At 72.4% G+C, this 56,753-nt stretch carries 55 protein-coding genes and 1 pseudogene (2 of these 56 running past the window's edge); 19 read left to right on the top strand and 37 right to left on the bottom strand.

Going from position 1 to position 56,753, the window contains the following annotated elements:
* The 6 genes from OG373_RS28430 to OG373_RS28405 form a co-directional block, all read left to right on the top strand.
* Window positions 1–1,337, top strand: the 3' portion of a protein-coding gene (locus OG373_RS28430) for an ADP-ribosylglycohydrolase family protein (RefSeq protein ID WP_405441139.1). 196 nt of this gene lie to the left of the window's left edge; only the last 1,337 of its 1,533 coding nucleotides appear in the window; the start codon falls outside the window, past its left edge; the stop codon is at window positions 1,335–1,337.
* A 7-nt stretch (window positions 1,338–1,344) separates the two neighbouring features.
* Complete coding sequence (locus OG373_RS28425; protein WP_405441137.1) at window positions 1,345–2,490, top strand: ADP-ribosylglycohydrolase family protein; 1,146 nt, start codon at window positions 1,345–1,347, stop codon at window positions 2,488–2,490.
* A 362-nt stretch (window positions 2,491–2,852) separates the two neighbouring features.
* Window positions 2,853–4,307: an ADP-ribosylglycohydrolase family protein gene (locus tag OG373_RS28420; RefSeq protein ID WP_405444227.1), complete on the top strand. Its 1,455-nt coding sequence runs from the start codon at window positions 2,853–2,855 to the stop codon at window positions 4,305–4,307.
* Window positions 4,304–5,215, top strand: a complete 912-nt coding sequence (gene rbsK / locus OG373_RS28415) for a ribokinase (protein WP_397735085.1) — start codon at window positions 4,304–4,306, stop codon at window positions 5,213–5,215. Before OG373_RS28420 ends, rbsK begins: the two co-directional genes overlap by 4 nt.
* Window positions 5,212–6,405, top strand: a complete 1,194-nt coding sequence (locus tag OG373_RS28410; RefSeq protein ID WP_405441135.1) for a CaiB/BaiF CoA transferase family protein — start codon at window positions 5,212–5,214, stop codon at window positions 6,403–6,405. Before rbsK ends, OG373_RS28410 begins: the two co-directional genes overlap by 4 nt.
* A complete protein-coding gene (locus tag OG373_RS28405) occupies window positions 6,402–7,217 on the top strand; it encodes an HpcH/HpaI aldolase/citrate lyase family protein (protein WP_405441134.1) in 816 nt (271 codons plus the stop codon). The genes OG373_RS28410 and OG373_RS28405 overlap by 4 nt, the downstream gene beginning before the upstream one ends.
* 175 nt (window positions 7,218–7,392) lie before the next feature.
* On the opposite strand, the gene lgt is transcribed toward OG373_RS28405, so the two are convergent.
* The 11 genes and pseudogenes from lgt to hisI all read right to left on the bottom strand — a co-directional run bounded on the left by lgt (window position 7,393) and on the right by hisI (window position 16,629).
* Window positions 7,393–8,421: a prolipoprotein diacylglyceryl transferase gene (lgt, locus tag OG373_RS28400; RefSeq protein WP_397735304.1), complete on the bottom strand. Its 1,029-nt coding sequence runs from the start codon at window positions 8,419–8,421 to the stop codon at window positions 7,393–7,395.
* A gap of 313 nt (window positions 8,422–8,734) precedes the next feature.
* Window positions 8,735–9,517 (bottom strand): annotated as a pseudogene (locus tag OG373_RS28395) (DsbA family protein); the annotation flags it as partial.
* A gap of 95 nt (window positions 9,518–9,612) precedes the next feature.
* Window positions 9,613–10,440 (bottom strand): tryptophan synthase subunit alpha, encoded by an 828-nt coding sequence (trpA, locus tag OG373_RS28390; protein ID WP_398666546.1) that lies wholly within the window; start codon window positions 10,438–10,440, stop codon window positions 9,613–9,615.
* A complete protein-coding gene (trpB, locus tag OG373_RS28385) occupies window positions 10,437–11,708 on the bottom strand; it encodes a tryptophan synthase subunit beta (protein ID WP_189963440.1) in 1,272 nt (423 codons plus the stop codon). Before trpB ends, trpA begins: the two co-directional genes overlap by 4 nt.
* A 205-nt stretch (window positions 11,709–11,913) precedes the next feature.
* Window positions 11,914–12,138 carry a tryptophan biosynthesis modulator TrpM gene (gene trpM / locus OG373_RS28380; RefSeq protein ID WP_405441131.1) on the bottom strand — a complete coding sequence of 75 codons (225 nt, stop codon included), beginning with the start codon at window positions 12,136–12,138 and terminating at the stop codon, window positions 11,914–11,916.
* 9 nt (window positions 12,139–12,147) lie between these two features.
* Window positions 12,148–12,957 carry an indole-3-glycerol phosphate synthase TrpC gene (gene trpC / locus OG373_RS28375; RefSeq protein ID WP_030385535.1) on the bottom strand — a complete coding sequence of 270 codons (810 nt, stop codon included), beginning with the start codon at window positions 12,955–12,957 and terminating at the stop codon, window positions 12,148–12,150.
* Between the two features lie 172 nt (window positions 12,958–13,129).
* Window positions 13,130–13,639 (bottom strand): DUF2752 domain-containing protein, encoded by a 510-nt coding sequence (locus OG373_RS28370; protein ID WP_405441130.1) that lies wholly within the window; start codon window positions 13,637–13,639, stop codon window positions 13,130–13,132.
* 50 nt (window positions 13,640–13,689) lie between these two features.
* Window positions 13,690–13,941 (bottom strand): HGxxPAAW family protein, encoded by a 252-nt coding sequence (locus OG373_RS28365; RefSeq protein WP_052872597.1) that lies wholly within the window; start codon window positions 13,939–13,941, stop codon window positions 13,690–13,692.
* Between the two features lie 112 nt (window positions 13,942–14,053).
* Window positions 14,054–14,740 (bottom strand): TIGR02234 family membrane protein, encoded by a 687-nt coding sequence (locus tag OG373_RS28360; RefSeq protein WP_405441129.1) that lies wholly within the window; start codon window positions 14,738–14,740, stop codon window positions 14,054–14,056.
* Window positions 14,741–14,754: 14 nt separating this feature from the next.
* A complete protein-coding gene (locus tag OG373_RS28355; protein WP_189963447.1) occupies window positions 14,755–16,245 on the bottom strand; it encodes an anthranilate synthase component I in 1,491 nt (496 codons plus the stop codon).
* A gap of 15 nt (window positions 16,246–16,260) precedes the next feature.
* Window positions 16,261–16,629 carry a phosphoribosyl-AMP cyclohydrolase gene (gene hisI / locus OG373_RS28350; RefSeq protein WP_397735072.1) on the bottom strand — a complete coding sequence of 123 codons (369 nt, stop codon included), beginning with the start codon at window positions 16,627–16,629 and terminating at the stop codon, window positions 16,261–16,263.
* Window positions 16,630–16,720: 91 nt separating this feature from the next.
* Between hisI and OG373_RS28345 the strand changes: the two genes are divergently transcribed.
* Window positions 16,721–17,353 carry a TIGR03085 family metal-binding protein gene (locus OG373_RS28345; protein ID WP_397735070.1) on the top strand — a complete coding sequence of 211 codons (633 nt, stop codon included), beginning with the start codon at window positions 16,721–16,723 and terminating at the stop codon, window positions 17,351–17,353.
* A 464-nt stretch (window positions 17,354–17,817) separates the two neighbouring features.
* Here OG373_RS28345 and hisF read toward each other — a convergent pair whose 3' ends face one another.
* Genes hisF through hisD form a run of 8 tightly spaced genes read right to left on the bottom strand, consistent with a single transcriptional unit; the run spans window position 17,818 to window position 23,552 of the window.
* Complete coding sequence (hisF, locus tag OG373_RS28340) at window positions 17,818–18,573, bottom strand: imidazole glycerol phosphate synthase subunit HisF (RefSeq protein WP_397737548.1); 756 nt, start codon at window positions 18,571–18,573, stop codon at window positions 17,818–17,820.
* Complete coding sequence (locus OG373_RS28335) at window positions 18,570–18,962, bottom strand: RidA family protein (RefSeq protein WP_405441128.1); 393 nt, start codon at window positions 18,960–18,962, stop codon at window positions 18,570–18,572. The genes hisF and OG373_RS28335 overlap by 4 nt, the downstream gene beginning before the upstream one ends.
* On the bottom strand, window positions 18,959–19,690 hold the full coding sequence (priA, locus tag OG373_RS28330) for a bifunctional 1-(5-phosphoribosyl)-5-((5-phosphoribosylamino)methylideneamino)imidazole-4-carboxamide isomerase/phosphoribosylanthranilate isomerase PriA (RefSeq protein ID WP_398666564.1): 732 nt from the start codon (window positions 19,688–19,690) through the stop codon (window positions 18,959–18,961). The genes OG373_RS28335 and priA overlap by 4 nt, the downstream gene beginning before the upstream one ends.
* The gene (gene hisH / locus OG373_RS28325; protein WP_405441127.1) at window positions 19,690–20,340 is read right to left on the bottom strand and encodes an imidazole glycerol phosphate synthase subunit HisH; all 651 of its coding nucleotides are present in this window, start codon (window positions 20,338–20,340) and stop codon (window positions 19,690–19,692) included. The genes priA and hisH overlap by 1 nt, the downstream gene beginning before the upstream one ends.
* Window positions 20,337–20,504 carry a hypothetical protein gene (locus tag OG373_RS28320; RefSeq protein WP_030855494.1) on the bottom strand — a complete coding sequence of 56 codons (168 nt, stop codon included), beginning with the start codon at window positions 20,502–20,504 and terminating at the stop codon, window positions 20,337–20,339. The genes hisH and OG373_RS28320 overlap by 4 nt, the downstream gene beginning before the upstream one ends.
* A gap of 2 nt (window positions 20,505–20,506) precedes the next feature.
* Entirely contained in the window at window positions 20,507–21,100 is a 594-nt protein-coding gene (hisB, locus tag OG373_RS28315) for an imidazoleglycerol-phosphate dehydratase HisB (RefSeq protein WP_030009963.1), read from the bottom strand.
* A complete protein-coding gene (locus OG373_RS28310) occupies window positions 21,097–22,215 on the bottom strand; it encodes a histidinol-phosphate transaminase (protein ID WP_405441126.1) in 1,119 nt (372 codons plus the stop codon). The genes hisB and OG373_RS28310 overlap by 4 nt, the downstream gene beginning before the upstream one ends.
* Window positions 22,212–23,552 carry a histidinol dehydrogenase gene (hisD, locus tag OG373_RS28305; RefSeq protein ID WP_405441125.1) on the bottom strand — a complete coding sequence of 447 codons (1,341 nt, stop codon included), beginning with the start codon at window positions 23,550–23,552 and terminating at the stop codon, window positions 22,212–22,214. The genes OG373_RS28310 and hisD overlap by 4 nt, the downstream gene beginning before the upstream one ends.
* Before the next feature lie 125 nt (window positions 23,553–23,677).
* Between hisD and OG373_RS28300 the strand changes: the two genes are divergently transcribed.
* The 3 genes from OG373_RS28300 (at window position 23,678) to ybaK (ending at window position 26,612) form a co-directional block, all read left to right on the top strand.
* Entirely contained in the window at window positions 23,678–25,273 is a 1,596-nt protein-coding gene (locus OG373_RS28300) for an oxidoreductase (RefSeq protein ID WP_405441124.1), read from the top strand.
* 96 nt (window positions 25,274–25,369) lie between these two features.
* Window positions 25,370–26,107 carry an LON peptidase substrate-binding domain-containing protein gene (locus OG373_RS28295; protein ID WP_405441123.1) on the top strand — a complete coding sequence of 246 codons (738 nt, stop codon included), beginning with the start codon at window positions 25,370–25,372 and terminating at the stop codon, window positions 26,105–26,107.
* A 10-nt stretch (window positions 26,108–26,117) separates the two neighbouring features.
* Window positions 26,118–26,612: a Cys-tRNA(Pro) deacylase gene (gene ybaK, locus OG373_RS28290; protein WP_405441122.1), complete on the top strand. Its 495-nt coding sequence runs from the start codon at window positions 26,118–26,120 to the stop codon at window positions 26,610–26,612.
* 218 nt (window positions 26,613–26,830) lie between these two features.
* Here the strand turns inward: ybaK and OG373_RS28285 are convergent, their stop codons facing one another.
* From OG373_RS28285 to OG373_RS28270, 4 genes are read right to left on the bottom strand one after another with little or no spacing between them, the layout of a single operon-like run.
* Entirely contained in the window at window positions 26,831–27,490 is a 660-nt protein-coding gene (locus OG373_RS28285; RefSeq protein ID WP_405441121.1) for a hypothetical protein, read from the bottom strand.
* Between the two features lie 47 nt (window positions 27,491–27,537).
* Window positions 27,538–28,383 (bottom strand): ABC transporter permease, encoded by an 846-nt coding sequence (locus OG373_RS28280; protein WP_405444226.1) that lies wholly within the window; start codon window positions 28,381–28,383, stop codon window positions 27,538–27,540.
* A 47-nt stretch (window positions 28,384–28,430) separates the two neighbouring features.
* Entirely contained in the window at window positions 28,431–29,468 is a 1,038-nt protein-coding gene (locus OG373_RS28275; RefSeq protein ID WP_405441120.1) for an ABC transporter ATP-binding protein, read from the bottom strand.
* Between the two features lie 28 nt (window positions 29,469–29,496).
* Window positions 29,497–30,804, bottom strand: a complete 1,308-nt coding sequence (locus OG373_RS28270; RefSeq protein WP_405441119.1) for an NYN domain-containing protein — start codon at window positions 30,802–30,804, stop codon at window positions 29,497–29,499.
* A 222-nt stretch (window positions 30,805–31,026) separates the two neighbouring features.
* On the opposite strand from OG373_RS28270, the gene OG373_RS28265 reads away from it, so the two are divergent.
* Complete coding sequence (locus OG373_RS28265; RefSeq protein ID WP_184791978.1) at window positions 31,027–31,188, top strand: hypothetical protein; 162 nt, start codon at window positions 31,027–31,029, stop codon at window positions 31,186–31,188.
* 86 nt (window positions 31,189–31,274) lie between these two features.
* Here OG373_RS28265 and dnaE read toward each other — a convergent pair whose 3' ends face one another.
* Complete coding sequence (gene dnaE / locus OG373_RS28260) at window positions 31,275–34,817, bottom strand: DNA polymerase III subunit alpha (RefSeq protein ID WP_405441118.1); 3,543 nt, start codon at window positions 34,815–34,817, stop codon at window positions 31,275–31,277.
* 172 nt (window positions 34,818–34,989) lie between these two features.
* On the opposite strand from dnaE, the gene OG373_RS28255 reads away from it, so the two are divergent.
* The 5 genes from OG373_RS28255 (at window position 34,990) to OG373_RS28235 (ending at window position 40,860) form a co-directional block, all read left to right on the top strand.
* Window positions 34,990–36,315 (top strand): DUF2252 domain-containing protein, encoded by a 1,326-nt coding sequence (locus OG373_RS28255; protein WP_397737519.1) that lies wholly within the window; start codon window positions 34,990–34,992, stop codon window positions 36,313–36,315.
* Between the two features lie 38 nt (window positions 36,316–36,353).
* Entirely contained in the window at window positions 36,354–37,040 is a 687-nt protein-coding gene (locus OG373_RS28250; protein ID WP_397737517.1) for a hypothetical protein, read from the top strand.
* Between the two features lie 48 nt (window positions 37,041–37,088).
* On the top strand, window positions 37,089–37,883 hold the full coding sequence (locus OG373_RS28245; protein ID WP_397737515.1) for a DsbA family protein: 795 nt from the start codon (window positions 37,089–37,091) through the stop codon (window positions 37,881–37,883).
* Between the two features lie 129 nt (window positions 37,884–38,012).
* Window positions 38,013–39,674 (top strand): alkaline phosphatase D family protein, encoded by a 1,662-nt coding sequence (locus OG373_RS28240; RefSeq protein ID WP_405441117.1) that lies wholly within the window; start codon window positions 38,013–38,015, stop codon window positions 39,672–39,674.
* Window positions 39,675–39,906: 232 nt separating this feature from the next.
* A complete protein-coding gene (locus OG373_RS28235; protein ID WP_405444224.1) occupies window positions 39,907–40,860 on the top strand; it encodes a zinc metalloprotease in 954 nt (317 codons plus the stop codon).
* Window positions 40,861–40,922: 62 nt separating this feature from the next.
* Here the strand turns inward: OG373_RS28235 and OG373_RS28230 are convergent, their stop codons facing one another.
* Window positions 40,923–41,492, bottom strand: coding sequence for a dienelactone hydrolase family protein (locus OG373_RS28230; protein WP_397737511.1), 570 nt, complete (start codon window positions 41,490–41,492; stop codon window positions 40,923–40,925).
* A gap of 36 nt (window positions 41,493–41,528) precedes the next feature.
* Between OG373_RS28230 and OG373_RS28225 the strand changes: the two genes are divergently transcribed.
* Window positions 41,529–42,566 carry a mechanosensitive ion channel family protein gene (locus tag OG373_RS28225; RefSeq protein WP_405444223.1) on the top strand — a complete coding sequence of 346 codons (1,038 nt, stop codon included), beginning with the start codon at window positions 41,529–41,531 and terminating at the stop codon, window positions 42,564–42,566.
* 49 nt (window positions 42,567–42,615) lie between these two features.
* On the opposite strand, the gene OG373_RS28220 is transcribed toward OG373_RS28225, so the two are convergent.
* On the bottom strand, window positions 42,616–43,209 hold the full coding sequence (locus tag OG373_RS28220) for a TetR/AcrR family transcriptional regulator (protein ID WP_405441116.1): 594 nt from the start codon (window positions 43,207–43,209) through the stop codon (window positions 42,616–42,618).
* 64 nt (window positions 43,210–43,273) lie between these two features.
* On the opposite strand from OG373_RS28220, the gene OG373_RS28215 reads away from it, so the two are divergent.
* A complete protein-coding gene (locus tag OG373_RS28215) occupies window positions 43,274–43,777 on the top strand; it encodes an SRPBCC family protein (RefSeq protein ID WP_405441115.1) in 504 nt (167 codons plus the stop codon).
* Window positions 43,778–43,946: 169 nt separating this feature from the next.
* On the opposite strand, the gene OG373_RS28210 is transcribed toward OG373_RS28215, so the two are convergent.
* The 5 genes from OG373_RS28210 to OG373_RS28190 form a co-directional block, all read right to left on the bottom strand.
* On the bottom strand, window positions 43,947–45,539 hold the full coding sequence (locus OG373_RS28210) for a Na+/H+ antiporter (protein ID WP_397737505.1): 1,593 nt from the start codon (window positions 45,537–45,539) through the stop codon (window positions 43,947–43,949).
* Between the two features lie 137 nt (window positions 45,540–45,676).
* Entirely contained in the window at window positions 45,677–46,144 is a 468-nt protein-coding gene (locus OG373_RS28205; RefSeq protein WP_405441113.1) for a GNAT family N-acetyltransferase, read from the bottom strand.
* Entirely contained in the window at window positions 46,141–47,082 is a 942-nt protein-coding gene (locus tag OG373_RS28200; protein WP_405441111.1) for an RluA family pseudouridine synthase, read from the bottom strand. Before OG373_RS28200 ends, OG373_RS28205 begins: the two co-directional genes overlap by 4 nt.
* Before the next feature lie 41 nt (window positions 47,083–47,123).
* A complete protein-coding gene (lspA, locus tag OG373_RS28195) occupies window positions 47,124–47,666 on the bottom strand; it encodes a signal peptidase II (RefSeq protein WP_397737558.1) in 543 nt (180 codons plus the stop codon).
* A 126-nt stretch (window positions 47,667–47,792) separates the two neighbouring features.
* Complete coding sequence (locus OG373_RS28190; protein WP_405441109.1) at window positions 47,793–48,542, bottom strand: TraR/DksA family transcriptional regulator; 750 nt, start codon at window positions 48,540–48,542, stop codon at window positions 47,793–47,795.
* Between the two features lie 618 nt (window positions 48,543–49,160).
* Between OG373_RS28190 and ileS the strand changes: the two genes are divergently transcribed.
* Window positions 49,161–52,307, top strand: a complete 3,147-nt coding sequence (gene ileS / locus OG373_RS28185) for an isoleucine--tRNA ligase (RefSeq protein ID WP_405441108.1) — start codon at window positions 49,161–49,163, stop codon at window positions 52,305–52,307.
* Between the two features lie 244 nt (window positions 52,308–52,551).
* Here the strand turns inward: ileS and OG373_RS28180 are convergent, their stop codons facing one another.
* From OG373_RS28180 to ftsZ, 6 genes are all read right to left on the bottom strand, one after another.
* Complete coding sequence (locus OG373_RS28180) at window positions 52,552–53,784, bottom strand: DivIVA domain-containing protein (protein WP_405441106.1); 1,233 nt, start codon at window positions 53,782–53,784, stop codon at window positions 52,552–52,554.
* Window positions 53,785–53,866: 82 nt separating this feature from the next.
* The gene (locus OG373_RS28175) at window positions 53,867–54,163 is read right to left on the bottom strand and encodes a YggT family protein (protein ID WP_189963507.1); all 297 of its coding nucleotides are present in this window, start codon (window positions 54,161–54,163) and stop codon (window positions 53,867–53,869) included.
* A 60-nt stretch (window positions 54,164–54,223) separates the two neighbouring features.
* Window positions 54,224–54,841: a cell division protein SepF gene (locus OG373_RS28170; protein ID WP_030031797.1), complete on the bottom strand. Its 618-nt coding sequence runs from the start codon at window positions 54,839–54,841 to the stop codon at window positions 54,224–54,226.
* Between the two features lie 149 nt (window positions 54,842–54,990).
* A complete protein-coding gene (locus tag OG373_RS28165; protein ID WP_405441104.1) occupies window positions 54,991–55,710 on the bottom strand; it encodes a YggS family pyridoxal phosphate-dependent enzyme in 720 nt (239 codons plus the stop codon).
* The gene (gene pgeF / locus OG373_RS28160) at window positions 55,697–56,500 is read right to left on the bottom strand and encodes a peptidoglycan editing factor PgeF (RefSeq protein WP_405441102.1); all 804 of its coding nucleotides are present in this window, start codon (window positions 56,498–56,500) and stop codon (window positions 55,697–55,699) included. Before pgeF ends, OG373_RS28165 begins: the two co-directional genes overlap by 14 nt.
* Window positions 56,497–56,753, bottom strand: the end of a protein-coding gene (gene ftsZ, locus OG373_RS28155; RefSeq protein WP_052872570.1) for a cell division protein FtsZ. The gene runs 949 nt beyond the window's last position; the window shows 257 of its 1,206 coding nt (coding positions 950–1,206); the start codon falls outside the window, past its right edge; the stop codon is at window positions 56,497–56,499. Before ftsZ ends, pgeF begins: the two co-directional genes overlap by 4 nt.

Genomic DNA, 56,753 nt, shown 5'->3' with positions numbered 1-56,753 from the left:
CGGGGCCGGCCCCGGCGAACCTGACCCCGGCCGCGGGGCCGCGTCCGGCGCTGCCCGAGCCGCCGCCGGCCCTGCCCCCGGGCACGCTGCGGGGCTCGGCGGGGGGCGGCCTCGCCCCCGCCCCCGGGACCGGGTCCCGGATCGTGGTCCGGACCGGGAACGGGACCGGGGTCCGCACCCCGGAACGCCCCGCCGAGCTCCCCGCAGGGGTCCCGGCAGGGGCCCGGCGCATCGAGGGCCTCCTCCTCGGGCTCGCCGCAGGCGACGCGGCCGGGTGGCCCGCCGCCCGCCACCGCGCCAGCCGGATGCCCGAGTGGACCCGCCGCCTCACCCGCGAGCTCGACACCTTCGCCGAGCAGAACGCCACCACCACCCTCCCCGTCCCCATCGCCCTCAACCAGCCCCCCGAACCGCTGCGCCTCGGCCCCTCCGACGACGCCGAATGGGCCGCCTTCGTCGCCGAGTCCGTACTCACCGCCGCCGGTGTGCTGCTCAGCGACCTCTCCCGGTCCCGCCGCATGCGCGCCGCCATCGACCTCGCGTGGAACGCCCTGGCCTCCGAGGTCGCCGCGGCGGCGGAACGCGCGCCCGAGGTCGAATCCGCCGTCCTCCCCCTCCGCGCCCGGATCTCCGTCCGCGCCGGGCTCGGCAACCTCGCCACCGGCCTGCGCCCGCCCGCCACCGGTCACGACAACCCGCACTACTTCGACGACGCCGCCTGCGTCCGTGCCTGCGTCCTCGCCGTCGTGCACCCCGGGGACGCCCGCGCCGCGGCCGACCTCGCCGAGTTCGACGCCCGCTACACCCAGGACGGCGACGGGGTGCACGGCGCCCGCGCCATGGCCGCCGCCATCGCCACCGCCCTCACCACCGCGGACGTCGACGCCGCCGTGGACGCCGCCCTCGCCCAGCTCCCCGAGACCACCGAGATCGGCCGCAACGCCCGGCACGCCGTCCGGCTCGCCCGCACCTACAAGGACGGCGGCGCCTTCGCCATCGTCCCCACCCTCGAACACGAGATCGTGGACCACGTCTACAGCTACGGGATCGCCGCCGCCGAGACCGTCCCCGTGGCCCTCGCCCTCGCCACCGCCGCCCGCGGCAGGATGGCCGAGGCCGTCCCGGCCGCCGCCTGCCTGTCCCGCGTCGCGGACTCCGCCCCCGCCCTGGCCGGCGCGCTGACCGGCGTACTCGGCGGCGGCGACTCGATCCCCGCCGCCTGGCGCGAGGCCTGCCGCACCCTCTCCGGCTGCGCCCTCCCCCGCCTCGCGGGTACCGACCTCGTGGAACTCGCCGCGCTCCTCGCGGCGACGGAACTCACCTCACCCAAGGGATGATTCGGACATGACGCTCACGTTGGAGGACCGGGCACTCGGAGCTCTCGTCGGAGCCGCCGTCGGCGACGCGCTGGGCGGCCCGGTGGAGGGCTGGACCCCGGACCAGATCGTGGAACGGCACGGCGGCAGGGTGCACGGCATCGTCGGCCCCTGGCACGAGAACTGGCGCACGGCCCGCCCCATCGCGCCGTACCACAAGGGCGACGGGCACGTCACGGACGACACCCTGATGACGCACGCGCTGGTCCGCGTCTACGAGACCGTACGGGACCACCTCGACGCCCATGCGATCGCCGAGCACCTGGTCCCCGACCTGATGTCCACGCCCCGCTGGATCCCCGAACTGGAGGCCGAGGCACTGCCGTTGCAGCGGATCTTCCTCGCCGAGAAGTGGATCGTGACCCGGCTGCACTACGCGCACGTCGACCCCCGCGAGGCCGGCAGCGGCAACATCGTCAACTGCGGCGCGGCGATGTACATGGCGCCGGTGGGCATCGCCAACGCGGGCAATCCGGCGGGCGCGTACGCGGAGGCGCTGGACATCGCCGGTGCGCACCAGTCCTCGTACGGGCGGGAGGCGGCGGGCGTGTTCGCGGCGGCGGTGGCGGCCGCGTGCGTGCCGGGGGCGACGGCCGCCTCCGTGGTGGACACGGCCCTGTCCCTGGCCAAGGACGGTACGCGCGCGGCGATCGCGGCCGTCCGCGAAGCGGCCGCCGGGCACCGGGACTTCGAGTCGGCGCTGGTCCCGCTGCGGGCGGCGGTGACCCCGTACGACTCGGTCGGCCCGGACTACCGCAACCCGTCGCTCGATGCCCGCCGGCCCTCCCGCCTGCACGCCATCGAGGAGCTCCCGATCGCGCTGGGGATGCTGCTGGTCGCCGGCGGGCGGTACGAGAGCGCGGTCCTCGGGGCGGTCAACTACGGCCGGGACTGCGACTCCATCGCCACCATGGCGGGGGCGATCGCCGGGGCCCTGGGCGGCGAGGCCGCCGTGCCGGCCGCCTGGGCGAAGCAGGTCGCCGAGGCCAGCCGCCTCGATCTGCACGCCCCGGCCGTGGCCCTGGCCGCGGTGGCCCGGGAGATCTTCGCCCTCGACCGCTCCCGCCGGCGATCGCACGAGTCGGCCTTCGCGGCGATCACGGCGGACCGGTGACGGGCACCGCCCGGCCGGCCCCGGACGCTCCCGCGCGACCGCCGGCCCTGCGGGAGCCGGTGGCAGACCCGGCGTCCGAGCCCCTGCGGCTCACGTGGGCCCAGCCGGAGGACCTGGTCGGGCACGAGCTGCGCCAGGCGGCCGAGGACGGCCGGGACCCGGCCGCCGCCCTCCGCGCCTGGCTCGCGGCGGGCGGCCACCGCGCCCCGGACCGCGCCGGCGCCTCCCCCACCCCCGCCCCACCGGAACTCCGCGCCCTGGCCACCCGCCTCCTGGACGCCCTGGCCCAGCTCCCGCCCGCCTCCCGAGCCGACGAACCCCAGTCCTGGCCGGCCATCGACGCTGCCTGCCGGACCGGACCGATGCCGGGCGCACACCCGACCGACACCGACGGCCGGACCGGCGGGCCGGGGCGGGAGCCGCAGCCGGCCGGCCGCGCAACCGCCGCTCCCGGGGACCGGGCCGTCCCGGCCCGCACCGCGCAGTCCCCGCCCACAGGGCGCAATCCCCGTCCCCCTGCCGAACCCCCGAACCGGGCGGCGCACCCGGCCGAAGGCCGGGAGGAACCCCCCGCCCCGGCCCCCGGCCCGCGCCGCGCAGCGAGCACCCGGACCGGCCGGGACACCCGCCACCCGGCGGCACAGCCACCTCCCCGCCCCGACGGCCGGACCCACGAGCCGCAGCCGGGCACCGGGCACACGGCCCCGCCCGCCCGGCCCGCGGGGCGGGAGGCACTGCCGCGGACCGGGGTGGAAGCCGCCCGGCTGCGGGCCCGGCTGGAAGCCGCGTGGGTGGGGCGGGCCGTCGGGTGTCTGCTCGGCAAGCCCGTCGAGAAGCTGCCGCTCGCCGGTATCCGCGCCCTCGCCCGCGCCGCGGGCAACTGGCCGCTGAACGACTGGTTCAGCGCACGCGGCGTACCGCCGGAGGTGCTCGCCGCGTACCCGTGGAACCGCCGCTCCGCCCCCACCTCCCTCGCCGAGAACATCGACGGCATGCCCGAGGACGACGACCTCAACTACCCCCTCCTCGGGCTGCTCCTGCTCCAGCGGCACGGCAAGGCCTTCACCACCGCCGACGTCGCCCGCCTCTGGCTCGACGAGCTGCCGGCCGGCCGGACCTTCACCGCCGAGCGCATCGCCTACCGCAATCTCCTCCTCGGACTGGAACCCCCCGCCACCGCCACCCACCACAACCCCTTCCGCGAGTGGATCGGCGCGCTCATCCGCGCCGACGTCCACGGCTGGACCAACCCCGGCGACCCGGCCGCCGCCGCGGCCCAGGCCTACCGGGACGCCGCCCTGACCCACACCGGCAACGGCATCTACGCCGCCCTCTTCGTCGCCGCCGCCACCGCCACCGCCGCCACCGGCCGGGCGGACGTCCACACCGCGCTGCGGGCCGGGCTGGCCGCCGTACCGCCCCGCTCCCGCCTCGCCGAGGCCGTCCGCTGCGGAATCCGGACGGCCGGGCAGGAAGCGGACTTCGATCTCGTCGTCGACCGGCTGCACGCCCGCTACGGGCACTACCACTGGGTCCACGCCGTCCCCAACACGGCCCTGATCGCCGCCGCCCTCACCCACGCCGACGGGGACTTCACCCGCTCCGTCTGCCGCGCCGTGTCCGGCGGCTGGGACACCGACTCCAACGGGGCCACCGCCGGCGCCCTGGCCGGACTGCTCGCCGGTTCCGCGGACGCCCTCCCGCACCGCTGGACCGCACCGCTCGGGAACCGCCTGGCCACCACCGTCCCCGGCTTCGACGGCATCGGCTTCGACACCCTCGCCCATCTCACCGCACAGGAGGCAGCACGCTCATGACGGCCATCGCCGTGCTCGGCAGTACGAACATGGACCTCGTCGCCTACGTCCCCAAGGCCCCCCGCCTCGGGGAGACCGTCACCGGCCGCGCCTTCCGCACGGTCCCCGGCGGCAAGGGCGCCAACCAGGCCGTCGCCGCCGCCCGCTGCGGCGGGCAGGTGGTGATGATCGGCGCGGTCGGGGCGGACGAGTTCGGCGTACGGCTGCGCTCCGCGCTCACCGCGGCCGGGGTCGACACCGCCCCCCTGCGCACCGTCGAGGGGGCCAGCGGCACCGCACACATCACCGTGGACGACGAGGGCGGCAACAGCATCATCGTCATCCCCGGCGCGAACGCCGCCGTCACCGGCCTGGAGGCGGGGGACGAGGCGCGGATCGCCGCCGCCGGATCCCTGCTCCTCCAGCTCGAACTCCCCCTCTCCGCCGTCCTCGCCGGAGCACGCGCCGCCCGCGCACGCGGCGTCCGTACGGTTCTCACCCCGGCCCCCGCCCAGTCACTGCCCGCCGAACTGCTCGCCGCCACCGACCTCCTCGTCCCGAACGAGCACGAGGCCGCCGCCCTCACCGGCCTCACCGACCCCCTCCAGTGCGCCGAGGCCCTGCTGGCCGACGTGCCCGAGGTGGTGATCACCCTCGGCGCGGCCGGGGTCCTGTACGCCGCCCGCGGCAGGGATCCGCTGACCGTGCCCGCGCCCCGGGTCAGGGCGGTGGACACCACCGCCGCCGGGGACACCTTCGTCGGCGCCCTCGCCGTGGCCCTCGGCGAGGGCCGTCCGATGCCCGGGGCGCTGCACTGGGCCTCGGCGGCGGCCGCGCTCTCCGTGCAGCGCCACGGCGCCCAGGACTCGATGCCGACCCGCGCCGAGACCGACGCCTTCGCCGCGGCGCGGCCCGGAGCCGCCTCGTGACGACCACCGGGCCGCTGGAAGGGCTCCGCGTGCTCGACCTCGCCACGCTGTTCGCCGGGCCGCTGGCCGCCACCCTGCTCGGGGACTTCGGCGCCGAGGTCGTCAAGGTCGAGCACCCCGGCCGCCCCGACCCCTCGCGCGGCCACGGCCCCGCCAAGGACGGCATCGGCCTGTGGTGGAAGCTGCTCGGCCGGAACAAGCGGACGATGACCCTCGACCTGTCCGCACCGGGCGGCCGGGACACCCTGCTGCGGCTGGCGGCCACCGCCGACGTGGTCATCGAGAACTTCCGCCCCGGCACCCTGGAGAAGTGGGGGCTTGGCTGGCCCGAGCTGTCCGCGGCCAACCCGCGCCTGGTCCTGGCCCGTGTCACGGCCTTCGGCCAGCACGGCCCGTACGCGCACCGCCCGGGCTTCGGCACCCTCGCCGAGGCGATGAGCGGATTCGCCGCGATCACCGGGGAGCCGGAGGGGCCGCCGACCCTGCCGCCCTTCGGGCTCGCCGACTCGATCGCCGCGCTGACCTGCGCGTACGCGGTGATGACCGCCCTCGCCGGGCGGGACCGCACCGGGCACGGACAGGTCGTGGACCTGGCGATCGTCGAGCCGATCCTCACGGTGCTGGGCCCGCACCCGCTCTGGTACGACCAGCTCGGCTACGTCCAGCCCCGCACCGGCAACCGTTCCACCAACAACGCCCCCCGCAACACCTACCGCAGTGCCGACGGGCGCTGGCTGGCGGTCTCCGCCTCCGCGCAGTCCATCGCCGAACGGGTCATGCGGCTGGTCGGCCGGCCCGAGCTGATCGCCGAGCCCTGGTTCGCGACCGGCGCCGGGCGGGCCCGGCACGCGGACGTGCTGGACGATGCGGTCGGCGGCTGGATCGCCCGGCACAAGGCCGAGGAGGTGGTCGCCGCGTTCGAGGACGCGGAGGCTGCCGTCGCGCAGGTCTACGACGTCCGGGACGTGATGGCCGACCCGCAGTTCGCGGCCCTCGACACGGTCACCGAGGTCGAGGACCCGGAGCTGGGCCCGCTCCGCATGCAGAACATCCTCTTCCGGCTCTCCGGCACCCCCGGCGGGATCCGCTGGGCGGGCCGCCCGCACGGCGCGGACACCGAGGAGGTCCTGACCGAGCTCGGCCTGACCGGGGCCGAGATCACCGCACTGCGGACCGAGGGAGCCCTGTGATCCTGACCTGGCTGTACGCGCCCGGCGACCGCCCGGAGGTCGTGGCCAAGGCCCTGGGCTGCGGGGCGGACGCCGTCATCGTCGATCTGGAGGACGCGGTACCGGCCTCACGCAAGGAGTACGCCCGCGCCGCGACCGCCGATCTGCTGGCCGACCGGCCCCCGGTCCCCGTCCACGTCCGCGTGAACGCCCTGGACTCCCCCTGGGGCGGCGCCGACATCGGTGCGCTGGGCGGGCTGCACGGCCTCGCGGGGCTGCGGCTGCCCAAGATCAACACCCCGGGGCAGATCATCGCCGTCGCCGACCGCACCGGCGGGGTGAGCCTGCACGCCCTGCTCGAATCGGCGGTGGGCGTGGAGCGCGCGTACGAGATCGCCTGCGCGCACCCCGCCCTGCGCGGGCTCTCCCTCGGCGAGGCGGATCTGCGGGCCGACCTGGCCGTCAGCGCGGAGACGGGCCTGGACTGGTGCCGTTCCCGGGTGGTGGTCGCGGCCCGGGCCGCGGGGCTGACGCCCCCGGCGCAGTCGGTGTTCCCCGACATCCGGGACGTGGAGGCGCTGGCCGTCTCCTGCGCCCGGGGCCGCTCCCTGGGCTTCTTCGGCCGGGCGGCGATCCACCCGCGCCAGCTCCCGGTGATCGAACGGGCCTACCTCCCGGCGCCCGAGGAGGTCAGCGCGGCCTCGGAGGTACTGAGCGCGGCGCGGGCCACCCCGGGGGCGCTGGCCCTGCCCGACGGCCGGTTCGTGGACCCGGCGGTCGTGGCCGCGGCACACCGCACCCTCGCCCTCGCCGCCCGCATGGCGGCCCGCTGACCCCGGCCCGCCGCCGGAACCGCCCGCGGCGCCGCGTCCCGGGGCTCCGCCCCGCACCCCGCGACGCGAACGCCGGCGAGGCTGTGTGCGGCTGCGGCCTCCGGGCCGGTCACGGCAGACGCAGCGAGAAGGGGGGTGCCGCGTATGCGGCACCCCCCTTCTCGGGCCCTTCGGGTCAGAGCGTTCCGGATCCCGGGGTACCACCCTCGGCGGGCTGCGCCTTGCGCAGATCGGCCTTGGCGGGCTCGCCCTTGGCCAGAGCGGAAACCTCCGCCTTGGCCTCGGCCCCGTCGGCGGCAGGGTCATCGGTGTCGGAGGACTTGTCCTCGGCCCCCGTGTCCTTCGTCTGCGACGAGGCCGTCTTGCCGCCGTCCTTGCCGCCGGAGGCACCCGTGTCCGGTTCGACGACTTCCTCGCGGCCCGGCCGCAGCTTCGCCGACAGGACCAGGTAGACGACCGCCAGGACGAAGACGACGATCGAGGTCCAGACGTTCAGGCGGAGGCCCAGGATGTGGTGCGCCTCGTCGACGCGCATGTACTCGATCCAGCCTCGGCCGACGCAGTACGCGGCGACGTAGAGGGCGAAGGCCCGCCCGTGGCCGAGCTTGAAGCGGCGGTCGGCCCAGATCACCAGGAAGGCGACGCCGACGCACCACAGCGACTCGTAGAGGAAGGTCGGGTGGTAGGTGCCGGCGTCCCGGTTCGGGCCCGCGGTGATCTCCACCGCCCACGGCAGGTCGGTGGCCCGGCCGTAGAGCTCCTGGTTGAACCAGTTGCCCCAGCGTCCGCAGGCCTGGGCCAGCGCGATACCGGGGGCCAGGGCGTCCGCCCAGGCCGGCAGCGGGATCCCGCGCAGGCGGCAGCCGATCCAGGCACCGACCGCGCCGAGCGCGATGGCGCCCCAGATGCCGAGTCCGCCCTCCCAGATCTTGAAGGCGTCGACCCAGTTGCGGCCCTCGCCGAAGTAGAGCTGGTAGTCGGTGATCACGTGGTAGAGGCGACCGCCGACCAGGCCGAAGGGCACGGCCCACACGGCGATGTCCGCGACCGTGCCCGGCTTTCCGCCGCGCGCGATCCATCGCCTGTTGCCGAGCCAGACGGCGACGAAGACGCCGATAATGATGCAGAACGCGTAGCCGCGGAGCGGGATCGGTCCGAGATGGATCACGCCGGTCGACGGACTGGGGATGTAAGCAATGTCCATGGCAGACATGACGCTACCCTGCCGGGCGGTACGGACCGCAACCCACCCGGCAGGACGAAACCAAATCCAGACATGGAACGGGCCGCGGTCAGTCCCCCGAGGAGCCGTTCGAGGACCGGGTGGAGGAGCCGTTCGCGGTCCCGGTCGAGGTCCCGTTCGAGGTGCCGCCGGATCGGCCCGCGGACCCGGCCGACGACCCGCCGGACGACGCGCCGGAGCCCGTCCGCGAGGCGGACGGCGAGGCCTTGGCCCCGTTCTTCCCCCCGGAACCGGGCGTCGCGCTGCTCGACGGTGACGGCTTCACGACCCCGCCGGCGGCTTCCACCTGCTCCTTCAGCTTCTGCGGGGTCACCTGGTTGGCCTGGTCGGAGAAGATGTCCTTGCCGTTCAGCAGCACGGTGGGCGTGCCCCGGAACTTTCCGGCCCTGAAGGCCTCCTGCGACTTGCCCACCCAGCTGTCGTGGGTGCCGTTCTCGACGCAGGCGCGGAACTCGGGGGTGTCCAGCCCGTCGACCTTGGCGGCGAGCTCCAGCAGCTTGGCGTTCTTGCCGTAGGCGTCGTCGACTTCCTGCGGCTGGTTCTGGAAGAGGACGTCGTGGTACTCGCTGAACTTTCCGGCGTCCTGCGCGCAGGCCGCCGCGTTCGCCCCCTTCAGGGAGCCGCTGCCGCCCATGTTTCCGTCGATGAGGGTGACCAGGTGGTAGTCCACCTTGAGCAGGCCCTTGGCCTCCAGCTCGTGGATGGTCTCCCGGTACTGGTCCTCGAACGCCTTGCAGGCGGGGCAGCGGACGTCCTCCCAGACGGTGAGGGTGGACTTGGCCTCCGGCTTGCCCGTCTGGATGGCGAGCGCGTCCTTGCCGGTGGCCCCGGAGGGGGCGACGACCGGGCCGCCCTTGGCGCTGCTGTCCTTGCCGGTGTTGGCCGCGATCACGCCGACGACGGTCGCCAGGCAGAGGACACCGACCACCGCCGACGCCACGATCAGGGTCCGCCGGCGCTTGTCCCTGGTCTTCTGCCGCTCGCGCTCCGCTTGGAGTCGCTCCCGGGCCGATCGTTTCGTCGCATCGCGGTTCGCACCGTCGTTCTTCTCGCTCACGCTCCGCCAAACGAAGCAGGGAGGCACTCGCGTGCCTCCCTGCTCGCCATTCCACCCGATCGGACTACAGAACCCGATCAGGTGTCCGTTTTGTCTCAGCTCCTGCGTACGCCTTCCGCAAGCTCGCCCGCCAGTGCCCGTACGGCGTCCAGCCCGCTCGGCAGGTCCGGCGCGTCCAGCAGCAGCTTCACGAAGGCCGAGCCGACGATCACGCCGTCGGCGAAGCCCGCGACCTCCTTGGCCTGGAGGGCGTTGGAGACGCCGAGGCCGACGCAGACCGGGAGATCGCTGGTGGCGCGGGTCCGGCGGACCAGATCCGCGGCCTGGTTGCCGACGGACTCGCGGGTTCCGGTGACCCCCATGAGGGAGGCGGCGTAGACGAAGCCGGAGCCGGCCGCCGTGATGGTGGCCAGCCGAGCGTCCTTGCTGCTGGGAGCCACGACGAAGACGGTCGCCAGACCGTGCTTCTGCGCGTGCTCGCGCCACAGGGCGGACTCCTGCACCGGCAGGTCGGGCAGGATGCAGCCGGCGCCGCCCGCCGCCGCCAGCTCGGACGTGAACCGCTCGACGCCGTAGCGGTCGATGGGGTTCCAGTAGGTCATGACCAGGACCGGGGCCCCGGTCGCCTCGTGCGCCTCACGGACCGTGCGGATCACGTCGGCGATCTTGACGCCGCCGCGCAGGGCGATGTCGTCGGCGGTCTGGATGACCGGCCCGTCGAGAACCGGGTCGCTGTGGGGCAGGCCGATCTCGACGACGTCCGCGCCGCCGGCGATGACGGCCTTGACCGCCTCGATGCCGCCGTCGACGGTCGGGAAGCCCGCGGGGAGGTAGGCGACGAGGGCGGCGCGGTCCTCGGACTTCGCCTTGGCGAGGGTGGCGCTCAGCAGCTCGATGTTGCCGCGCCCGTGCGTGGAGGTCACTTGTCGTCCCCCTCGGAGAACTCGTTGTCGGCGACTTCACCGTCGGTGTCGTACAGGTTGAAGTAGCGGGCCGCCGTGTCCATGTCCTTGTCACCGCGACCGGACAGGTTGACGACCAGCAGGCCGTCCTTGCCCAGCTCCCGGCCCAGGTCCAGGGCGCCGGCGAGGGCGTGCGCCGACTCGATCGCCGGGATGATCCCCTCGGTGCGCGAGAGCAGGCGCAGGGCCTGCATCGCCGCGTCGTCGGTGACCGCCCGGTACTCGCCGCGGCCGGAGTCCTTGAGGTAGGAGTGCTCCGGGCCGATGCCCGGGTAGTCCAGGCCGGCCGAGATGGAGTACGGCTCGGTGATCTGGCCCTCCTCGTCCTGGAGGACGTAGGAGCGGGAGCCGTGCAGGATCCCGGGCTCGCCGGCGGTCAGCGTGGCCGCGTGCTCGCCGGTCTCCACGCCGTGCCCGGCGGGCTCGAAGCCCACCAGGCGGACGTCGGCGTCCGGGATGAAGGCGTGGAAGAGGCCGATGGCGTTGGAGCCGCCGCCGACGCAGGCCGCGACGGCGTCGGGCAGCCGGCCGGCGCGCTCCAGGATCTGGCGGCGGGCCTCGACGCCGATGACCCGGTGGAAGTCGCGGACCATGGCCGGGAAGGGGTGGGGGCCGGCGACCGTACCGAAGAGGTAGTGGGTGCGGTCCACGTTGGCGACCCAGTCGCGGAACGCCTCGTTGATGGCGTCCTTCAGCGTCCGGGAGCCGGACTTCACGGCGATGACCTCGGCGCCCAGCATGCGCATACGGGCCACGTTGAGGGCCTGGCGCCGGGTGTCGACCTCGCCCATGTAGATGGTGCAGTCGAGGCCGAAGAGCGCGCAGGCGGTGGCGGTGGCCACGCCGTGCTGCCCGGCGCCGGTCTCGGCGATGACGCGGGTCTTGCCCATGCGCTTGGTGAGCAGCGCCTGGCCCAGCACGTTGTTGATCTTGTGCGAGCCGGTGTGGTTGAGGTCCTCGCGCTTGAGGAAGATCCGGGCGCCGCCGGCGTGCTCGGCGAAGCGGGGCACCTCGGTGAGGGCGCTCGGGCGGCCGGTGTAGTTGACCATGAGGTCATTGAGCTCGGCCGCGAAGGCCGGGTCGCCCTTGGCCTTCTCGTACTCGACGGCGACCTCGTCCACGGCGGCGACGAGCGCCTCCGGGATGAACTTGCCGCCGAAGTCGCCGAAGTAGCCCTCGGCGTTGGGGACGTGACCCTCCGGGTCCGGGATGAAGAACTCGCTGGACATGTCCAGTGCTCCTACGGGTGCGAGATGCGGCGGGTGGATTCACCGTATTGCGCCGCCCGCAAGCGCCGCGCACACCCCGCTGGGGGATGTGTGCGCGTACGGGTGCGGGACGGCCCGCGTCCGGAGCCGACGGCTCGGACGTCAGGCCGTACGGGGACTGCTCGCGGCGCGGTACGTCGGGGTACCGGACCGCGGCGGGCCCTCGTTACAGCGCGTCTCCGCGGCGCCATCGCATGCCGTTGACCTGACCGGGCTCGGAGCCGATCACATAGCGGACCCGCCGCCCGTGCACGCGCCGGGCCGGGGCGCGGCAGCCGCGGGGGCGGCAGCCGCGCGCCAGCGGCGCGTGCGCCGTCGGCACGCCGACCGCGCCGCGGCGGGCTGCCGGGGGCGCGGACTGCGTGCGGACGGAGGGGAGGTAGCGGGCCACGGGTACGGGTCAGCTCCGCCCGTGGCGCAGGGCGGGGTGGGCACCGGCGGCGACGAGGTCGGCCACGGCCGCCTTCGGGTCGCGGCCGGTCACCAGGGACTCCCCGACGAGGACGGCGTCGGCGCCCTCGTTGGCGTAGGCGATCAGGTCGTGCGGGCCACGGATGCCGGACTCGGCGATCTTGACGATGTGGTCCGGGATCTCGGGGACGACGCGCTCGAAGGTGGAGCGGTCGACCTTGAGGTCCTTGAGGTTGCGGGCATTGACGCCGATGATCTTGGCACCGGCGGCGACCGCGCGCTCCACTTCCTCCTCGTCGTGGACCTCCACGAGCGGGGTGAGACCGATGGACTCGGCCCGCTCGATGAGGGAGACGAGGGCCTCCTGCTCCAGGGCCGCGACGATCAGCAGGGCGAGGTCGGCGCCGTACGCGCGGGCCTCCCAGAGCTGGTACGCCGTGACGATGAAGTCCTTGCGCAGGATCGGGATGTCCACGCGGGCGCGGACGGCCTCCAGGTCGGCCAGCGAGCCGCCGAATCGGCGCTGCTCGGTGAGGACGGAGATGACCGCCGCACCGCCCGCCTCGTAGTCGGCGGCGAGCCCGGCCGGATCGGCGATGGCGGCCAGCGCGCCCTTGGAGGGGCTGGAACGCTTGACCTCGCAGATCACCTTGACGCTGTCGCCGCGCAGGGCAGCGACGCCGTCCTTGGCCTGGGGCGCCTTGGCGGCACGCTCCTTGAGCTCGTCGAGGCTCACGCGGGCCTGCCGTTCGGCAAGGTCTTCGCGGACCCCTTCGATGATCTCGTCGAGCACACTCACGCGAGCGGCCCCCTTCCGGGTCGATGACGGTCGGCCGCCTTGCAGACACGTACAACAACAAGGTCGGCATTCAAATGGTATCCGCAGGAGGCGTTGCCCTCCGCACGCGGTTGACGGCGTCCCAGTAACTGGACATTCGGAATCCGTGCTTCATAGGGCCTGCCCAAGGGGCTCAGGGCGCCAGTGCGGAGCCGAAAGAGAGATTTCGGACAAGGACGAAAACCAGTGCCAGTGCCCCGAGCGCCCACCAGTACCTCGGACGCAGCACGATCCTCGGAGTCGGCCCGCCGCGGAACGCGCGAACCAGCCACAGGGCCATGAAACCCGCGAAGACGAAGTAGCCCACGACCGCGAACGCATTCGCCCCGAAAGCAGCGATCAGATCGCCGTGCGCGAAAGCGTGCGCGCTGCGCAGACCTCCGCAGCCCGGGCACAGCACACCCGTCAGCCGGAACAGCGGGCACACCGGGTAGTGGCCGGGTTCGTTGGGGTCGACGGCCCCGACGTACGCGAAGGCGCCGACGACACCGGCCAGGTAGAGGGCCGGGACGGCGAGCCGCCGGGCCCTGGACGGCTGCCCGGCCGGGCCCACGGGCTCCGCGGGCATCGCGGGCACGGGCGCCGGTGACGGCGGGGCATCGGGGGTGCGAGAGGCGTCCACCTGCTGATTCTCTCCGCTCATGACAAAAGGCGCAGCCCGGCGGGGCCGCGCCTTTCGGCTGCTTCGCGCGCTCAGACCTTGGCGGGAACCTTGGAGGCGGCGATGACCTCGGCCAGGTCCTTGTGCGCCGGCTTCGGCGCGCCCATGCCCGCGGCCCGCATCCCGAGACCGACGACACCGCCGAGCGCGACGACGACGAGGCCGGCCCAGAAGCCGAGCGGGTTCGCGATCACCATGAAGGCGCCGGAGATGCAGAAACCGATGAAGGCGATGATGACACCGGTCCAGGCGGCCGGGGTGTGTCCGTGGCTAGTGCCCGCCATGAGTTGCTCCTCGTTGCTCTGTCGCGCTGCTGTGTCGAACGTGCGGTCTGTGTCGAACGCTCGGTGGCCATTGTCCCGTACCGGGCGGCTTCGCCGTCCAGGGGGGGTCGGGTCAGTGGGCCCGGTCGGCGCCCGGGTCGGTGGTCGGGTCCTCGCCGCGGTCCAGAGCCTTCCACAGATCTTCCGGCCGGTCCGGATCCACCGCCGCGGCAGTCCTCGTACGGGGGCTGCCGTCACGCTCGTAGCGGCCTCCCATCGAGGGCCAGCCCCGGCCGAAGCGCAGGGCCAGCAGCCCGGCGGCCAGGATCAGGGCCGCGCCGGCGGCAGTGACGTAGGGCCAGGTCGTCTGGGTCAGTCCGGCCACGTGCGCCGCGCTGTCGGCGGTCGTACGGGCGGCCTGCGCGTCCAGGGCCCGGCGGCCGTCGGCGCCGAAAAGGGCCGACAGGGCCGCGCCGAGGCCGCTGAGCGCCAGCAGCCCCGACACCAGCAGCCGGCTCCTGCCGCGTACGGCGAAGACGGCGACCAGCGCGGCGAGGCCCACGATGGCCAGCGCGGCGGGCAGGCCGGTGACGGCCCGCCCGTCGGCGGTCAGCTGGAGCGAATCACTGCCGATGGCGGCGGTGCCCCGGGCCCAGGTCCGGCCGGAGGCGAGCAGGACGACGGTCGCACCGAGTGCGCCGAGCAGCAGGGCGACGGCCACGCTGCGGCGGCCGCCGCTGCGCTCGCGCGCCTCGGGCTCGGCGTCGGCGTCGGCATCGGCATCGGTTCGGGGTGGGGGTACGGCACTCACATACCCCACTATCCCTTACGCCCTCAGGAGCCGTGGAGGCGGTTCGCCGCTCCCACCGCGCGCAGCACGGCGGCCGCCTTGTTCCGGCACTCGTTGTCCTCCAGCTCGGGCACCGAGTCGGCGACGACACCGGCCCCGGCCTGCACGTACGCCGTGCCGTCGCGCAGCAGCGCGGTGCGGATGGCGATGGCCGTGTCGGAGTCGCCGGCGAAGTCCAGGTAGCCCACGCAGCCGCCGTAGAGACCGCGGCGGGAGGGCTCCAGCTCCTCGATGATCTGCATGGCGCGGGGCTTGGGCGCGCCGGAGAGGGTGCCGGCCGGGAAGCAGGCGGTGAGCACGTCGAAGGCGGTCTTCCCCTCGGCCACGCGCCCCGTCACGGTGGAGACGATGTGCATGACGTGGGAGTAGCGCTCGATCGACATGAAGTCGACGACCTCCACCGATCCCGGCTCGCAGACCCGGCCGAGGTCGTTGCGCCCCAGGTCGACGAGCATCAGGTGCTCGGCGCGCTCCTTGGGGTCGGCCATCAGCTCGTCGGCGAGGTCGTTGTCCTCCTGCGGGGTCGCGCCCCGGTGGCGGGTGCCGGCGATGGGGTGGACCATGGCCCGCCCGTCCTCGACCTTGACCAGCGCCTCGGGGCTGGAGCCGACCACGTCGAAGCCGTTCTCGAAGCGGAAGAGGTACATGTACGGGGACGGGTTGGTGGCCCGCAGCACCCGGTAGACGTCCAGCGCGGAGGCGTGGCAGGGGGTCTCGAACCGCTGCGAGGGCACCACCTGGAAGGCCTCGCCGGCCCGGATCCGCTCCTTGATGTCCTCCACAGCCGCCTGGTACTTCTCGCCGCCCCACAGGGCGGAGAACTCGGGCAGCTCGGAGGCGGGGAGCGCGGCCGGGACGTAGGGGGCGGGGCGTGCGAGGTCCGCCTCCATCGCGTCGAGGCGGGCCACGGCGTCGGCGTACGCCTCGTCGACCCCGGAGTCCAGGTCGTTGTGGTTGATGGCGTTGGCGATGAGCTGGACGGTGCCGTCCCAGTGGTCCAGCACCGCGAGGTCGGAGGTCAGCAGCATGGTCAGCTCGGGCAGCTTCAGGTCGTCGCTGCCGTGCTCGCCGATGCGCTCCAGGCGGCGCACGATGTCGTAGCCGAGGTAGCCGACCATGCCGCCGGTGAAGGGGGGCATGGCGCCCGCGAGGTCGCGGGGGGTGTGCAGGGCCTCGACGGTGGCGCGCAGGGCGTCGAGCGGGTCGCCGTCGGTGGGTACGCCGACGGGCGGGGTGCCGATCCAGTGCGCCCGGCCGTCCCGGGCGGTCAGGGTGGCGTCGCTGCGGACCCCGATGAAGGAGTACCGGGACCAGGAGCGGCCGTTCTCGGCGGACTCCAGGAGGAAGGTGCCGGGGCGTTCGGCTGCCAGCTTGCGGTAGAGCCCGACGGGGGTGTCCCCGTCGGCCAGCAGCTTGCGGCTCACGGGGATGACGCGGCGGTCGGCCGCGAGCTTGCGGAACGTCTCAAGATCCATTTCGGGGGACCCTACCTAGTCGGCTGCGCGGAGGAGGACATCGTCGTCGAAGCAGGTGCGTGCCCCGGTGTGGCAGGCCGCTCCGACCTGGTCCACCCGGACGAGCACAGTGTCGGCGTCGCAGTCGAGCGCGACGGACTTCACGTGCTGGAAGTGGCCGGAAGTATCCCCCTTCACCCAGTACTCCTGGCGGCTGCGGGACCAGTAGGTGCAGCGGCCGGTGGTCAGGGTGCGGTGCAGGGCCTCGTCGTCCATCCAGCCGAGCATGAGCACCTCACCGGTGTCGTACTGCTGGGCGATGGCCGGGACCAGGCCGTCCGCGGAGCGCTTGAGGCGCGCGGCGATGGCGGGATCGAGGTTGCCGGGGCGGGGGGACGTACTCATGCAGCCATTGTGCCGGGCCCGGATGGGCGGAATGATCCATGTCCGCCTGATGAGCGGGCCCTCAGCGTGTTCCGGCCGTAGGCTGGCCCGCATGTCTACCCATGCGAAGCGTGAACGCCTGCTGCTGGCGGACCTGTTGGAAGCGGCGGGCCCGGAGGCCCCCACGCTGTGCGCCGGCTGGACCTGTCGGGACCTGGCCGCGCACGTGGTGGTGCGGGAGCGGCGGCCCGACGCGGCGGGCGGCCTGCTGCTGAACGTGCTGAAGGCCCGCCTGGACAAGGCGATGGAGGAGTACGCGGCCAAGCCCTACGAGGAACTGCTCCAGTTGATCAGGACCGGCCCGCCGAGGATGTCGCTGTACGCGCTGAAGCAGATCGACGAGGCGGCGAACGCGGTGGAGTTCTACGTGCACGCGGAGGACGTCCGGCGCGCCCAGCCGGACTGGTCCCCGCGGGAACTGGACCCGGTCTTCTCGGACACGCTGTGGTCCCGGCTGGAGAGGCTGGCCCGTCTGACGGGCCGCCGCTCGCCGGTGGGCCTGGTGCTGAGGCGCCCGGACGGGCGGACCGTGGTGGCCCACAAGGGCGCGCCGGTGGTCACGGTGACGGGGGAACCGGGGGAGCTGACGCTGTTCTGCTTCGGCCGCCAGGACGCTGCCGCTGTGGCGCTCGACGGGGAGAAGGAGGCCGTCGCCAAACTGACGGTGGCAGCCCTGGGCCTCTGACCCGGGTGCGGGCGGTTCCCCGCCTGCGGCCCGGTGGCCGCGCCCTTGCCCTGGCCGGGCGGTGCGGGTTCCGTCCCGCCTGCGGCCCGGTGGCCGCGCCCTTGCCCTGGCCGGGCGGTGCGGGTTCCGTCCCGCCTGCGGCCCGGTGGCCGCGCCTCAAACGCCGGCGGGGCTGGGTGGTGCCGCCCGGGCGGGGTCGGGTCCGGGGGGGGGGGGGCGGCGCCGCCGGGGGGTGTCTCCTCGGCTTGCGGACCGAGCGGTACGGAGATGCCGGGCGGCCGCGGATCCGCGTCGCCTGCGGGGACACCCCCCGCCGTCGCCACACCCCCACCCCGGCAGACCCGTATCCAGCCCCGCCGGCGTTTGAGGCGCGGGGTCCGGGGCGGAGCCCCAGGGGGCCGGGCCGCGCCCGGAACGGCACCCGCACCCGGGAACCGCATCCGGCAGCCCCGAGTGGGAACGGACTAGCGGACCGGGTGGCCCGCTTCGCGGAGGGCCGTTTTGACTTCGGCGATGCGGAGGTCGCCGAAGTGGAACACCGACGCCGCGAGCACCGCGTCGGCCCCCGCCTCGATCGCCGGCGCGAAGTCCGCCAGCCGGCCCGCGCCGCCCGAGGCGATCACCGGGACCGTGACGTGCCTGCGCACCGCCGCGATCATCTCGGTGTCGTAGCCGTCCTTCGTGCCGTCCGCGTCCATCGAGTTGAGCAGGATCTCGCCCGCACCCAGCTCCGCGGCCCGGTGCGCCCACTCGACGGCGTCCATGCCGGTGCCCCGGCGGCCGCCGTGCGTGGTGACCTCGAAGGTCCCCTCGGCCGTGCGGCGCGCGTCCACGGACAGGACGAGGACCTGCCGGCCGAAGCGCTCCGCGATCTCCTGGATGAGCTCGGGGCGGGCGATGGCGGCCGTGTTCACGCCCACCTTGTCCGCTCCCGCGCGAAGGAGTTTGTCCACGTCGTCGGCGGTGCGGACGCCGCCGCCCACCGTGAGCGGGATGAAGACCTGCTCGGCGGTGCGGCGCACCACGTCGTACGTGGTCTCGCGGTTCCCGGAGGACGCCGTGATGTCGAGGAAGGTCAGCTCGTCGGCGCCCTCGGCGTCGTACAGCTTGGCCATCTCCACCGGGTCGCCCGCGTCGCGCAGGTTCTGGAAGTTGACGCCCTTGACGACCCGGCCGTTGTCCACGTCCAGGCAGGGGATCACGCGTACGGCGAGGGTCATGCGGTCACCGCCCTGAACGCCTCGACCTCCACCTCGACGACCATGCCGGGGTCGACGAAGCCGGAGACGATGAGCATGGTCGCGGCGGGCCGGACCGCGTCGAAGAGCTGCTTGTGGGCGCGGCCCACCTCTTCGACGTCCCGGGCGTGCGTGAGGTACATCCGGGTGCGGACGACGTCCTCGGGGCCGAGGCCGGCCTCGGCGAGGGCCTTGAAGGCGACCTCGAAGGCCTTGACCGCCTGGTCGTACGGGCCGCCCGCATCGGCGGCGGTGCAGCCGGAGACCAGGACCAGGCCGTTGGAGAGGGCCACGGCGCGCGAGTAGCCGATGACGTCCTCGTAGGCGCCGCCGGAGGAGATTCGGCGGACGTCGGTGGAGGGGTTGCTCATGCGGAGACCACCTTCAGGGCTTCTTCCAGGGTGAAGGCCTTGGCGTACAGGGCCTTGCCGACGATCGCGCCCTCGACGCCCAGCGGGACCAGTTCGGACAGGGCCCGCAGGTCGTCGAGCGAGGAGATGCCGCCGGAGGCGACGACGGGCCGGTCGGTGGCGGCGCAGACGTTCTTCAGCAGCTCCAGGTTGGGGCCGGTCAGCGTGCCGTCCTTGCCGATGTCGGTGACGACGTACCGGGCGCAGCCCTCGGAGTCCAGGCGGGCGAGGGTCTCGTAGAGGTCGCCGCCCTCGCTGGTCCAGCCGCGGCCCTTGAGGGTGGTGCCGCGGACGTCGAGGCCGACCGCGATCCGGTCGCCGTGCTCGGCGATGGCCCTGGCGGCCCACTCGGGGGTCTCCAGGGCGGCGGTGCCCAGGTTGACCCGGGTGCAGCCGGTGGCGAGGGCCGCGGCGAGCGTGGCGTCGTCGCGGATGCCGCCGGAGAGCTCGACCTTGATGTCCATGGCGCCGGTGATCTCGGCGACCAGGGCGCGGTTGTCGCCGGTGCCGAAGGCGGCGTCCAGGTCCACCAGGTGCAGCCATTCGGCGCCGGAGCGCTGCCAGGCGAGGGCCGCCTCCAGCGGGGAGCCGTAGGAGGTCTCGCTGCCGGACACCCCGTGCACGAGGCGGACGGCCTGTCCGTCGCGGACGTCGACCGCGGGCAGGAGTTCGAGCGTGGGTGCGGTCATCACAGGGTCTCGATCCAGTTGGTGAGGAGCTGGGCGCCGGCGTCGCCGGACTTCTCGGGGTGGAACTGCGTGGCCCACAGGGCCCGGTTCTCCACCGCCGCCACGAAACGCTCGCCGTGGGTGGCCCAGGTGACCTTGGGGGCGCGGATCAGCGGGTTGGTGATTTCGAGGGTCCAGTCGCGCGCCGCGTAGGAGTGCACGAAGTAGAACCGGGCGTCGGCGTCCAGGCCCTTGAAGGCCTGGCTGTCGGCGGGGGCCTCGACGGTGTTCCAGCCCATGTGGGGGACGATCGGGGCCCTGAGCGGGCCGACCGTGCCGGGCCACTCGTCCAGGCCCTCGGTCTCGACGCCGTGCTCGATGCCGCGCTCGAAGAGGATCTGCATGCCGACGCAGATGCCCATGACCGGGCGGCCGCCGGAGAGGCGGCGGCCGATGATCCAGTCGCCGCGGGCGTCCTTGAGGCCCTTCATGCAGGCCGAGAAGGCGCCGACGCCGGGGACCAGGAGCCCGTCGGCGTCCATGGCCTTGTCGTAGTCGCGGGTGATCTCGACGTTCGCCCCGACGCGGGCGAGGGCCCGCTCGGCGGAGCGTACGTTTCCGAAGCCGTAGTCGAAGACGACGACGTTCTTGGTGGGGCGGACTGCGCTCATTCCCAAATTCCCTGGATTCGCAGGACTCCTGCGGCGAGGCACATCGCGGAGGCGAGGGCCAGCAGGATGATGACCGACTTGGGCATCTGCTGCTTCTGGAAGGAGTAGACGCCCCCGGCCAGGAACAGGCCGAGGACGATCAGGATGGTGTTCAGGCCGTTCACGGCTAGAGGGCGCCCTTCGTGGAGGGCAGGATGCCGGCCGCGCGCGGGTCGAACTCGGCGGCGTAGCGCAGGGCCCGGGCGAGGGCCTTGAACTGGCACTCCACGATGTGGTGGGCGTTGCGGCCGTACGGGACGTGGATGTGCAGGGCGATCTGGGCCTGCGCGACGAAGGACTCGAAGATGTGCCGGGTCATCGTCGTGTCGTACGTGCCGATCATCGGCGCCATGTTCTCGGGCTCGGTGTGCACGAGGTAGGGGCGGCCGGACAGGTCGACGGTCACCTGGGCGAGGGACTCGTCGAGCGGCACGGTGCAGTTTCCGAAGCGGTAGATGCCGACCTTGTCGCCGAGGGCCTGCTTGAAGGCGGCGCCCAGCGCGAGCGCGCTGTCCTCGATGGTGTGGTGGCTGTCGATGTGCAGGTCGCCCTCGGTCTTGACGGTGAGGTCGAAGAGGCCGTGGCGGCCGAGCTGGTCGAGCATGTGGTCGTAGAAGCCCACGCCCGTCGAGACGTCGACCTGGCCGGTGCCGTCGAGGTTTATCTCGACGACGACGGAGGTCTCCTTGGTGGTCCGTTCGACCCGTCCGATGCGGCTCATGCGTGCTGCTCCTTCTTCAGTGCGCGAACCGCTTCCAGGAACGCGTCGTTCTCCGCCGGGGTGCCCGCGGTGACCCGCAGCCATCCCGGTACGCCGTTGTCCCGGACCAGGACGCCCTGGTCGAGGATCTTCTGCCAGGCGGTGTGCGAGTCCTCGAACTTCCCGAACTGGATGAAGTTCGCGTCGGAATCGGTGACCTCGAAGCCGATGGCCCGCAGTTCCACGACCAGGCGGTCGCGCTCGGCCTTGAGCTGCTCGACGTAGCCGAGCAGGGTGTCGGTGTGCTCCAGGGCGGCCAGTGCGGTGGCCTGCGTGACGGCCGACAGGTGGTACGGCAGGCGCACCAGCTGGACGGCGTCGACGACGGCGGGGTGGGCGGCCAGGTAGCCCAGGCGCAGGCCGGCCGCGCCGAAGGCCTTGGACATGGTCCGGGAGACCACCATGTTCGGGCGGCCCTCGATGAGCGGCAGCAGCGAGTCGCGGTGGCTGAACTCCACGTACGCCTCGTCCACGATCACCAGGGAGGGTTTGGCGGCCTGGGCGGCCTCGTAGAGGGCGAGGACCGTCTCGGCCTCTACCGCGGTGCCCGTGGGGTTGTTGGGCGAGGTGATGAAGACGACGTCGGGGGCGTTCTCGGTGATCGCCTGCTCCGCCGCCTCCACGTCGATCGTGAAGTCCTCGCGGCGCGGGCCGGAGATCCACCCGGTGCCGGTGCCGCGGGAGATCAGCGCGTGCATCGAGTAGGAGGGCTCGAAGCCGAGCGCGGTGCGGCCGGGCCCGCCGAAGGTCTGCAGCAGCTGCTGGATGACCTCGTTGGAGCCGTTGGCGGCCCATACGTTCTCCCGCGCGACCGGGTGCTTGCCGGTACGGGTGAGATAGGCGGCCAGCTGGGTGCGCAGCTCGACCGCGTCCCGGTCGGGGTAGCGGTTGAGGGTGCGGGCGGCCTCGGCCACGCGCTCGGCGATCCGCGCGACGAGCTCGGCGGGGAGCTCGTACGGGTTCTCGTTGGTGTTCAGCTGGACGGGCACGTCGAGCTGGGGGGCGCCGTACGGGGTCTTGCCGCGCAGCTCGTCCCGGATGGGCAGGTCGTCGATGCCGATGCCGGCGGCGGTCATACGGTGGGCACCTTCCATCCGAAGCGCGCCTTCAGGGCGGCGCCGTGCGCGGGCAGGTCCTCGGCCTCGGCCAGCGTCACCACGTGGTGGGTGACCTCGGCGAGGGCGTCCCGCGTGTAGTCGACGATGTGGATGCCGCGCAGGAAGGACTGCACGGACAGGCCGGAGGAGTGGCAGGCGCAGCCGCCGGTGGGCAGCACGTGGTTCGACCCGGCGCAGTAGTCGCCGAGCGAGACCGGGGCCCACGGGCCGACGAAGATCGCGCCGGCGTTGCGTACGCGGGCGGCCCAGGCGGCGGCGTCGGCGGTCTGGATCTCCAGGTGCTCGGCGCCGTACGCGTCGACGACCTTCAGGCCGTCCTCCAGGGTGTCGACCAGGACGATCGCGGACTGCTTGCCGGCCAGGGCCGGCTTGATCCGGTCCTCGACGTGCTTGGTCGCGGCGACCTGCGGCTCCAGCTCCTTCTCCACGGCGTCCGCGAGCTCGGCGGAGTCCGTGACGAGCACGGCCGCGGCCAGCGGGTCGTGCTCGGCCTGGCTGATCAGGTCGGCGGCGACGTGCACCGGGTCGGCGGTGGAGTCGGCGAGAACGGCGATCTCGGTCGGGCCGGCCTCGGTGTCGATACCGATCTTCCCGGTGAAGTAGCGCTTGGCCGCGGCGACCCAGATGTTGCCGGGGCCGGTCACCATGTTGGAGGGAAGACAGTCTTCGGTCCCGTACGCGAACATCGCCACGGCCTGCGCACCGCCCACCGCGTACACCTCGTCCACGCCGAGCAGGGCGCACGCGGCGAGGATCGTCGGGTGCGGCAGCCCCCCGGCCGGGTCTCCTTCAAAAGTGGGCTTCTGCGGCGGGGACGCGAGCGCGATCGACTCGACGCCCGCCTCCTGGGCCGGTACGACGTTCATGACGACGGAGGACGGGTACACCGAGCGGCCGCCCGGGGCGTACAGCCCCACACGCTCCACGGGAACCCACTTCTCGGTCACGGTGCCGCCGGGGACCACCTGGGTGGTGTGCTCGGTGCGGCGCTGGTTTCGGTGCACGATCCGGGCGCGCCGGATCGACTCCTCCAGGGCGGCGCGGACGGCCGGGTCCAGCTGCTCCAGGGCGGCCTTGATGGCCTCCGCGGGCACCCGGACCTGCGAGAGCTCGACCCCGTCGAACTTCTGCGCGTACTCGATCAGCGCCGCCGTGCCACGATGATGGACGTCCTCGCAGATGGGCCGCACCTTCTCCAGGGCAGCTTCTACGTCGAACTCGGCACGGGGCAGCAGATCGCGCAGGGCGCCGCCCTCGGGGAGGGCGTCACCGCGCAGGTCGATACGAGAGATCACCTCACAATTCTCTCAGACCGCTTCGCGCCACCGTTCGCCTGTATCACTGGCTGATACAGGTCCCGGATGTCACAGGTGCCCGATAGCGTTCCCGTACATGTGGACGACAGCGGAGGGGGGCCGCCGTGACCGAGGCGCGCACGGATGAGGAACCGGCGGATCTGACCGCTGCCGAACGCCGCATGTGGGAGGCGTTCCGCACCGGCAGCGTCTGCGATCTCAGCGCCCGCGCCGCCGACCGGGACGATCCGCACGCCGACCACGTGTGGGGGCCCGAGCGCAGCGTCCGCGCCCGGGTCGTCGCCCGGCTGCTGCTGCACGGTCCGCCGCCGGTGCCGGGCCGGGTGGCCTCGCTCAAGCTGCGCGGGGTGCGGATCAGCGGGCGGCTGGAACTGTCCGGTGGCGCGGTGGCTCCGTACGTGGAGCTCCAGTCGTGCCGTTTCGACAGCGAGATCCAGCTGTCGGAGGCCCGTGTCGGCACGCTGCGGATGGTCAACTGCGCGATCCCGCGGCTGGAGGCCTCCCGGCTGCACACCGAGGGCGATCTGCACCTGCCGCGCTGCCGGGTGGCGCGCGGGATCCGGCTGACCGATGCGCAGATCGGCACCGACCTGCTGATCAGCCAGGCCGTGGTGCAGCGGGACAACAAGGGCCGGGCGATCGCCGCGGACGGGATGTCCGTCGCGCAGGACTTACAGGGCGAGCTGCTGGAGACCTACGGGGAGGTGAGCCTGCGCGGCGCCAAGGTCGGCGTGTCGATGAACCTGCGCGGGGCCCGCCTGCGCAACCCGTACGGGCGGTACGCGCTGAACGCCCCGCAGCTGACGGTGGAGCGGACCCTGTACCTGACCTCCATCGCACTGGACTACGCGGCGTACGGGGGCTCCTCCACTCCCCCGTACGGGCTGGGGCCGACGCCCACCCGCGGTCGGCGGGCCCAGCACTTCGAGTGCCGGGGCGGGCTGCGGCTGGACGACGGCCGCTTCGGCGACGCCATCGACTTCTACGGGGCGCGCTTCACCCTCACCCCCGACCAGGAGCTGTCCCTGCGGCGGATCCAGACCCCCGAGTTCCGTTTCGTCGGCGAGCGGCCGGAGGAGGGCCGGGTGGTGGTGTCCGGGGCCAAGGTGGTCAAGCTCGTCGACACCTCCACCAGCTGGCCGGGCCCGGGCGGGCTGTCCATCGAGGGGTTCGTCTACGAGAACCTCGCGCCCCGGGGGCACTTCCCGCTCTCCCGCCGCCTGGAGTGGCTGGAGGCGGCCACTCCCGAGTACTCGCCGGAGCCGTACGAGCGGCTGGCCGCCGTACTGCGGGCCAGCGGCGAGGACGCGGACGCCCGCGAGGTGCTGCTGGCCAAGCAGCGGCGCCGCCGGGAGACGCTGCCGCCCTGGCCGAAGGCGTGGGGGTACCTCCAGGACTGGACGGTGGTGTACGGCTACCGGCCGGGCCGGGCCGCCCTGTGGATGGCGGTGCTGTGGGCGGCGGGGGCGCTGCTGTTCTCCCAGCTCGACCCGCCGGCGATCAAGCAGGACGAGCACCCGCAGTGGAGCGCCGCCCTGTACGCGCTGGACCTGCTGCTCCCGGTGATCGACCTCGGTCAGCAGGGGCAGTGGAAGCTGGAGGGCGGCTGGCAGTGGGGCGCGGCGGGTCTCGTCATCATGGGCTGGATCCTGGCGACGACAGTGGCGGCGGGGGCCTCCCGGCTGCTGCGGCGGGGGTGACGGCGGCGGGGGTCGTCCGGTGGATCGCTCACATGCCGCCGTCCGCCCCTCAAACGCCGGACACTCGGGAGGGTTCGGGCGATTACCCTGTGCCTCGTGACCACCGTTCGCCTGCCCCTCTTCCCGCTGAACTCGGTGCTGTTCCCGGGACTCGTCCTCCCGCTCAACATCTTCGAGGAGCGTTATCGCGCCATGATGCGCGAGCTGCTGAAGACGGGCGAGGACGAGCCGCGCCGTTTCGCGGTCGTCGCGATCCGCGACGGCCGGGAGGTCGCGCCGACCCTGCCCGGCCTGCCGGACCAGACGGCCCTGCCCGAGCGGGGTCCGGCGGCGGGCTTCGGCCCCGACCCGATCCAGGCCTTCCACCGGGTGGGCTGCATCGCCGACGCGGCGACCGTGCGGGAGCGGGAGGACGGCAGCTTCGAGGTCCTGGCGACCGGCACCACGCGGGTCCGCCTGATCTCGGTCGACGCCTCGGGCCCCTTCCTGACGGCGGAACTGGAAGAGCTGCCGGAGGACTCGGGCGACGGCGCGGGTGTGCTGGCGGAGGGCGTGCTGCGGGCCTTCCGCAACTACCAGAAGCGGCTGGCCGGCGCCCGCGAGCGGTCCCTGACCGGCGCGGAGCTCCCCGACGAGCCCTCGGTGGTCTCCTACCTGGTGGCCGCGGCGGCGGTGCTGGACATCCCGGCGAAGCAGCGGCTGCTCCAGGCCCCGGACACCGCGACCCGGCTGGCGGAGGAGCTGAAGCTGCTGCGTACGGAGACGGCGGTGATCCGCCACCTCCCGTCGCTGCCGGCGGTGGACCTGACCCGTGCCCCGACGAGCCCGAACTGAGCGCACACCGATGGCGAAGAAGTCCAAGCAGGCCGCAGGCACCCCGGCGATCGTCGCCCTGACGGCGGCGGGCGTCGCGTTCACCACGCACGCCTACGAGCACGACCCGGCGCATCCCTCGTACGGCGAGGAGGCGGCGCAGGCGCTCGGCGTCTCGCCCGGCCAGGTGTTCAAGACCCTGGTCGCGGACGTGGACGGCGTCCTGACGGTGGCGGTGGTGCCGGTCTCGGGGTCACTGGACCTCAAGGCCCTGGCGACGGCCGTGGGCGGCAAGCGGGCGGCGATGGCCGACCCGGCCCTGGCGGAGCGCACGACGGGCTACGTCCGCGGCGGCATCTCCCCGCTGGGCCAGCGCAAGCGCCTGCGCACGGTGATCGACGCCTCGGCCGCGGCCCACGCCACGATCTGCTGCTCGGCGGGCCGCCGCGGCCTGGAGGTCGAACTCTCCCCGTCGGACCTGACCACCCTCACCTCGGCCACCCTGGCCCCCATCGCCCGGGCGTAAGCCGCTTCCAGCCCGTCCGCCACAACCCAGGCCCCGCCGGCACAACCCGGCCCGGCCAGCACAACCCAGCCCATCCGGCACAACCCAGCCCCGCCGGCGTTTGAGGCGCGGGTCCGGGCAGCGCCCGGCGGGGTCCGGGGGCGGAGCCCCGGGAAACGGAGAAAGGGCGGGGCGGGGACCGGCTCCGCGCAGCGGCGGACCCGCACCCCCCGGGAGGGTCAGGCGCGCGGGGACTCCGGCGCCGAAGGGGCGGAGTCGGCGGGCGGCGGCGCCTGGTAGTACCCGCTCCAGCCGTACACCGGCTCGGGATCCGGATCCCGCGGAGTCCACAACGCCGTCAGCCCGAGATGCAGCAGCACGGCCGTCATCGGCCACGCCAGCAGCGCCCCGTGCGCGAGCAGCTCCAGCGGCGCGTCGAACGGGACCCCCTTGCCCGCCCTGTTCGCCGCGGCGACCAGGTCCGACGACGGCCCCAGCCACAGCCCGAACCGCCACCCCACCAGCGCGGCGAAGACGGACCCGACCGCAAGGCCGATCACCAGCGGCACACCACCGGCCCGGCGCCACAGGAACGTGCCGACGGCGCTGAGCACGCCCAGTCCGAGGGACAGCAGGAAGAAGGTGCCGTCGGAGGCGATCCGCGCCTCGCTCTCGCTGTTGCGCAGGAACACGGCCTCCCCGTTGGAGACGTACTGCACCCGGGGGGCCAGCCACATCCACAGCAGGCCGAGGAGCAGTCCGGCCGCCCCGACGAGCAGGGCCACGACGGCCCCGTCGCGGATGTCCCCCGGGGTGATCGCCCCGGCGGCGGCACCCGGCTTCTCGGGCGGGAGCGACGGCGGGTCGAGGGGGGACGGCGGGGTCACGGCTTCGGTCACCCCCACATCGTGCCAGGTGTGCCCGGAAGCGGCGTCGGCGGACCGCGTCAGCGGACGGCCGCCCGGCGGTACGCCCAGGTCGCGACGGCCAGCGAGAGGACCCCCACCGCCCCGCACACGCCCAGGTCGAGGGCGACGGCGGCCCAGTCGGGCCGGGGAGCGAAGGTACGGGCGAACGCCTCGACGCCGTACGTGGACGGCAACAGGTCCCGGGCCCACACGATCATGTCCGGCATCCGCTCCGGCGGCAGCACCCCGAGCAGCAGCGCCGCCGACATGCCGAGCTGTCCCGCGAGGGTGGCCAGCTCCTGCCGCGGTGCGAGCAGCCCCAGCGCCGCGCCGAGCCCGGCCAGCGCGGCCCCGGCCAGCGGGACGACGGCGGCCAGGATCCACAGCCCGCTCATGGGCAGTCCGAACAGCAGGCACCCGAAGACGGCGGTGACCAGGGTCCCCGGCAGGGTGAAGGAGGCGTACGCGGCGGCCGCGCCCAGCACCACCGAAGCGGGCGGCACCGGCAGGGTGGCGTAGTGGTCGAGTCCGCCGCCGGCCCGCAGCTGCCCGAAGTACTGGGCGAGCAGGTTCAGCGCGACGAAAGCGACGACGAGCACCGAGGAACCGGCGACGACGGCGCGGGCCTCGGAGCCCCCGTCGACCACGCCCCGCATCAGGATCATGATCCCGACGGACTGGAAGGTGGCGACGAACAGCAGCGGGATCCGTGCCACCCGGGCCCGGGACAGCTGGGCCCGGTACACGGCGGCCAGGGAGGGGAAGAACCGCGCGCCGGGCGCCAGCGGCGCGGGCTGCGGCGTCTGTGCGCGGCCCGCGGCGTCGTGGGCCGACGCGGCGCCCGGAGCGGGTGGCGGCACGGCGCCCGAAGCGGGTGGCGGCACGGCGTCGGGCGCGACCGCGGCCCGGACGGCTCCCGTCGAGCGGTCGCTCACGACTTCACCAGCCCTTTCGTCCTGCCACCGAGGGCCAGGTACACGTCTTCCAGGCTGGGGGTGGCCAGAGTGAAGTCGTCGAGTGCTGCAAAGGCGGGGCTCCCGGTGACCGAGGCCACCGCCGCCCTCGCCTCGTCCGGCGCCAGCCGGAGCACCCATCGGCGCCCCGACTCGACGGCCCGGTCACGCAGCCGGGCGACCTCCGGGACCTCCAGCGGAGCACCCTCGCGCCAGACCAGCTCCAGCCGGACCTCGTCCGCGACGGTGGCCTTCAGACCGGCCGGGGTGTCGCAGGCGATGACCCTGCCCTGGTCGATGACGGCGACCCGGTCCAGGACGGTCTCGGCCTCGATGACGTTGTGGGTGACGAGCAGGACCGTGGCGCCGTGCTGCGCGCGGCGCCGGTCGACCGCGGACCAGACCGCGCGCCGGGCGACCGGGTCCATTCCGGTGGTGGGCTCGTCGAGGACCAGTACGGGCCGCTCCCCCACCAGTGCGGTGGCGAAGCAGGCGAGGCGGCGCTGGCCGCCGGAAAGTTTCTTCAGGGGCCGTCCGGCGATCGCGGTCAGTCCGAGTTCGTCCAGTACGGCGTCGCGCTCGGCGCGGGCCGCGCGGAGGCCGAGACCGCGCAGCCGCCCGGTGGTCTCGGCGGCGAGCGCCACCGTGAGCTCGTCCAGGGCGGTGGATTCCTGCCCCAGGTACGCGAGCAGCCGGGAGGCCCGCTCGGGGTGGCACACGAGGTCGTGACCGAGCAGGGTCACCGATCCGGAGTCCGGCCGCATCAGGCCGGTGAGCTGGCGGACCAGTGTGGACTTGCCGGCGCCGTTGGGGCCGAGCAGGCCGAAGATCTCGCCGCGCCGGACGTCCAGGGAGATCCCGTCGTTGGCGCGGGTCTCGGGCAGGGCGGGGGCCCCGCGCCGGCCGCGTACCGCGGGATACGTCTTGACCAGGTCACGCACCGCGCAGATGACGTCGGGCGCCGCTCCCGCGGCCGTCGCCGTGCCTTCTTGCGCCTGTGCTGTGCCCGTACTCACGAGGGAGCAGCCTACGGGGTTCCCGCCCCTACTCGGCCGTCGGGGTCAGCGGGGCGGCATGCTCGCCGGGGCCGGCTCCGGGGGCCGAGGCCGGTACGGCGGCCACGTGTTCGGCGGCGGCGCGGACGTCGATCTCGCGCCAGAACCCGGCGCGGATGGCATACCGGTCGTGCTCGTCGATCTGGTCGTCCTTGTGCGCGAGCAGCCCGAACCGGGCCGCGTAGCGCAGCAGTTCGCCGTCGATCCGGTGCGGGATCCGCGGGTACATCGTGGCCAGCTTCTGCAGGTGGACGGTCTCCGGGAGCCGTTCCATCCAGCGCCGGGCGAACACCTGTCCCACCTCGAACGGGTCGCCGCCGACGGTGGTGATGTCCTCCTCCCGGTCCGCCCAGCGCTGTTCGGCGCTGGTGAGCTGGGCGAGGGTGGGCAGCGAGGCGGTCTCGGCGGGCTCGCCCAGCGGTCCGGCCCGGTCGATCCAGCCCTTGTCGGAGGACCAGCGCAGGGCGCTGGCGGGGGCGTGGGCCCCGCTCGGCCCGCCCTGCGGGGCGCTCTGCTGGCCGGGGGCGCGCAGCGCTCCGGCCAGGTCCTTGGGGGTGGGGACCGGCTTGCCCCCCGGCGTGGCGGGCGCCGGTACGGGGACCCCGTCGCGGCCCCCTTCCCCGGTGGCGGCGGTGCCGTTGCGGGCGGCCTCGGCGAGCGCCGCCTCGGGCAGCGGGGCCGAGAGGATGGCGGCGATGTCCGGGCGCGGTGCGGGCGGCGGGGAGCACAGTCCGGTGAGGTCCTTGGCACGGACGGCCCGGGTGATCCAGGCCCGGTCCAGGACGCGGCGTTCGTCGGCCTCGGCGACGAGGTCCTCGGACTGGTTGTAGTCCCCGTCGGCGGCCTGGACGGCCCACAGGTGGACGGCGACCCCGTGTTCCTTGGCGGACATCAGGCCGGGCAGCAGGTCTCCGTCGCCGGTGACGAGAACGACGTCGGAGCAGGCGCGGTTGCGGGCGAGCTCGGTGAGCTCGGCGTGCATGGCGGCGTCGACGCCCTTCTGCGCCCAGCGGCCGTCGCTGCGGGTCAGGGCGCCGAGCCGGACGGTGACGCGGGGCATGACGCGCAGCCGCCGGTGCTCGGGCTGGGGCACCCGGTCGGGTGCGCCGTCGAACCAGTAGATGCGCAGCAGGGGCTGTTCGGTGTCGGCCTCGGCCCGCTCGCGCAGGCCCTGGATGAGGGCGGCATGGTCGATGGTGATCCGGGAGCGTGAGGGCTCCCCGGCGAGAAGGCTGGCGGCGGCACCCAGCAGGTAGCCGGCATCCACCAGGACGACGCAGCGGTCCACGCGTTCCACCCTCTTCCCTGGGGGTCCTCTGTGCTTTTCGGCGGGGTTCCCCGAGTCTGCCCGACCCCAAGGGTGTTGAAGGCCGGAACTCGATCATCGGCGTGGCGGATCTCACTACGGGTGGGGTGAGAGGCGGCGGCTACGCGCAGTAATGATCCAAAATGCGCGGTTTCCGGCCTTGTGTGAGGGTGAAGGCGGTCCTGGCCCCTAGACCCTCACGGAGGCTCCACCATGGCCAAGAACAAGAACCAGAAGCAGCCCGCCAAGCAGCAGCCCCGGTCGCAGGATCCGACCAAGGGCACCTCGGAGACCGAGTCGATGCCCTCCTCCTCGGCGCCGAGCCCGATGGACATGGCGCACAAGCGCAAGGAAAAGAAGTTCGGCCACAACTGACGGCCGTACCCGTACGCGGAAGGGCCCTCCCGGTTCACCGGGCGGGCCCTTCCGCACGTACTGCCGGGTCGCGCCCGGGGGCGGTGTTATCCGGCCAGGCAGGACGGCCCGAGCAGCACCTTGAGGTCGCCGAAGAGGGCGGGGTCGGGCTGTACGCGGTGCTTGTCGAGGCGGAGCACGGTGGTGGTCCGCGGCCCCTGGAGCTTGATCCGCACCTCGGTGTTGCCCTTGTGGTGGCGCAGGATCTCGCCCAGACGGGTCACCATCGGCGGCGTGACCTTGACGGTGGGGATGGTGAGGACCACCGGGGCGTTGGTGCCGGCCGAGGAGAGGTCGGGGACCATCATCTCCATGGCGACGAGGCGGGGGACGTCCTCGCGCTTGTCGAGGCGGCCCTTGACGAAGACGACGGTGTCCTCGACCAGCTGGGTGGAGACGAGCTGGTAGGTCGCCGGGAAGAACATGCATTCGATGGAGCCGGCCAGGTCCTCGACGGTGGCGATGGCCCAGGCGTTGCCCTGCTTGGTCATCTTGCGCTGGAGGCCCGAGATGATGCCGCCGATGGTGACGACCGCGCCGTCGGAGTGCTCGCCGCCGGTCAGCTGGGAGATTCCGGCGTCCGTCTTGTCGGACAGCACGTGCTCCAGGCCGAAGAGCGGGTGGTCGGAGACGTAGAGGCCGAGCATCTCGCGCTCCTGGGCGAGCAGGTAGGACTTCTCCCACTCGATGTCGGAGAACTCCACGTCGAGGCCGAAGCCGGGCTCGTCGCTCGCGTTCTCGTCACCCATTCCGCCGAACAGGTCGAACTGTCCCTCGGCCTCCTTGCGCTTGACCGCGACCACGTTGTCGATCATCGACTCGTGGTGCGCGACCAGGCCCTTGCGGGTGTGGCCCATCTCGTCGTAGGCGCCGGCCTTGATCAGCGACTCGACCGTGCGCTTGTTGCAGACGACGGCCTCGACCTTGTCCAGGAAGTCGGGGAAGGAGGAGAACTTCCCCTTCGCCTTCCTGGTCCTGATGATCGACTCCACGACGTTCGTGCCGACGTTGCGCACCGCGGTGAGGCCGAAGAGGATCACGTCGTCGCCCTGGGCCGCGAAGTTCGGCTCGGACTCGTTCACGTTCGGCGGCAGGACCTTGATGCCCATGCGGCGGCACTCGTTCAGGTAGATCGCGGACTTGTCCTTGTCGTCCTTGACCGAGGTGAGCAGGCCCGCCATGTACTCGGCCGGGAAGTTCGCCTTCAGGTAGGCGGTCCAGTAGGAGACCAGGCCGTACGCGGCCGAGTGGGCCTTGTTGAAGGCGTAGCCGGCGAAGGGCACCAGGACGTCCCACAGCGCCTTGATCGCCTGGTCGCTGAAGCCCTTGCTCCTGGCGCCCTCCTCGAAGATGACGAAGTTCTTCGCCAGCTCCTCGGGCTTCTTCTTGCCCATCACGCGGCGCAGGATGTCGGCCTCGCCGAGCGAGTAGCCGGCGATGATCTGGGCGGCCTTCTGGACCTGCTCCTGGTAGACGATCAGGCCGTAGGTGACCGCGAGCACCTCTTCGAGCGGTCCCTCCAGCTCCGGGTGGATCGGGGTGATCTCCTGCTGCTTGTTCTTGCGCAGGGCGTAGTTCGTGTGCGAGTTCATGCCCATCGGGCCCGGCCGGTACAGGGCCGAGACGGCGGAGATGTCCTCGAAGTTGTCGGGCTTCATCAGGCGCAGCAGGGAGCGCATGGGCCCGCCGTCGAACTGGAAGACGCCGAGGGTGTCACCGCGGCCGAGCAGTTCGAAGGTCTTGGGGTCGTCGAGCGGGAGGCCGAGGAGATCGATGTCGATCCCCTTGTTGGCCTTCACCATCTTGACGGCGTCGTCCATGATCGTGAGGTTGCGCAGGCCCAGGAAGTCCATCTTCAGCAGGCCGAGCGACTCGCAGCTCGGGTAGTCCCACTGGGTGATGGTGACGCCGTCGGTGTGCCGCACCCAGACGGGTACGTGGTCGGTGATCGTCTCGCTGGACATGATCACGCCGGCGGCGTGCACGCCCATCTGGCGGACCAGGCCCTCCACACCGCGGGCGGTGTCGATGACCTTCTTCACGTCGGGCTCGTTCTCGTACATCCCGCGGATCTCGCCGGCCTCGCCGTAGCGGGGGTGCGTCGGGTCGAGGATGCCGGAGAGCGGGATGCCCTTGCCGAGGACGTCGGCGGGCATGGCCTTGGTGAGGCGGTCGCCCATCGCGTACGGGTAGCCCAGCACGCGGGCCGAGTCCTTGATCGCGTTCTTGGCCTTGATGGTGCCGTACGTGCCGATCATGGCGACCTTGTCGGCGCCGTACTTGTCGGTCACGTACCGGATCACCTCGACGCGCCGACGCTCGTCGAAGTCGATGTCGACATCGGGCATGGAGACGCGCTCGGGGTTCAGGAAGCGCTCGAAGATCAGGCCGTGCGTGAGCGGGTCGAGGTCGGTGATGCCCATGGCGTAGGCGACGATCGAACCGGCCGCGGAGCCTCGGCCCGGGCCCACCGCGATGCCCTGGTTCTTGGCCCACATGATGAAGTCGGCGACGACGAGGAAGTAGCCGGGGAAGCCCATCGAGATGATCGTGTCCATCTCGTACTCGGCCTGCTGCATCCGGTCCTCCGGGATGCCCCCGGGGTAGCGGCGGTGCATGCCGCGCATGGTCTCCTCGCGGAACCAGCTGACCTCGGTGTGGCCGTCCGGGATGTCGAACTTCGGCATCAGGTTCCGGAACTTGAACATGCCCTCGGTGTCGACCTGGTCCGCGACCAGCCGCGTGTTGGCGCAGCCCTCCTGCCAGGCGTCCGAGGAGTCGATCGCGTACATCTCGTCGGTCGACTTGAGGTAGTAGCCGGTGCCGTCGAAGCGGAAGCGGTCCGGGTCCGAGAGGTTCTTGCCGGTCTGGATGCAGAGCAGGGCGTCGTGGGCGACGGACTCGCTCGCGTACGTGTAGTGCGAGTCGTTCGTCACCAGCGGCGGGATGCCGAGCTTCTTGCCGATCTCCAGCAGCCCGTCGCGGACCCGGCGCTCGATCTCGATGCCGTGGTCCATCAGCTCCAGGAAGTAGCGCCCCTCGCCGAAGATGTCCTTGTAGTCGGAGGCGGCCTGCACGGCCTCGTCGAACTGGCCGAGGCGCAGCCTGGTCTGGACCTCGCCGGACGGGCAGCCGGTGGAGGCGATCAGGCCCTCGGACCACTTGGAGATGGTCTCCTTGTCCATCCGCGGCCACTTCGTGAGCCAACCCTCGGCGTAGGCGTCGGAGGACAGCCGGAAGATGTTGTGCAGGCCGGTGGCGTTCGACGCCCAGATGGTCTTGTGGGTGTAACCACCGGAACCGGAGACGTCGTCCCGCTTCTGGTGCGGCTGGCCCCACTGGATGCGACGCTTGTTGCGCCGGGACTCGGGGGCGACGTACGCCTCGATGCCGATGATCGGCGTGATGCCGGCCTTCTGCGCCGTGTGGAAGAAGTCGTAGGCGCCGTGCAGATTGCCGTGGTCGGACATGGCGATGTGCGTCATGCCCATCTCGTTGCACGCGTTGAACATGTCCTTCAGCCGCGCGGCACCGTCCAGCAGCGAGTACTGGGTGTGGACGTGCAGGTGCGTGAACGGCGGCTTTGTCACGGCGCGGGTCCTCCGGGGGGCGGGGTGAGGGGGCAGCTTCGAATCCTACGTCGGCCGGGTGACAGATCACGGGCACTGAACGGTACGGTCGGGCGTTGCAGAACCAGGAGGGCCGATCCGACGTCCAGTCGGTCGGAACCCGAAACAGCCCGTGCACCAGGAGGCACCCGCCATGGCGGTCCCCGAGACGACCGACGAGCAGCGCGCCGAGCAGATCCTCGACGTGTTCGACACCGCGTTCGGTGAGCTCCTCGCCGCCGACCCCGCTGCCTTCCAGGTCAAATTCCGCAAGATGGCGGCCTCGGCCTTCGCCTTCTACCGGGGCACGGCCTGCCTCTTCTACTCCGACCTGGAGCGGGACCGGCACGGCGGCCCGTTCCTGGACGAGCGGACGGGCCGGGTGTGGATCCACGGCGATCTGCACGCCGAGAACTTCGGCACGTACATGGACTCCAACGGCCGGCTGATCTTCAACGTCAACGACTTCGACGAGGCCTACGTCGGCCCCTTCACCTGGGACCTGAAGCGGTTCGCCGCCTCGGTCGCCCTGATCGGCTACACCAAGGCGCTCAGCGACGACCAGATAAGCGAGCTGGTGCGGATCTACGCCGGCGCGTACCGGGAGCGGATCCACCGGCTGGCGGCCGGCGCGAAGCACGAGGAAGTGCCCTCCTTCACGCTGGACACCGCCGAGGGCCCGCTGCTGGCCGCGCTGCGCTCGGCCCGCTCCCGGACCCGCTTCTCCCTGCTGGACTCCATGACGGAGATCCGGGACTACGAGCGCCGCTTCACCTCCGGCGGGGGCTCCATCGAGCTGGACGCCGCCACCCGCTACAAGGTGCTGGCCGCCTTCGACGGGTACCTGGAGACCCTGCCCGACGAGTCCCTGGTACGGCCGGACTCCTACCGGGTCAAGGACGTGGTGGGGCGCCGGGGCGTCGGGATCGGCTCGGCGGGCCTGCCCTCCTACAACATCCTGCTGGAGGGGCACAGCGACGCCCTGGAGAACGACGTCGTGATCTACCTCAAGCAGGCCCAGACCCCGGCGGCCTCCCGGCACATCACGGACCGGGCGGTACGGGAGTACTTCCGGCACGAGGGGCACCGTACGGTCATCTCCCAGCGCGCGCTGCAGGCGCACGCCGACCCGTGGCTGGGCTGGACGGAGCTGGACGGGGCGGGTCAGCTGGTGGCGGAGGTCTCCCCGTACGCGGTGGACCTGGACTGGTCGGACCTGGACGACCCGGAGGAGATCGCGGCGGTCGTCGCCGACCTGGGCCGGGCGACCGCGACCATGCACGGGGCGGCCGACGCGGACGAGAGCGGGCAGACGCTGGTCCCCTTCTCCACCGAGCGGGCCATCGACGCGGCGATCGCGGCCGACGAGGACGGCTTCGCGAATCTGCTCGTGGACTTCGCCCACGCGTACGGGGCCCGGGCGCGCGCCGACCACCAGATCTTCGTGGACCTCTTCCGTAACGGGCGTCTCACTCCCTGAACGTCTGTTCCACAGGAACGCATGGCAGACTCGCCGGGATGGACGTTTCCGGGACGGGACTCAGGGGGCTGCGGGCCGCGCTGTTCAGCGCGCTCGTCGTGCTGCTCTCGTCCGGCTCGCACGTCCTGATGTCCCAGGTCCCGCTGCCGCCCGCCCTGGTGGGCGGGGCCTTCGCGGGCGTGTTCGCGATCGCCTACGCGCTCGCGGGCCGCGAGCGGGGCTTCGCCCCCATCGCCGGGCTGCTCGTACCGCTGGAGCTGGCCGCCGACACCGTCTTCACCACCGGGCAGCACCTCTGCTACGGCGCGGCCGGCGGCCCCGTCGCGGGCCCGCTGCGCGCCATGGGCCTGGACGCCCTGTGCGGCGGCACGCCGGTGGGCGGGCCGCTGACCGAGGTGGCCGGGCCGGCCGATGCGGCCGCGCTGCTTTCCTCGCCCGGGCCGTACACGCCCTGGCTGCTGCTCGGCGCCCACGTCTCGGTCGGGCTGCTGGCCGCCGCCTGGCTGCGCCACGGCGAGCGGGCGCTGGGCCGGCTGCTGCGGGCGGTGGCCGCCTTCGCGTTCCGGCCGCTGCGGCTGGCCGTGGCTTCGGTGGCGGTGGCCCGCCGGCCGGCCTCGGCCCTGCTGGGGTCGGTGCTCCCGGGCGCCGGGGCGCGTACGCGCTTCCCCGCACACTCCGTGGGACGGCGGGGACCCCCCGTGCTCGGCGCGCTCGCCCGCGCCTGACGCACGTACGGCAGTCCCTTTCGCACGTCACACCCCACGGAGATCATGATGAGTTCACGCAACAGCCAGGCGAACAAGGCGGCGGCCCGCGAGCGGCTGCGCGCCGAGCGCGAGGCCCAGGCCAAGAAGGACAAGGTGCGCCGCCAGGTGCTCGTGGGCGGCGGGGTCGTGGCCCTGCTCGCGCTGGCCGGCGTCATCGGCTACGGGGTCATGAAGGCCAACGAGCCCGACTACTGGGAGAAGGCCGCCAAGGCCGAGCTGGTCAAGCCGAAGAACACCACGGGCGAGGACGGCACCACGGTCGTCGTCGGCAAGGCCGACGCGAAGAAGACCCTGGAGCTGTACGAGGACTCGCGCTGCCCGGCCTGCGCCTCCTTCGAGCAGGCGGCCGGTGCGCAGATCAAGAAGGACGTGGACGGGGGCAAGTACAAGCTCCAGTACGTCGGCGCCACCTTCATCGACAACGCCGTCAAGGGCGAGGGTTCGAAGAACGCGCTGAGCGCCCTGGGCGCGGCGCTGAACGTCAGCCCGGAGGCCTTCCTGGAGTACAAGGCGGCGCTCTACTCCAAGGAGCTGCACCCCGAGGAGACCGTCGACAGCTTCGCCAAGGACGACTACCTGCTGAAGGTCGCGGACACGGTCCCCGCGCTCAAGGGCAACGCCGAGTTCAAGAAGGCCGTCGAGGGCGGTACGTACGACCGGTGGGCGCTGGAGATGTCCAAGGCCTTCGACAAGTCCGGGGTGAAGGGCACGCCGACCCTGAAGATGGACGGCAAGAAGATCGACACTCCGCAGACGGCGGAGCTGTTCACGGCAGCGATCGACAAGGCCCTGCAGGGCTGATCCCGGACGGTCCGGGAAGCGCTTTCCGGACATACCGCTTCAACGGGCGGGCGAACTCCCAGAGTTCGCCCGCCCGTTGCGTTCCGACACCTGTTCCCAGGGGTGTACCCGTCGGTAATGTGATGGTCCGTGACCAGTCAACTCCCCTCTTCCCGGGCCGCGGCAACCCCCCGTCGCCGTACGGTCGTCCTCGCCGCGGCGGCCACGGCCGCGCTGGCCCCCCTCACCTCGCTGGGCGCCTCGGCCGCCCATGCCGCGGGCACCGCGCCCGCCTTCCTGCACGGCGTCGCCTCTGGCGACCCGCTGCCCGACGGGGTCCTGCTGTGGACCCGCGTCACCCCGACCCCCGAGGCAGTGCCCGGTTCCGGTCTCGGCCCGGCCACCCAGGTGGGCTGGGAGGTGGCCTCCGACAAGGACTTCTCCCACGTGGTCGCCTCCGGTGCCGTCACCGCGAGCGCCGCCACCGACCACACGGTCAAGGTGGACGTGCGCGGGCTCCAGCCGCAGACGCCGTACTGGTACCGGTTCACCGCCGGCGCCGCCGTCTCCCCCGCCGGACGCACCCTGACCACCCCGGCCCACGAGACGACGACCGCAGGGGTCCGCTTCGGCGTGGTCTCCTGCGCCAACTGGGAGGCCGGCTACTTCTCCGCCTACCGCCACCTGGCCGCCCGCACGGACCTGCACGCGATCCTGCACCTGGGCGACTACATATACGAGTACCAGTCCGGGGGGTACCCGGAGGCGAAGTACGTCGTGCGCCAGCACGAGCCGAAGCACGAGATCGTCTCCCTCGCCGACTACCGCACCCGCCACGGCAAGTACAAGACGGACACCGACCTCCAGGCCCTGCACCACGCGCACCCGGTCATCGCCATCTGGGACGACCACGAGTTCGCGAACGACGCCTGGGCCGGCGGCGCCGAGAACCACACCGCGGGGGCCGAGGGCGAGTGGGCGGCGCGCGCGGCCGCCGCCAAGCAGGCGTACTTCGAGTGGATGCCCGTACGCGCGTCCGTCGCGGGGACCTGCTACCGGCGGCTGCGCTTCGGCACCCTGGCCGACCTGCACCTGCTGGACCTGCGCTCCTTCCGTTCGCAGCAGACCAAGGTGGGCAGCGGCTCGGTGGACGACCCGGAGCGCACCATCACCGGGCGCGCCCAGTTGGACTGGCTCAAGTCGGGCCTCGCGGGCTCGCCCGCGACGTGGAAGCTGGTCGGGACCTCGGTGATGATCTCGCCCGTGGCCTTCGGCTCGCTGCCCGCGCACCTGTTGAAGCCGCTGGCCAAGCTGCTCGGCCTGCCCGAGGGCGGCATCGCGATCAATGTGGACCAGTGGGACGGGTACACGGACGACCGCAAGGAGCTGCTGGGACACCTGTTGGACCGCAAGGTCAAGAACACCGTCTTCCTGACCGGCGACATCCACATGGCCTGGGCGAACGAGGTCCCGGTGAACATGGCCACGTACCCGGGCTCGGGGACGGCGGCGACCGAGTTCGTCGTCACCTCGGTGACCTCCGACAACCTCGACGACATCCTGCACGTCCTGCCGGACACCCTCTCCCTGGTCGCCGAGTCGGCCGTCAAGGCCGCCAACTGGCACGTGAAGTGGCTCGACATGGACGCGCACGGCTACGGCGTGCTGGACGTGACGGCGGAGCGCTCGCAGATGGACTACTACGCGGTGTCCGACAAGCGGCAGCCGGGTGCCACATCGGCATGGACCCGGTCGTACCGGACGCTGAACGGGACACAGAAGGTGGAGCGGGCCTATCAGCCCGTTCGCTGATCCACCGTCAAATCTCTCGCCGAATGGGGCGCCTGGTACATACCAGGCGCCCCATGTGCATCAGAAGCAACAAATCTTTTACGTAAGCCACTTGACCTGAATATGTCATGAACACATAAGCTTCCCGCCAGCTGAAGAAGATCCTTCAGGCCACCACCCCCCACAATCCCCCACGCGAGGAGCACACGTGCGCGCTTCTGCCCGCATATCCCCCCTTCTCCGCCGCCGCCTGATGGGCACGGCGGTTCTGGCCGGAACCCTGGCGTTCACCCCGCTCGCCGCCCCCACCACGCTCGCGGCCGCCACGTCCCCCGCCGAGGTCTGCGCCGACCAGCCCGCCGCCTCCGGCGGCGCGAACGCCCGCGTCGCCCGCGCCCACGACGAGCACGCGGACGAGCCCAACGCGATCACCGACGCGCAGGCGAAGGCCATGGACGCCGACCTCAAGGCGAAGCTGGACAAGGCCCTCAAGAACCAGCCGCAGCGCAGCCTCGCCGCCGCCGAGGCCGTGGTGAACATCCCCGTGTACTTCCACGTCGTGCACTCCGGCACCACCGGAAAGCTGACGGCCACGGACGTCAGCAAGCAGCTCGCGGTCCTCAACGCGGCCTACGGCGGCCAGGGCACCGGCAACGTCAACACGAACTTCCAGTTCACCCTGGCGTCGACCGACTACACGGACAACGCGTCCTGGTACAACCTGGCCTCCGGCTCCCAGGCCGAGAAGGACATGAAGAACACCCTGCGCCAGGGCGGCCCGGGCGCGCTCAACTTCTACACCGCCAAGCTCTCCGGCGGCCTGCTGGGCTGGGCGACCTTCCCGACCTCCTACGCCTCCAGCCCCAAGATGGACGGCGTGGTCGTGCTCGACAGCTCGCTGCCGGGCGGCTCCGCGGCCAACTACAACGAGGGTGACACCGCCACCCACGAGGTCGGCCACTGGCTGGGCCTCTACCACACCTTCCAGGGCGGCTGTAACGGCAACGGCGACTACGTCTCCGACACGCCCGCCGAGAAGAGCGCCGCGTACGAGTGCCCGACCGGGCGCGACAGCTGCGCCAGCAAGCCGGGCGCGGACCCGATCCGCAACTTCATGGACTACACGTACGACTCCTGCATGTACCAGTTCACCGCCGGCCAGGTCGCTCGCATGTCGAGCAGCTGGACCGCCTACCGGGCGGGCTGACCCCCTGCGCCAAGGGCCCGGTCCGGCATCCGCCGGGCCGGGCCCTGTCGTCTCTTCCCCGCCTACAGGCTGTCGAGGAAGCCGATCGAGACCTTCCAGAGCTGCTCGGCCGCCTCGGCGTCGTAGTCCTCCAGCTCCGGGTCGGTGAACAGGTGCCCGGCACCCGGGTAGCTGTGGACCTCGACGTCGGCCCCCGCCCGCTGCATCCGCAGGTACCAGGCCGTCAGCCAGTCGTGCGGCTCGAAGGGGTCCGGGTCCGCGATGTGCAGCTGCACCGGCAGCTCGTCCACCGAGGCGCCGTCCTCCAGGTCCGCCGTCCCGTGCAGGAGCAGCAGCCCGCGCGCCTTCTCGTCGGCCATCGCCAGGTGCTGGGCGACGGAACCGCCGAAGGAGAAGCCCGCGTAGACGAGCCCCTGGTCCGAGTAGGGGGCGGAGGCCAGCACCGCGCGCTTGAGCAGTTCGTCACGGCCGATCTCGTCCCGGTGGGCCATGCCCTCCTCGACGGTCCCGAAGGTGCGTCCCTCGAAGAGATCCGGCACCTGGACCTGGTGCCCGGCCGCGCGCAGCCGGTCGGCCGCCGCGTGCACCGCGGGCCGCAGCCCGTACGTCGAATGGAAAAGCATGATGTTCATGCCTCCATCGTGCCAGCTACGTTCATCCCCATGGAGATGGAGAACGTCCTGCGCCCCGTGACGGTCATCGGCGGCGCCCTGGTCGCCACCCTGATCGCGGGCCGGCTGCTCGACCTGCTGCTGCGCCGGGCCGACGCCCGGCACACCGAGACCCCGCTGTGGGGGCTGCTGCGCCGCTGCCGGCTGCCCTTCCAAGTCGTCCTGTGCACCTCGCTGCTCAGAGCCTCGTACCGGCGGGCGGGCATCCTCCCCGACCACCCCGTCGGCGTCGGCCGGTTCCTCACCCTCCTCCTGATCGCCTCCGCGGCCTGGCTGGCGGTGCGCATCGCGACGGCCGCGGTCGACTCGACGTACGCGCGCTACGCGGCGGCGACCGAGGACGACGCGCGGGTGCGCCGGGTCCGTACCCAGGTCACGCTGATCCAGCGGGTGGTCACGGCGGTGGTGGTCGTGGTCGCCGTGGCGGCGATGCTGCTGACCTTCCCGCCGATGCGGACGGTCGGCGCCTCCCTGCTGGCCTCCGCCGGCGTCCTCGGCATCGTGGCGGGCATCGCCGCCCAGGCCTCGCTGAGCAACCTGTTCGCCGGCCTCCAGATCGCCTTCGGCGACACCGTCCGCATCGGCGACACGGTGGTGGTCGACAAGGAGTGGGGCCGGGTCGAGGAGATCACGCTGACCTTCCTGACGGTCCGCACGTGGGACGAGCGGCGCATCACGATGCCGGTCTCGTACTTCACGAGCAAGCCGTACGAGAACTGGTCGCGCGGCGGCGCGCAGATGACCGGCACGGTCTTCTGGCACCTGGACCACAGCGCGCCCCTCGACCTGATGCGGGAGCGGCTCCAGGACGTCCTGAAGGAGATCCCGGAGTGGGACGGCCGCGGCGGCGGGCTGGCCGTGACGGACACCACACCGCACACGGTCCAGGTCCGCGCGGTGGTCACGGCGAAGGACGCCGACGACCTGTGGACGCTGCGCTGCATGGTGCGCGAACGCCTGATCACCTGGCTGGTGGCCGAGCACCCGTACGCCCTCCCGCACATCGCCACCCTCCCGGCGGCGGAGGCCCCCTAGGTCGTCTCTTCCGGATCTTGTCGGTCCGGCAGGATCCGGAAGAGACGGCCTAGCCGGCGGCCTTCGGCAGCAGCGCGGCCGCGCACTCCTCGGCGAGGTCCTCGGCGTGCGGCGGCAGGGGTTCGCCCGCGCGCAGATGGCGGCGGACCACCGAGAGCGGCAGGTCGACCAGGGCCAGGGTGATGCGGTCCCGGTCCTGGGCACCGGTCGCGCCGAGCGACTCGGCGAGGGCGCCGAGGGCGGCGTAGACCCGCTGATTGCCGGAATCGGCCCGCGCCGTGTGCTCCTCGGACCAGTCGGCGCGGCCGAACTCCCACGGCCCGTGGAGCAGGAGCGCCGCCTCCTCGGGGTGGGCGCGGCTCCACGCCACGACGTGCCGGGCGGCGGCGCGGGCGGCCGGCCGCGGGTCGGGGTCGCTGTGCAGGCTGGCGAAGTAGCCCTGCTGGAACCGCTCGACGGTTCGCAGCCACACCTCGGCGAGCAGGGCGGTGCGCCCGGCGAAGCGGTGGTACATGGAGCCGCTGGGCGCGCCGATGGCCTGGGCGACGGCGGACATGCTCACGCCGCCGGGTCCGCCGGAGGCGGCGAGCCGGACGGCTGCGTCGAGGATCTGGTCGGTGTCGAAGCGGGGTGGTCTCGCCATGAATCAGAGAGTACCCTCCAGATTATTAGAGACACATCTCTAATAATCTGGAGGGGAGCACCCCATGGGTGTCTACAACGTGCACGAGCGCCTGATCGCGGCGAAGGGGAGCGAGGTCGGCGCACTCGTCGACACGCTGTCCCGCGGGGAGGACGACGGGCTGTGGCCCTGGCGCTCGTGGGAGAGCATGGAGCTCGACCGCCCCCTGGGGGTCGGGGCCGCGGGCGGACACGGACCGGTGCGCTACACGGTGGCCGCGTACGTGCCGGGGACCTGGGTCCGCTTCACCTTCACCGGGCCCCGGGGATTCCACGGCTTCCACGAGTTCGCCGTACTGCCCGTCGACGACGAGCACACCGCGCTGCGGCACACCGTGGCGATGACGGTCAGCGGCCTCAGCCGCATCACCTGGCCGCTGGCCTTCCGCCCGGCGCACGACGCCTTCCTGGAGGACAGCCTGGACCGCGCCGAACTGGCGTGCACGGGCACGGTCGCCCGCCCGGCCCGCTGGTCCCCCTACGTCCGCTTCCTCCGGGGACTCGAACGCCTCGTGTCCCGGCCCGCCTAGGCCGTCTCTTTCGGATCTTGCCGGTCAGGTCCGCGTCGTCCCGGTGCCGTGCCTCGGCGTGCTGCCGGGGCTGCCGTGTACTGGACGTACTCGGTTGCCCCGGCAGTGCGGCGAGGTGCGGTGCCGGGCGTCGCGGGCCCGGCAGGATCCGCAAGAGACGGCCCAGGCCTCAGGGGGCCCGCAGGCTGCGTACGTCCAGGTGCCGCAGCACCCGGTCCACGATCTCCGGGTCGGAGCCGGGTTCGCTGCGGGCGGCCAGGATCTCGTGGCGGGCGGCGGACATCATCTCGCGCTGGATCCGCTGGATGTCGCGCAGCCGCTCCACCCGCTTCGCGTACGCCTCGCGCCGCTCCTCGTCCACCATGTCGGGGCTGATCCTGGCCCCCACGTCGTACGCGCGCCGGTACAACTGCTCGGTGAGGTCCTCCGGCAGGTCCTCCACCTCCTGGATCTCCTTCAGCCGCTGCTTGGCCGCCTTCGCCGCGCGGATCGCCAGAAGGCGCTCGGCATCCCGGTCGGCGTCCGTGTCGGCCTCCACCCCCAGCCGCCGCACCAGCCACGGCAGGGTCAGCCCCTGGCACACCAGGGTCGTCATGATCACCGCGAACGCGATGAAGATGATCTGGTCCCGCCCGGGGAAGGGTTCACCGGCGTCCGTCCGCAGCGGAATGGCCAGGGCCAGGGCCACCGAGGCGACCCCGCGCATCCCCGCCCACCACATCACCACGCTCTCCCGCCAGCTCAGCGGGATCTCCTCGTCGTAGTCGCGCCGCTGGTGCAGCTTCTGCGCGAGCCAGCCCGCCGGCAGCAGCCACACCAGCCGGACCCCGACCACCACCGCGACCACGATCGCCGCCCAGCCGGCCATCTCCCACGCGTGGTCCTTCGCCGTGCCGAAGACGTTGTGCAGCTCCAGCCCGATCAGGCCGAAGGCCACGCCGGTGACCAGCATGTCGACGACCTCCCAGAAGGTGTGCCCGGCGAGCCGCCCCAGCACGTCGTCGGCGTCGCTCGCGTACTCGGCGAGGAACAGGGCCGCCGTGAGCACGGCCAGCACCCCCGAGCCCTGGAGTTCCTCCGCCACCACGTACGCGACGAAGGGCACCAGCAGCGTCAGCCCGATCTGCAGGGTGGCGTCGCCGAGCCGGCCCATGAGCCGGTGGGTGGCCCAGCCGAGGGCGAGCCCGACGGCCACGGCCACCACGGCGGAGAGCACGAACTCCCCGAGCGCCTCGGGCCAGGAGAAGCCGCCGCTGACGACGGCGGCGACGGCGACGTGGTACAGCACGATGGCCGTCACGTCGTTGAAGAGTCCCTCGCCCTCCAGGATCGACACCATGCGGCGGGGCAGCCCCAGCGATCCGGCGACGGCGGTGGCGGCCACCGGGTCGGGCGGGGCGACGAGCGCGCCGAGCGCGACGGCGGCGGCGAGCGGCAGACCGGGCACGACCGCGTTGGCCACGGCGGCCACGGCCGCCGTGGTGACGAACACCAGGGCCACGGCCAGCAGCAGGATGGGCCGGACGTTGGCCGCGAACTGCCGCCAGGAGGTGCGCTGCACGGAGGCGTAGAGCAGCGGGGGCAGCACCAGCGGCAGGATGAACTCGGGCGGGATATCGACGTTCGGTACCGCCGGCACCAGCGCGAGGATCACCCCGCCGATGGTCATGAGGACGGGTGCGGGCAGTTTGAGCCGGTCCCCGAGCGGCACCGTGACCACGGCCCCGAGGAGGAGCACGAACAGCAGAGCTAGCTGATCCACTCCCCCACCCTGCCAGTCCGCTGCGCTCGGCTCCTGCGGTGACGGGGCCGCGGCTCCGTGTCGGGCTCCGCCCGAACCCTGTTACGGCGCTCCGCGCCCGCGGGCAGGCCCCCGGCAACGGCGCCGCACCGTTCCGGCTACGGCAAGGGACGCCGCATCGCGCGGTGGGGGATGCCCGCGTCCTGGAACTCCGGGCCGTGGGCCACGTACCCGAGCCGCTCGTAGAAGCCCAGCGCATGCGTCTGCGCGCCCAGATCGACCGCGGTCAGCCCCCTCCGGGCCGCCTCCGCCTCGATCGCGCGGACCAGCCGCACGCCCACGCCGAGCCCGCGCGCGGACTTGGCCACAGCCAGCCTGCCCAGCGATCCGACCGTCAGGTCGCCCGTCTTGCCGAGGGCCGCCGGCCCGTGCAGCAGCCGGCCCGTGCCCAGCGGCACTCCGTCCGCGCCCACGGCCAGGACGTGCACCGCGTCCGCGTCGTACGCGTCGTACTCGATCGACTCCGGCACCGACTGCTCGACCACGAAGACCTCGGACCGCACCGCGAAGCAGGACTTCAGGTCCTCCTCCGAGACGGCGACCCGGACCTCGACCGGCGAGGTCACTCGCTCTCCGCCCGGATCACGTCCAGGGCGTTCTGGAGGTCGGCCGGGTAGGTGCTCTCGAACTCGACCCACTGCCCGTCCGACGGGTGCTCGAAGCCGAGGCGCACCGCGTGCAGCCACTGCCGGGTGAGGCCGAGCCGCTTGGCGACGGTCGGGTCGGCGCCGTAGGTCAGGTCGCCGACGCAGGGGTGCCGGTGCGCGGACATGTGCACGCGGATCTGGTGCGTACGTCCGGTCTCCAGCTTGATGTCCAGCAGCGAGGCGGCGCGGAAGGCCTCGATCAGGTCGTAGTGGGTGACGGACGCCTTGCCGTCCTGGGTCACCGCCCACTTGTAGTCGGCGCTGGGGTGGCGGCCGACGGGCGCGTCGATCGTGCCGCTCATCGGGTCCGGGTGGCCCTGGACCAGCGCGTGGTAGCGCTTGTCCACGATCCGCTCGCGGAACTGGTTCTTGAGCGAGGTGTAGGCGCGCTCCGACTTCGCGACGGCCATCAGGCCGGACGTGCCGACGTCGAGGCGGTGCACGATGCCCTGGCGCTCGGAGGCGCCGGAGGTGGAGATGCGGTAGCCGGCCGCGGCGAGGCCACCGATGACGGTGGTGCCGGTCCAGCCGGGGCTCGGGTGGGCGGCGACGCCCACCGGCTTCATGATCACGACGATGTCGTCGTCGTCATGGATGATCACCATGCCGGGGACGGGCTCGGCGACGACCTCGACCGGCCGGGCCGGCTCGGGCATCTCGACTTCGAGCCAGGCGCCACCGTGCACACGCTCGGACTTCCCGACGACACTGCCGTCGACCGACACCTTCCCCGCGGCCGCGAGATCGGCCGCCTTCGTCCGGGAAAAACCGAACATACGGGCGATGGCGGCGTCGACGCGCTCGCCCTCAAGGCCATCGGGAACGGGCAGGGTGCGGATCTCGGGAATCGTACTCACCCGTCGAGTATGCAGGACGGGGCGGACGAGCCGTCCCGCGATCAGTCCTTGTGGACGGTCCCGTCCGGGTCCAGCCCCTTGAAGGAGAGCAGGACGATCAGGATGCCGCCGCACACGATCGCGGAGTCGGCGAGGTTGAAGACGGCGAAGTGGGCCGGCGCGATGAAGTCGACGACCGCGCCCCGGAACACGCCCGGCGAACGGAAGATCCGGTCGGTCAGGTTGCCCAGCGCACCGCCCAACAGCAGGCCGAGCGCGATCGCCCACGGCAGGCTGTAGAGCTTGCGGGCCAGCCGCACGATCACCACGATCACGGAGGCCGCGATGCAGGTGAAGATGATGGTGAAGGCCTCGCCGAAGCCGAAGGCCGCGCCCGGGTTGCGGACCGCCTCGAACTTCAGCAGGTCACCGATGATCTCGATCGGCGGCTGGTGCTCCAGCTTCGCCACGACCAGCATCTTCGTGCCGAGGTCCAGCAGGTAGGCGAGCACCGCCACGACGAGCAGAGCCGTGATCCGACGGCGCCCCTTGGGCCCGGCGGACTCAGGCTGGGTGTCGTCCCCGACCTCCGGCGTACCGATGATGCGCTCCGCCTCTGCCACGTGAGTCCCTCGAACTAGCTCGAACCAGGCTCCTCCTGGACCCTGACGGACACGAGGGTACGTCAGGGTCCCCGCGCACCGCCTGCCCCACCTCGCCGGACCCCGCTGCTAGTGCCTCCGCTCCTGCTTCTGCTTGCAGTCCACGCACAGCGTGGCCCGGGGAAAGGCCTGCATCCTGGCCTTGCCGATGGGCTGCCCGCAGTTCTCGCAGAGCCCGTACGTGCCCGCCTCCAGCCGTTCCAGGGCGCGCTCGGTCTGCTCCAGCATCGAGCTGGCGTTCGCCGCGAGCGCCAGCTCGGACTCCCGGGTGATGTTCTTGGTGCCCGTGTCGGCCTGGTCGTCGCCCGCACCGTCGCCGGAGTCCCGCATCAGGCCGGAGATGGCCACCTCGGAGGCGTCCAGCTCGGCCCGCAGCCGCAGCACCTCCGACAGGAGCTCCGTACGGGCGTCCTCGACCTCCTTGGGGGTCCAGGGGTCCTCCCCGGGCCGTACGGCGAGCTCACCGGGGGCCAGGGCCGCTGTGGCCCGTGCCTTGGGGAGCCCGCTGGTTGCGGCCGCGGCCGTCTTCCTCGCCGCACCGGCGCTCTTCTTGGCAACCACTTTCCGGACTCCCGTCTTCTTCGCGGCATGCGCCGCCCCCTCGGTCCCGGCCTTCTTGGCCGCGACCGTCCGCTTCTCGACGGCGGTCGTCTTCTTGACGGCGGTCGCCTTCCCGTCCGGTGCGCGCGCCCCGGCAGCGGTCTTCCGGGCAGCGGCCGCCTTCTTGGCGGGAGCCGCGTCCTCGGAGCCCTCCGCCTTCCCGGCGGCCTTCCCGACAGCCTTCCTGGCAGTACTCCCGGCGGTCTTCTTCGCCACCATGGCCGCGGCCCCTTCACATACTGTGATCTTTGCTCGCGAATCGTGCCGGAACGATAAATCGACACCGGCCCCGCGGCAACGGGGCACGCATCCATCGAGGTCAACCTGCATCCGTTGTGCCCATCAGGAGCCCCGGTAATCCGCCCCTCCCGCCCCACCCGATTCGTAACCTGCACCCCGGGCCCATTCGGGTCACGCCGGGGGCGTGCGGGGGTCGCACGCGGGCCCTCCCCGCGGCCCCGCCACGCCGGGCCGCGGGCCCCCGCACGGGCCCCCGTAAACCGGTCTGCCGTGCGCCCCCCGGGCCCGTACACTGGGCCCAGCGAAAGGCATGGACGGGGACGAGTAGCGTCGTACGCAGCCAGGAGCGACCCGGGGACGGTGAGAGCCCGGGGGCGAGCGCGATGCGAAGGATCACCCCTGAGCCGCCGGAAGAAAGCCCGCACGGGAGTCCCGTACGGCGAGTAGAACCGGCTTCGCACCCCAATGAGGGGGCCATCGGATCCGTCCGGCGGCCAAGGAGGGTGGTACCGCGGGAGCAGGCGTCCTGGATCGTCAGGAACGGTTCTCGTCCCTCCGGACGGAAGTGACACCCCGCCGGAGGAAGAGTTCAGCCTCATGACCACACCGCCGCAGTACCGCCCGGTACCCGCCCAGGTCGACCTGCCTGCCCTCGAGCATGCCGTCCTCGACTTCTGGCGCGAGAGCAAGACCTTCGCCAAGACCCTGGAGCAGTCCGAGGGCCGCCCCGAGTGGGTCTTCTACGAGGGCCCGCCCACCGCGAACGGCATGCCCGGCGCGCACCACATCGAGGCCCGCGTCTTCAAGGACGTCTTCCCCCGCTTCCGCACCATGCGCGGCTACCACGTGGCCCGCAAGGCCGGCTGGGACTGCCACGGCCTGCCCGTCGAGCTCGCCGTCGAGAAGGAGCTGGGCTTCAACGGCAAGCAGGACATCGAGGCGTACGGCATCGCCGAGTTCAACGCCAAGTGCCGCGAGTCCGTGACCCGCCACACCGACGCGTTCACCGAGCTCACGACCCGGATGGGCTACTGGGTCGACCTGGACGACGCCTACCGGACCATGGACCCCGAGTACGTCGAGTCCGTGTGGTGGTCGCTGAAGGAGATCTTCAACAAGGGCCTGCTCACCCAGGACCACCGCGTCGCCCCCTGGTGCCCCCGCTGCGGCACCGGCCTCTCCGACCACGAGCTGGCCCAGGGCTACGAGACCGTCGTGGACCCCTCGGTCTACGTCCGCTTCCCGCTGACCTCGGGCCCCCTCGCGGGCGAGGCGGCGCTGCTGGTCTGGACGACGACCCCGTGGACCCTGGTGTCCAACACGGCCGTGGCCGCGCACCCGGAGGTCACGTACGTCGTCGCCACCAATGGCGAGGAGAAGCTGGTCGTCGCCCAGCCGCTGCTGGAGAAGTCCCTCGGCGAGGGCTGGGAGGCCACCGGTGAGACCTTCACCGGCGAGGAGATGGAGCGCTGGACCTACCGGCGCCCCTTCGACCTCGTCGAGTTCCCGGCTCCGGCCCACTACGTCGTGAACGCCGAGTACGTCACGACCGAGGACGGCACGGGTCTGGTCCACCAGTCCCCCGCCTTCGGCGCCGACGACCTCGCGGTCTGCCGCGCGTACGGCCTGCCCGTCGTGAACCCGGTCCGCCCCGACGGCACCTTCGAGGAGGAGGTCCCGCTCGTCGGCGGCGTCTTCTTCAAGAAGGCCGACGAGAAGCTGACCGCCGACCTCGACGCGCGCGGCCTGCTCTTCAAGCACATCGCCTACGAGCACAGCTACCCGCACTGCTGGCGCTGCCACACGGCCCTGCTCTACTACGCGCAGCCGTCCTGGTACATCCGCACCACCGCCGTCAAGGACGCGATGCTGCGGGAGAACGAGAAGACCAACTGGTTCCCGGACTCGGTCAAGCAGGGCCGCTTCGGCGACTGGCTGAACAACAACATCGACTGGGCACTGTCCCGCAACCGCTACTGGGGCACCCCGCTGCCGATCTGGCGCTGTGAGGAGAACCACCTCACCTGCGTGGGCTCCCGCGCCGAGCTGAGCGAGCTCACCGGCCAGGACCACTCGAACCTGGACCCGCACCGCCCGTACATCGACGAGGTCACCTTCCCCTGCACGGCGGAAGGCTGCTCGCTGGAGGCCGTCCGGGTCCCGGAGGTCATCGACGCCTGGTACGACTCGGGCTCGATGCCGTTCGCGCAGTGGGGCTACCCCTACAAGAACAAGGAGATCTTCGAGAAGCGCTACCCGGCGCAGTTCATCTCGGAGGCCATCGACCAGACGCGCGGCTGGTTCTACACGATGATGGCGGTCGGCACCCTCGTCTTCGACAAGTCCTCCTACGAGAACGTGGTCTGCCTGGGCCACATCCTCGCCGAGGACGGCCGCAAGATGTCCAAGCACCTGGGCAACATCCTCCAGCCGATCCCGCTCATGGACCAGCACGGCGCCGACGCGGTGCGCTGGTTCATGGCGGCCGGCGGCTCCCCGTGGGCGGCCCGCCGCGTGGGCCACGGCACGATCCAGGAGGTCGTCCGCAAGACCCTCCTCACGTACTGGAACACGGTCGCCTTCCAGGCCCTGTACGCCCGTACGTCGAACTGGGCGCCGTCCGCCTCCGACCCGGCACCGGCCGACCGCACCGTCCTGGACCGCTGGCTGCTCTCGGAGCTCCACACGCTGGTCGCCGAGGTCACCGACGCGATGGAGTCGTACGACACCCAGCGCGCGGGCAAGCTCCTCTCCGCCTTCGTGGACGACCTGTCGAACTGGTACGTCCGCCGCTCGCGCCGCCGCTTCTGGCAGGGCGACGCGGCCGCGCTGCGGACGCTGCACGACGTGGTCGAGACGGTCACCCGGCTGCTCGCCCCCCTCACGCCGTTCATCACGGAGCGGGTCTGGCAGGACATGGTCGTCCCGGTCACCCCGGACGCCCCGGAGTCGGTGCACCTGTCGTCGTGGCCGGTGGCGGACCGGGCGGCGATCGACCCCGCCCTGTCCCGGCAGATGCAGCTGGTCCGCCGCCTGGTGGAGCTGGGCCGGGCGACGCGCGCCGAGTCGGGCGTCAAGACCCGCCAGCCGCTCTCCCGGGCCCTGGTCGGCGCGGTCGGCTTCGACGCGCTGTCCGCGGATCTCCAGTCCCAGATCACGGAGGAGCTGAACGTCTCCTCGCTGGCCTCCCTGTCCGAGGTCGGCGGGTCCCTGGTGGACACGACGGCGAAGGCGAACTTCCGGGCGCTGGGCAAGCGCTTCGGCAAGGGCGTGCAGGACGTGGCGAAGGCGGTGGCCGCGGCCGACGCGGCGGCGCTGTCCCTGGCCCTGCGGTCCGGCACCGCCTCGGTCGAGGTGAACGGCGAGCAGGTCGCCCTCACCCCGGAGGAGGTCATCATCACGGAGACCCCGCGCGAGGGCTGGTCGGTGGCGTCCGACTCGGGCGCGACGGTCGCCCTGGACCTGGAGATCACCCCGGAGCTGCGGCTGGCGGGCCTGGCCCGTGACGCGATCCGCCTGATCCAGGAGGCCCGGAAGAACTCCGGCCTGGACGTCGCGGACCGGATCGCGCTGCGGTGGTCCTCCGCGGACCCGGAGGTCGTCACGGCCCTGACGGACCACGCGGCCCTGATCGCGGACGAGGTCCTCGCCACGGACTTCGCCGAGGGTCCGGCCGACGGCACGTACGGCGCCGAGTTCACGGACGAGCCCCTCGGCCTGACGTTCCGCCTCCGCAAGGCGTAGCCGCCGACCCGAGCGGCCCGTGCCTCCCCCCTCCGGGGCGGTACGGGCCGCTTCTGCTTTTCCCCGCCGCACCACTCCGGCCTCGCCGGCGTTCGAGGCGCGGGGGCTCGGGGGCAGCGCCCCCGCAACGGCGCCGCACACGGGTACGCAAGCGGCTACGCAAACGGGCCGGGGCCGAGGTTCCGTGGAACCTCGGGCCCGGCCCGTAGAGAGCGGCTGCCGACCGCAGAGACGGCGGCGGCGCCTAGTTGTCGTCCTCGTCGATCAGGAAGCCCCGCATCGGCGACGGCGCCTGCATCGGCTGCGGTGCGGCCGGCCGCACCGGAGCCATCGGCTGGGTCATCGCCGGGGACATCTGCTGCTGGTTGCCACCGTAGGACGGGGCACCCATCGGGGAGGGACCGCCCATGGGGGACGGGCCACCCATCGAGGGACCGCCCATGGAGTGGCCCATCGAACCGGCCGGAGCCATCGACGGCGACGGCGACGGCGGCAGCGCGGGACCGGCCGGGTTGCGCGGCGGGGCCAGGGAGTCGTCGGCCTGGGTCTCCAGCTGACGCAGCTGCGACTCCAGGTAGGACTTCAGACGCGTACGGTACTCACGCTCGAAGCCCCGCAGGTCCTCGACCTTGCGCTCCAGCGTGGCGCGGGCGGACTCCAGGGAGCCCATCGCGACGCGGTGCTTCTCCTGGGCGTCCCGCTCCAGCGCGTCGGCCTTGGCGCGGGCGTCCCGCTCCAGGCCCTCGGCGCGCGACCGGGCCTCGCCGACGATCTTGTTGGCCTCGGAGCGGGCCTCCGCGATCGCCTGGTCGGCGGTCTGCTGCGCCAGCGACAGGACGCGGGCGGCGCTGTCGCCACCGGGGCCCTGCTGCGGAAGCTGCTGCTGGTGCATCGGCTGACCCATGGGCTGCATCTGCTGCCCCATCGGCTGCATCTGCTGGCCCATGGGCTGCATCTGCTGGCCGAGCGGGTTCTGGCCGCCCATCGACTGCTGCTGCATCTGCTGCTGCTGGCCCATGCCCTGCTGGCCCATGCCCTGCTGGCCCATGCCCTGCGGGCCGCCCATGGGGTGCTGCTGCATGGGACCGCCCATGGGGCCGCCCATCGGGCCGGGGCCCTGCTGGCCCTGGCCGCCGGGGCCCGGCGGAAGCTGCGGCTGACCGCTCGGGAGCTGCGGCGGGCCCATCTGCGGCTGCTGCTGCTGCGGCGGGCCGGATATGGCCGCGGGCACGGGGGCGCCGGGGCCGCGCTGGTCCTGGGGCTCGGGCTTGCGCATGCCCTGCTGCTGCTGGTTCTGCGCGGCGGCACGCGTGGCGGCCGCCAGCTTGGCGCGCAGGTCCTCGTTCTCGCGCAGGAGGCGCGTCAGTTCCGACTCGACCTCGTCGAGGAAGGCATCGACCTCGTCCTCGTCATAGCCTTCTCGGAGGCGGACGGTTGTGAACTGCTTGTTCCGCACGTCCTCGGGAGTCAGCGGCATGTCTTCTTCACCTCTACGTAGTCGTCGGCAGTCGGCAAGACCGTATCGGGATCGTCCCCGCGCGCGCGGAGAAGTTCATCGTTCATACGCTTCTCGCAGCACCGCTGACGAGACTGATGAGGATGTAAACGATGATCATCAGAACGAAGAAGGACAGGTCGAGTGCCACGCCCCCGAGACGCAACGGCGGAATGGCCCGCCGGAGAAGCTTGAGCGGTGGATCGGTGACAGTGTAGGTGGCCTCCAGAACGACCACCATCGCCTTGCCGGGTGTCCATGAACGTGCGAACTGGAACACGTAGTCCATGACCAGTCGGAAGATCAGCACGATGAGGAAGCACATCAGCGCGATGTAGACCACCTGTAGTGCGACGCCCATCCCGCGCTTCCCTCTCCCCGTTTCCCGCTCTGTTCCCGGTCCCGTATCTGACGGATCGGTCTAGCTTTGGTTGAAGAACCCGCCCTCCGCGATGCGAGCCTTGTCCTCCGCCGTGACATCGACGTTAGCAGGCGACAGCAGGAACACCTTCTGTGTCACGCGTTCAATGCTGCCGTGCAGACCGAACACGAGTCCGGCGGCGAAGTCCACGAGACGCTTCGCATCCGTGTCGTCCATCTCCGTGAGGTTCATGATCACCGGAGTGCCCTCACGGAAGTGTTCCCCGATGGTACGGGCCTCGTTGTAGGTCCGGGGGTGCAGCGTCGTGATGCGGTACGGCTCCCGCTCGGAGACGACCTTGGGCATGATCACGGGGGCGTTCTTCTCCAGGTTCGTACGATCAGGTGTGATGGATGCCACGGGGGCGATTCGCGCAGGACGTCCGTTTTCCACCGGAATTGGGATGGGTTCACGCTGCGCCGGAGGCTGTACGGCTCGTACCGGTTCGTCCGATACGGGCGATTGGTGCACGGGCTGCTGTCGGCGATCCCGTTCCCGAGCCCGCTCCATCTCCGGCTCGGGCTCGAACTCGTCGTCGGGGTCGTACCCCGGGTTGTCGTACCGGTCGTCCTCCACGAGGCCGAGGTAGACCGCCATCTTGCGCATCGCGCCGGCCATTCTCCGAGTCCTCCGCTCTGTGGTGGATCGCCCTGTCGCAGGTGCCGCCGTGTCACGAATGTCACCAACTGCCCGCGATCCACTTGGTCTGCCCGCTCATCAGCGGGAATGACCATATTTTCTGCTGTGGTCCGACTTTCTTCGCGACGTTACCCGAGCCGGGGTCTCGCGCCGAGTACCGCAGTGCCGACGCGTACATGTGTCGCACCGGCCACAACGGCCCGTTCCAGGTCTGCGCTCATCCCGGCCGACACCATCGTGGCAGCCGGATGGTCCATGCGCATGCGGGATGACAATTCCATCAACCGCTCGAAAGCGGCCTGTTCGCGTCCCGCGTAGTGGCCTGACAGCGGAGCGACCGTCATCAGGCCGTCGATGCGCAGTCCGGGAGCCCCGGCGACGAGGTCCGCCAACTCCGCGAGCTGCTCCGGCGCCGCCCCTCCCCGGGTCCCGCGCTCCCCCGACTCGGCGTCGAGGGCGATCTGCACGAGGCAGCCGAGCTCCCGGCCGGCGTTCACCGCGGCCGCCGAGAGGGCGGTCACGAGTTTCGGTCGGTCGACCGACTGCACCACGTGCGCGTATCCCGCCACGGAACGGACTTTGTTCGTCTGCAACTGACCGACGAAGTGCCAGCTGAGCGGCAGATCCGAGCAGGCCGCGGCCTTGGGGGCGGCATCCTGGTCCCGATTCTCCGCAACATGACGGACACCCAGCTCCGCCAGCAGTCGTACATCGCTCGCGGGGTAGGTCTTGGTGACCACGATGAGCGTCACCTCGTCCCGCGCCCGCCCCGCCCCCGCGCAGGCGGACGAGATACGTTCCTCCACCCGCGCCAGGTTCTCGGCGAGCTCCGCCTTACGATCCGTCATTCTTCTTTTCCCCCGGGAGTCCGGGGGTCGTCCCCCGGGAAAGCTCCGTCAACCAGACATATCCGGCAAGCCGCCCGGTCACCCGGTCACGGCGGTACGAGAAGTGGTCCCGCGACTCCAGTGTGCAGACCGGGGAGCGGACGCCGTTCACCACCCCCGCCTCCGCGAGCTGCGCGTGCACCCCGGCGACCACGTCGACGGCCGGTGTCCCCCAGCTCGTCTCGGCCCGGGCGGCGGGGACCACTTCGGCCACCGCCTCCCGCATCTGCGCGGGAACCTCGTAGCAGTGTCCGCAGACCGCGGGTCCCGTGCGGGCCAGGATCCGCGCGGGGTCCGCCCCGAGGGCGACCATCGCCTCCACGGCGGCGGGCACCACCCCGGCGACCAGCCCCGGCCGCCCCGCGTGGGCGGCGGCCACGACCCCGGCGACGGGGTCGGCCAGCAGGACGGGCGTGCAGTCGGCCGTGAGTACCGCCAGGGCGAGTCCCCGACGGGCGGTCACCACCGCGTCCACCGCGGGAATGTGCTGCTCACCGCCTGCGGCGTCCGCGCCCCAGGGCCCGTCCACCACCGCCACGTCCCGGCCGTGCACCTGGTTCATCCAGACCACCCGGTCCGGGGCGAGCCCCAGGGAGCGCGCCGCCAGTGCCCGGTTCGCGAGAACGGCGGCCGGGTCGTCTCCGACCGCGCCGCCGAGATTGAGCTCCTCGTACGGAACGGCGCTCACTCCGCCCCACCGGTCGGTGAAGGCGAAGTGGGCGCCGCCCACGTGATGCTGCTCTGGTGTCACTTCAAGAAGTCCGGGACATCCAGCTCCTCGGCCGGGCTGTCCTGGTACGGGCGGGCCGTGGGGACCTGCGGCGCGGGGGCCTGGACCTCGACCGGAGCCGCCTCGACCGGAGCCGGGGGCTCCTCACGGGGGGTGACCGAGCCGAGTCCGCCGAAGGCCGGGCGGGCCGGCTCGGCGGCGCGGACCGGAGCCGGGGCCGGCTCCTCGCGCTTGGTGGACGCGGCGCCGATGACGTTGTCCCGGCGGGCCGGCG

It is taken from the genome of Streptomyces avidinii (assembly GCF_045161815.1).
Lineage (GTDB): Bacteria > Actinomycetota > Actinomycetes > Streptomycetales > Streptomycetaceae > Streptomyces > Streptomyces avidinii.
Note: the sequence above shows the minus strand (reverse complement) of the source record. Positions and strands in the feature narration are given on the sequence as shown.

Coding starts and splice junctions, on each gene's coding strand:
- OG373_RS28245 (WP_397737515.1), top strand. CDS start 37,089: ATGAGTTCACGCAACAGCCAGGCGAACAAGGCGGCGGCCCGCGAGCGG.
- OG373_RS28165 (WP_405441104.1), bottom strand. CDS start 55,710: ATGACGGATCGTAAGGCGGAGCTCGCCGAGAACCTGGCGCGGGTGGAG.
- OG373_RS28220 (WP_405441116.1), bottom strand. CDS start 43,209: ATGGCGAGACCACCCCGCTTCGACACCGACCAGATCCTCGACGCAGCC.
- OG373_RS28225 (WP_405444223.1), top strand. CDS start 41,529: ATGGAGAACGTCCTGCGCCCCGTGACGGTCATCGGCGGCGCCCTGGTC.
- ileS (WP_405441108.1), top strand. CDS start 49,161: ATGACCACACCGCCGCAGTACCGCCCGGTACCCGCCCAGGTCGACCTG.
- OG373_RS28365 (WP_052872597.1), bottom strand. CDS start 13,941: ATGGCGGGCACTAGCCACGGACACACCCCGGCCGCCTGGACCGGTGTC.
- OG373_RS28370 (WP_405441130.1), bottom strand. CDS start 13,639: ATGAGCGGAGAGAATCAGCAGGTGGACGCCTCTCGCACCCCCGATGCC.
- OG373_RS28180 (WP_405441106.1), bottom strand. CDS start 53,784: ATGCCGCTGACTCCCGAGGACGTGCGGAACAAGCAGTTCACAACCGTC.
- OG373_RS28175 (WP_189963507.1), bottom strand. CDS start 54,163: ATGGGCGTCGCACTACAGGTGGTCTACATCGCGCTGATGTGCTTCCTC.
- OG373_RS28355 (WP_189963447.1), bottom strand. CDS start 16,245: ATGGATCTTGAGACGTTCCGCAAGCTCGCGGCCGACCGCCGCGTCATC.
- lgt (WP_397735304.1), bottom strand. CDS start 8,421: ATGGACATTGCTTACATCCCCAGTCCGTCGACCGGCGTGATCCATCTC.
- rbsK (WP_397735085.1), top strand. CDS start 4,304: ATGACGGCCATCGCCGTGCTCGGCAGTACGAACATGGACCTCGTCGCC.
- OG373_RS28230 (WP_397737511.1), bottom strand. CDS start 41,492: ATGAACATCATGCTTTTCCATTCGACGTACGGGCTGCGGCCCGCGGTG.
- OG373_RS28310 (WP_405441126.1), bottom strand. CDS start 22,215: ATGACCGCCGCCGGCATCGGCATCGACGACCTGCCCATCCGGGACGAG.
- OG373_RS28170 (WP_030031797.1), bottom strand. CDS start 54,841: ATGGCCGGCGCGATGCGCAAGATGGCGGTCTACCTCGGCCTCGTGGAG.
- priA (WP_398666564.1), bottom strand. CDS start 19,690: ATGACCGCACCCACGCTCGAACTCCTGCCCGCGGTCGACGTCCGCGAC.
- OG373_RS28190 (WP_405441109.1), bottom strand. CDS start 48,542: ATGGTGGCGAAGAAGACCGCCGGGAGTACTGCCAGGAAGGCTGTCGGG.
- hisH (WP_405441127.1), bottom strand. CDS start 20,340: ATGAGCGCAGTCCGCCCCACCAAGAACGTCGTCGTCTTCGACTACGGC.
- OG373_RS28255 (WP_397737519.1), top strand. CDS start 34,990: ATGGCGGTCCCCGAGACGACCGACGAGCAGCGCGCCGAGCAGATCCTC.
- OG373_RS28420 (WP_405444227.1), top strand. CDS start 2,853: ATGCCGGGCGCACACCCGACCGACACCGACGGCCGGACCGGCGGGCCG.
- OG373_RS28215 (WP_405441115.1), top strand. CDS start 43,274: ATGGGTGTCTACAACGTGCACGAGCGCCTGATCGCGGCGAAGGGGAGC.
- OG373_RS28235 (WP_405444224.1), top strand. CDS start 39,907: ATGGGCACGGCGGTTCTGGCCGGAACCCTGGCGTTCACCCCGCTCGCC.
- hisF (WP_397737548.1), bottom strand. CDS start 18,573: ATGACCCTCGCCGTACGCGTGATCCCCTGCCTGGACGTGGACAACGGC.
- ybaK (WP_405441122.1), top strand. CDS start 26,118: ATGGCGAAGAAGTCCAAGCAGGCCGCAGGCACCCCGGCGATCGTCGCC.
- OG373_RS28335 (WP_405441128.1), bottom strand. CDS start 18,962: ATGAGCAACCCCTCCACCGACGTCCGCCGAATCTCCTCCGGCGGCGCC.
- OG373_RS28250 (WP_397737517.1), top strand. CDS start 36,354: ATGGACGTTTCCGGGACGGGACTCAGGGGGCTGCGGGCCGCGCTGTTC.
- OG373_RS28265 (WP_184791978.1), top strand. CDS start 31,027: ATGGCCAAGAACAAGAACCAGAAGCAGCCCGCCAAGCAGCAGCCCCGG.
- hisI (WP_397735072.1), bottom strand. CDS start 16,629: ATGAGTACGTCCCCCCGCCCCGGCAACCTCGATCCCGCCATCGCCGCG.
- hisB (WP_030009963.1), bottom strand. CDS start 21,100: ATGAGCCGCATCGGACGGGTCGAACGGACCACCAAGGAGACCTCCGTC.
- trpB (WP_189963440.1), bottom strand. CDS start 11,708: ATGTCCAGCGAGTTCTTCATCCCGGACCCGGAGGGTCACGTCCCCAAC.
- OG373_RS28425 (WP_405441137.1), top strand. CDS start 1,345: ATGACGCTCACGTTGGAGGACCGGGCACTCGGAGCTCTCGTCGGAGCC.
- OG373_RS28345 (WP_397735070.1), top strand. CDS start 16,721: ATGTCTACCCATGCGAAGCGTGAACGCCTGCTGCTGGCGGACCTGTTG.